50 protein-coding genes, 1 tRNA gene and 1 pseudogene are annotated in these 42998 nt (G+C 64.8%); 27 read left to right on the top strand and 25 right to left on the bottom strand.

Annotated features, from left to right (window positions below; translation table 11 throughout):
• Positions 1–88: 88 nt before the first annotated feature.
• Positions 89–412 carry a hypothetical protein gene (locus tag ABZ412_RS34835; protein WP_357289254.1) on the bottom strand — a complete coding sequence of 108 codons (324 nt, stop codon included), beginning with the start codon at positions 410–412 and terminating at the stop codon, positions 89–91.
• Here ABZ412_RS34835 and ABZ412_RS34830 point away from each other — a divergent pair.
• The 4 genes from ABZ412_RS34830 to ABZ412_RS34815 all read left to right on the top strand — a co-directional run bounded on the left by ABZ412_RS34830 (position 406) and on the right by ABZ412_RS34815 (position 2461).
• Complete coding sequence (locus ABZ412_RS34830) at positions 406–567, top strand: hypothetical protein (protein WP_357289257.1); 162 nt, start codon at positions 406–408, stop codon at positions 565–567. The genes ABZ412_RS34835 and ABZ412_RS34830 overlap by 7 nt on opposite strands.
• Positions 568–816: 249 nt before the next feature.
• Positions 817–1611: a hypothetical protein gene (locus ABZ412_RS34825; RefSeq protein ID WP_357289251.1), complete on the top strand. Its 795-nt coding sequence runs from the start codon at positions 817–819 to the stop codon at positions 1609–1611.
• 168 nt (positions 1612–1779) lie between these two features.
• A complete protein-coding gene (locus ABZ412_RS34820) occupies positions 1780–2076 on the top strand; it encodes a hypothetical protein (protein ID WP_357289248.1) in 297 nt (98 codons plus the stop codon).
• A complete protein-coding gene (locus ABZ412_RS34815) occupies positions 2066–2461 on the top strand; it encodes a hypothetical protein (protein ID WP_357289245.1) in 396 nt (131 codons plus the stop codon). The genes ABZ412_RS34820 and ABZ412_RS34815 overlap by 11 nt, the downstream gene beginning before the upstream one ends.
• A 181-nt stretch (positions 2462–2642) precedes the next feature.
• Here the strand turns inward: ABZ412_RS34815 and ABZ412_RS34810 are convergent, their stop codons facing one another.
• From ABZ412_RS34810 to ABZ412_RS34800, 3 genes are all read right to left on the bottom strand, one after another.
• Complete coding sequence (locus ABZ412_RS34810; RefSeq protein WP_357289242.1) at positions 2643–3002, bottom strand: hypothetical protein; 360 nt, start codon at positions 3000–3002, stop codon at positions 2643–2645.
• Between the two features lie 144 nt (positions 3003–3146).
• Entirely contained in the window at positions 3147–4148 is a 1002-nt protein-coding gene (locus ABZ412_RS34805; RefSeq protein WP_357289239.1) for a hypothetical protein, read from the bottom strand.
• Positions 4149–4318: 170 nt separating this feature from the next.
• A complete protein-coding gene (locus tag ABZ412_RS34800; RefSeq protein WP_357289237.1) occupies positions 4319–4573 on the bottom strand; it encodes a hypothetical protein in 255 nt (84 codons plus the stop codon).
• A 1046-nt stretch (positions 4574–5619) separates the two neighbouring features.
• On the opposite strand from ABZ412_RS34800, the gene ABZ412_RS34795 reads away from it, so the two are divergent.
• A complete protein-coding gene (locus ABZ412_RS34795) occupies positions 5620–6372 on the top strand; it encodes a Mut7-C RNAse domain-containing protein (RefSeq protein ID WP_357289234.1) in 753 nt (250 codons plus the stop codon).
• Between the two features lie 362 nt (positions 6373–6734).
• Here the strand turns inward: ABZ412_RS34795 and ABZ412_RS34790 are convergent, their stop codons facing one another.
• The 3 genes from ABZ412_RS34790 to ABZ412_RS34780 form a co-directional block, all read right to left on the bottom strand.
• Positions 6735–7898, bottom strand: a complete 1164-nt coding sequence (locus tag ABZ412_RS34790; RefSeq protein WP_357289232.1) for an IS110 family transposase — start codon at positions 7896–7898, stop codon at positions 6735–6737.
• 235 nt (positions 7899–8133) lie between these two features.
• Positions 8134–8856, bottom strand: coding sequence for an IS630 family transposase (locus ABZ412_RS34785; RefSeq protein ID WP_357289229.1), 723 nt, complete (start codon positions 8854–8856; stop codon positions 8134–8136).
• Positions 8857–8970: 114 nt separating this feature from the next.
• The gene (locus tag ABZ412_RS34780; RefSeq protein ID WP_357289226.1) at positions 8971–9126 is read right to left on the bottom strand and encodes a hypothetical protein; all 156 of its coding nucleotides are present in this window, start codon (positions 9124–9126) and stop codon (positions 8971–8973) included.
• Positions 9127–9477: 351 nt separating this feature from the next.
• On the opposite strand from ABZ412_RS34780, the gene ABZ412_RS34775 reads away from it, so the two are divergent.
• From ABZ412_RS34775 to ABZ412_RS34755, 5 genes are all read left to right on the top strand, one after another.
• The gene (locus ABZ412_RS34775; RefSeq protein ID WP_357289223.1) at positions 9478–10251 is read left to right on the top strand and encodes an ATP-grasp domain-containing protein; all 774 of its coding nucleotides are present in this window, start codon (positions 9478–9480) and stop codon (positions 10249–10251) included.
• Positions 10252–10608: 357 nt separating this feature from the next.
• A complete protein-coding gene (locus ABZ412_RS34770; RefSeq protein ID WP_357289221.1) occupies positions 10609–11874 on the top strand; it encodes an IS256 family transposase in 1266 nt (421 codons plus the stop codon).
• A 169-nt stretch (positions 11875–12043) separates the two neighbouring features.
• Entirely contained in the window at positions 12044–12574 is a 531-nt protein-coding gene (locus ABZ412_RS34765) for a nitroreductase/quinone reductase family protein (protein WP_357289218.1), read from the top strand.
• A 119-nt stretch (positions 12575–12693) separates the two neighbouring features.
• Positions 12694–13938 carry a wax ester/triacylglycerol synthase domain-containing protein gene (locus tag ABZ412_RS34760; protein ID WP_357289216.1) on the top strand — a complete coding sequence of 415 codons (1245 nt, stop codon included), beginning with the start codon at positions 12694–12696 and terminating at the stop codon, positions 13936–13938.
• Positions 13939–14229: 291 nt separating this feature from the next.
• The gene (locus ABZ412_RS34755; protein WP_357289213.1) at positions 14230–14691 is read left to right on the top strand and encodes a nuclear transport factor 2 family protein; all 462 of its coding nucleotides are present in this window, start codon (positions 14230–14232) and stop codon (positions 14689–14691) included.
• Positions 14692–14775: 84 nt separating this feature from the next.
• Here the strand turns inward: ABZ412_RS34755 and ABZ412_RS34750 are convergent, their stop codons facing one another.
• A complete protein-coding gene (locus ABZ412_RS34750; protein ID WP_357289210.1) occupies positions 14776–15183 on the bottom strand; it encodes a VOC family protein in 408 nt (135 codons plus the stop codon).
• A gap of 477 nt (positions 15184–15660) precedes the next feature.
• Here ABZ412_RS34750 and ABZ412_RS34745 point away from each other — a divergent pair, with 477 nt between their 5' ends.
• Positions 15661–16272, top strand: coding sequence for a GNAT family N-acetyltransferase (locus ABZ412_RS34745; RefSeq protein ID WP_357289208.1), 612 nt, complete (start codon positions 15661–15663; stop codon positions 16270–16272).
• Positions 16273–16482: 210 nt separating this feature from the next.
• On the opposite strand, the gene ABZ412_RS34740 is transcribed toward ABZ412_RS34745, so the two are convergent.
• The gene (locus tag ABZ412_RS34740; protein WP_357289206.1) at positions 16483–17334 is read right to left on the bottom strand and encodes an alpha/beta fold hydrolase; all 852 of its coding nucleotides are present in this window, start codon (positions 17332–17334) and stop codon (positions 16483–16485) included.
• A 478-nt stretch (positions 17335–17812) separates the two neighbouring features.
• Between ABZ412_RS34740 and ABZ412_RS34735 the strand changes: the two genes are divergently transcribed.
• The 7 genes from ABZ412_RS34735 (at position 17813) to ABZ412_RS34705 (ending at position 24991) form a co-directional block, all read left to right on the top strand.
• Positions 17813–18978, top strand: a protein-coding gene (locus tag ABZ412_RS34735) for an IS3 family transposase (protein ID WP_357289204.1) whose coding sequence is annotated in 2 segments (ribosomal slippage) — positions 17813–18097 and positions 18100–18978 — 1164 coding nt in all. Because the reading frame shifts where the segments join, the coding sequence is not laid out codon by codon here.
• Between the two features lie 143 nt (positions 18979–19121).
• Positions 19122–19733: a hypothetical protein gene (locus ABZ412_RS34730; protein ID WP_357289202.1), complete on the top strand. Its 612-nt coding sequence runs from the start codon at positions 19122–19124 to the stop codon at positions 19731–19733.
• 353 nt (positions 19734–20086) lie between these two features.
• Positions 20087–20548: a hypothetical protein gene (locus ABZ412_RS34725; RefSeq protein WP_357289200.1), complete on the top strand. Its 462-nt coding sequence runs from the start codon at positions 20087–20089 to the stop codon at positions 20546–20548.
• A gap of 2 nt (positions 20549–20550) precedes the next feature.
• On the top strand, positions 20551–22236 hold the full coding sequence (locus ABZ412_RS34720; RefSeq protein WP_357289198.1) for a hypothetical protein: 1686 nt from the start codon (positions 20551–20553) through the stop codon (positions 22234–22236).
• 496 nt (positions 22237–22732) lie between these two features.
• Positions 22733–23110, top strand: coding sequence for a hypothetical protein (locus ABZ412_RS34715; protein ID WP_357289196.1), 378 nt, complete (start codon positions 22733–22735; stop codon positions 23108–23110).
• Between the two features lie 320 nt (positions 23111–23430).
• On the top strand, positions 23431–24183 hold the full coding sequence (locus tag ABZ412_RS34710) for a thioesterase family protein (protein ID WP_357289194.1): 753 nt from the start codon (positions 23431–23433) through the stop codon (positions 24181–24183).
• A gap of 139 nt (positions 24184–24322) precedes the next feature.
• A complete protein-coding gene (locus ABZ412_RS34705; protein WP_357289192.1) occupies positions 24323–24991 on the top strand; it encodes a hypothetical protein in 669 nt (222 codons plus the stop codon).
• 129 nt (positions 24992–25120) lie between these two features.
• Here ABZ412_RS34705 and ABZ412_RS34700 read toward each other — a convergent pair whose 3' ends face one another.
• Complete coding sequence (locus ABZ412_RS34700) at positions 25121–25756, bottom strand: hypothetical protein (protein ID WP_357289190.1); 636 nt, start codon at positions 25754–25756, stop codon at positions 25121–25123.
• A 244-nt stretch (positions 25757–26000) separates the two neighbouring features.
• On the opposite strand from ABZ412_RS34700, the gene ABZ412_RS34695 reads away from it, so the two are divergent.
• Both ABZ412_RS34695 and ABZ412_RS34690 read left to right on the top strand, forming a co-directional pair.
• A complete protein-coding gene (locus ABZ412_RS34695; protein WP_357289188.1) occupies positions 26001–26483 on the top strand; it encodes a hypothetical protein in 483 nt (160 codons plus the stop codon).
• A 285-nt stretch (positions 26484–26768) separates the two neighbouring features.
• Positions 26769–28046, top strand: a complete 1278-nt coding sequence (locus tag ABZ412_RS34690) for an IS110 family transposase (RefSeq protein WP_357289186.1) — start codon at positions 26769–26771, stop codon at positions 28044–28046.
• A gap of 20 nt (positions 28047–28066) precedes the next feature.
• Here ABZ412_RS34690 and ABZ412_RS34685 read toward each other — a convergent pair.
• From ABZ412_RS34685 to ABZ412_RS34675, 3 genes are all read right to left on the bottom strand, one after another.
• Positions 28067–28866 (bottom strand): IS5 family transposase gene (locus ABZ412_RS34685; protein ID WP_357289184.1). Its coding sequence is split into 2 segments (ribosomal slippage): positions 28067–28536 and positions 28536–28866, totalling 801 coding nucleotides; the frame shifts between segments, so codons are not numbered across the junction.
• A 100-nt stretch (positions 28867–28966) separates the two neighbouring features.
• Positions 28967–29752 (bottom strand): DUF1963 domain-containing protein, encoded by a 786-nt coding sequence (locus ABZ412_RS34680; RefSeq protein WP_357289182.1) that lies wholly within the window; start codon positions 29750–29752, stop codon positions 28967–28969.
• A gap of 464 nt (positions 29753–30216) precedes the next feature.
• Positions 30217–30828, bottom strand: coding sequence for a transcriptional regulator (locus ABZ412_RS34675; protein WP_357289180.1), 612 nt, complete (start codon positions 30826–30828; stop codon positions 30217–30219).
• A gap of 373 nt (positions 30829–31201) precedes the next feature.
• Here ABZ412_RS34675 and ABZ412_RS34670 point away from each other — a divergent pair, with 373 nt between their 5' ends.
• Together ABZ412_RS34670 and ABZ412_RS34665 are read left to right on the top strand one after the other, a co-directional pair.
• Complete coding sequence (locus tag ABZ412_RS34670) at positions 31202–32044, top strand: SDR family NAD(P)-dependent oxidoreductase (RefSeq protein WP_357289177.1); 843 nt, start codon at positions 31202–31204, stop codon at positions 32042–32044.
• Between the two features lie 165 nt (positions 32045–32209).
• The gene (locus ABZ412_RS34665; protein ID WP_357289174.1) at positions 32210–32926 is read left to right on the top strand and encodes an LppP/LprE family lipoprotein; all 717 of its coding nucleotides are present in this window, start codon (positions 32210–32212) and stop codon (positions 32924–32926) included.
• Between the two features lie 138 nt (positions 32927–33064).
• Here the strand turns inward: ABZ412_RS34665 and ABZ412_RS34660 are convergent, their stop codons facing one another.
• Positions 33065–33907, bottom strand: a complete 843-nt coding sequence (locus ABZ412_RS34660) for a hypothetical protein (protein WP_357289171.1) — start codon at positions 33905–33907, stop codon at positions 33065–33067.
• On the opposite strand from ABZ412_RS34660, the gene ABZ412_RS34655 reads away from it, so the two are divergent.
• The 4 genes from ABZ412_RS34655 (at position 33902) to ABZ412_RS34640 (ending at position 36556) form a co-directional block, all read left to right on the top strand.
• Positions 33902–34867, top strand: coding sequence for an acyl-CoA thioesterase domain-containing protein (locus tag ABZ412_RS34655; protein ID WP_357289168.1), 966 nt, complete (start codon positions 33902–33904; stop codon positions 34865–34867). The two genes, ABZ412_RS34660 and ABZ412_RS34655, sit on opposite strands and share 6 nt — an antisense overlap.
• 79 nt (positions 34868–34946) lie before the next feature.
• Positions 34947–35198, top strand: a complete 252-nt coding sequence (locus tag ABZ412_RS34650) for a hypothetical protein (protein WP_357289166.1) — start codon at positions 34947–34949, stop codon at positions 35196–35198.
• A gap of 78 nt (positions 35199–35276) precedes the next feature.
• Positions 35277–35993: a PP2C family serine/threonine-protein phosphatase gene (locus ABZ412_RS34645; protein WP_357289163.1), complete on the top strand. Its 717-nt coding sequence runs from the start codon at positions 35277–35279 to the stop codon at positions 35991–35993.
• A 5-nt stretch (positions 35994–35998) separates the two neighbouring features.
• Positions 35999–36556, top strand: a complete 558-nt coding sequence (locus ABZ412_RS34640; protein WP_357289161.1) for a hypothetical protein — start codon at positions 35999–36001, stop codon at positions 36554–36556.
• 65 nt (positions 36557–36621) lie between these two features.
• On the opposite strand, the gene ABZ412_RS34635 is transcribed toward ABZ412_RS34640, so the two are convergent.
• The 7 genes from ABZ412_RS34635 to ABZ412_RS34605 form a co-directional block, all read right to left on the bottom strand.
• Positions 36622–37002 (bottom strand): hypothetical protein, encoded by a 381-nt coding sequence (locus tag ABZ412_RS34635; RefSeq protein WP_357289158.1) that lies wholly within the window; start codon positions 37000–37002, stop codon positions 36622–36624.
• Positions 37003–37049: 47 nt separating this feature from the next.
• Positions 37050–37454, bottom strand: coding sequence for a hypothetical protein (locus ABZ412_RS34630; protein WP_357289156.1), 405 nt, complete (start codon positions 37452–37454; stop codon positions 37050–37052).
• Positions 37455–37570: 116 nt separating this feature from the next.
• Positions 37571–38560 (bottom strand): TauD/TfdA family dioxygenase, encoded by a 990-nt coding sequence (locus ABZ412_RS34625; protein ID WP_357289153.1) that lies wholly within the window; start codon positions 38558–38560, stop codon positions 37571–37573.
• Complete coding sequence (locus ABZ412_RS34620; protein WP_357289151.1) at positions 38557–38979, bottom strand: arsenate reductase ArsC; 423 nt, start codon at positions 38977–38979, stop codon at positions 38557–38559. Before ABZ412_RS34620 ends, ABZ412_RS34625 begins: the two co-directional genes overlap by 4 nt.
• A gap of 16 nt (positions 38980–38995) precedes the next feature.
• Positions 38996–39712, bottom strand: coding sequence for an aquaporin (locus ABZ412_RS34615; protein ID WP_357289148.1), 717 nt, complete (start codon positions 39710–39712; stop codon positions 38996–38998).
• Positions 39709–40086, bottom strand: a complete 378-nt coding sequence (locus tag ABZ412_RS34610; protein ID WP_357289146.1) for a metalloregulator ArsR/SmtB family transcription factor — start codon at positions 40084–40086, stop codon at positions 39709–39711. Before ABZ412_RS34610 ends, ABZ412_RS34615 begins: the two co-directional genes overlap by 4 nt.
• Positions 40087–40149: 63 nt before the next feature.
• Complete coding sequence (locus ABZ412_RS34605; RefSeq protein WP_357289143.1) at positions 40150–40680, bottom strand: ArsI/CadI family heavy metal resistance metalloenzyme; 531 nt, start codon at positions 40678–40680, stop codon at positions 40150–40152.
• Positions 40681–40782: 102 nt separating this feature from the next.
• On the opposite strand from ABZ412_RS34605, the gene ABZ412_RS34600 reads away from it, so the two are divergent.
• Positions 40783–41142, top strand: coding sequence for an Rv2640c family ArsR-like transcriptional regulator (locus ABZ412_RS34600; RefSeq protein WP_357289140.1), 360 nt, complete (start codon positions 40783–40785; stop codon positions 41140–41142).
• A 47-nt stretch (positions 41143–41189) separates the two neighbouring features.
• Here ABZ412_RS34600 and ABZ412_RS34595 read toward each other — a convergent pair whose 3' ends face one another.
• From ABZ412_RS34595 to ABZ412_RS34580, 4 genes and pseudogenes are all read right to left on the bottom strand, one after another.
• Entirely contained in the window at positions 41190–41804 is a 615-nt protein-coding gene (locus ABZ412_RS34595; RefSeq protein WP_357289138.1) for a class I SAM-dependent methyltransferase, read from the bottom strand.
• 105 nt (positions 41805–41909) lie between these two features.
• The gene (locus ABZ412_RS34590; protein ID WP_357093981.1) at positions 41910–42353 is read right to left on the bottom strand and encodes a nuclear transport factor 2 family protein; all 444 of its coding nucleotides are present in this window, start codon (positions 42351–42353) and stop codon (positions 41910–41912) included.
• Between the two features lie 93 nt (positions 42354–42446).
• A tRNA-Gly gene (locus tag ABZ412_RS34585) sits at positions 42447–42519 on the bottom strand.
• Positions 42520–42666: 147 nt separating this feature from the next.
• Positions 42667–42998 (bottom strand): annotated as a pseudogene (locus ABZ412_RS34580) (IS701 family transposase); the annotation flags it as partial.

Raw genomic sequence — 42998 nt, 5'->3', positions numbered from 1 at the left:
TGCTGCCCGCACAAGGCCGGCTCCCTGACCAAGGCCATCCACGTCCTGCAAAACCACGAGATTCAATCCGCACGAGGATGAAAAAGGCTCAGTGAAGGTATTCGAAGACATCCTCACCCGGTCGCCAACACATCCACGCGCTATCGACAAACCCAGACAGAGTAGCGATCTCAGGGCCGACGAGTTCGTCGTCGCTGGGGCGCAGCACGATTGCGCCGTTCGGGAATTCCACGCGCAGCCCCGCCTCGAACGCTTCGGCCGTTGCCACGACGTGCCCAGGGATGAACGCCCGCAGCGCATCCCCGTAACCGATCTGCCCCTCTCGAAGCTGGCCGATTTCTGTATGGACCACGGGGAAGACATCGCAGGTGAGTATCGGGATGTCCGCGGCGGACTCCGGGAAGCCTGGCAACCAACCTGACCGTCGAGGTCTTTCGTGAGACCGGCACCCCGGAGAACCACCTTGTCGAACACCCCGCGGTGCGCGAGGCCATGGTGATCGCAGTCCCGGATCCGACATGGGATGCCGATGTCGCCATGGGTTCGAAGCTGGATCCCGGGGGTTGATGGTGGACATGTTCACCCGCGATCCAGGGTGCTGAACAGCCCGGAAAGTCCTGGTGATGGCCTGGTTCGAACCTTTCACGGCACGCTCGACCATCCAAGACGCCCCTGTGATCCGAATGCGAATCGACAAGGTCTCTGGACTGTGAAAGGTGATACATGGGCACAAGCAAGCACAGAAAGATCAGTCCGCGTCAACAGAAGGCGGGGTCGATGGTAGTGGCGGGAGCGGTTCCCGTTGTTCTCACTCTGGTGGGTAGCAGCGGTACCGCGAACGCCGAGCTCGGCCGCTACGTTCCGGTGAGCCCGACCGCGCACGGCAGCCACGTTGCCTTCGTGGCCGACGACCCGGATTCAGGCGAGGCGACCCCCGCAGTGCAGGCAGAGCAGCCGAAGCAGTCCCCGGACTGGCCCGCCGCGCAAGTGCCGAATGTGCGCCCGTACCGGGGAACGCGAATCCCGGACGACACGCGCAGTTCGCTGCAGTGGGCGCGGCCGGTACCGAAAAGCGAGTATCTGTCGCCGGTCGAGTTCCTGCACGGCCCGGTCCCGGTCGCGCCGGTGCCGCCGATCGCGCCGCCGCCGGGCATGTTGCGTTTCGGCGACGTGCAGGTCGAGGTGCCGGATTGGCTGCCACGGGAGCCCGCCATCCAACTCAACGACGCCGCGGCGGTCACCGAGGCCGATCTCGCAACGTTCTTCGACTCGGTCGGTATGGAACGCACTCGCTCCGATCGTGTTGCGAGTCAGACCGTCGGCTCCGCGGCGCTCGGTGCTGCCGCAGGCGCAGCGTTGGCGAGCCCGTTCGCACTGATCGGCGCAGGTGTCGGCGGTGCACTCGGTCTGGTGATCGGCGGGCCGTTCGCACCGATCGGTCTTGCCGCGGTGCCCATCGGCGCCGCGTACGGCGCGGCCCTCATGGCGGCACCGCTCGCCGCCATCGGCGCGGGAATCGGCGCGACTCTCGGCGCGACGCAGGCCCTCACCGCACCCCCGCGAGCCCTCGGCCCAGCTGAGGTCGCCACCGACGAACCCGCGACCGATTGACAGAGTTCCACTTAGTCGAACCGGTCGCGAAATGCACCGGCAGATATATCGGCTGCGGCACGCGGCCCCTTTGGCCTGTCGATTTGTGACAAGTCGAAGGGGTCGAGGTATCGGAGATACCGGACAGGAACAGGCTGTCGGTCGCCGGTACACGGTCGACTCGTGTCTGTGAATATCGATGTCTCCTTGACGATTCGGGCGTTGAGGGACGAACGCGAACGTGCGGGGGTGACAGCGTTGTTGGTTGACGCCCTCGAAAAGGAGCACCTAGGCGACACAGTGTTCGTCACGCTGGCTGAGGAGGGTGAGGACCTGCTCGTTCAGGCAGACTCCGACGACTCCGTCATCTTCAGCGGGTTCTACTTGTGGCGAGAGGAATTCGAACAGAAGCTCACCCGCCGAGTGGCCGCGCTCGTGCCTCACGCCGAGATCGACTTCGACTGGGGGTATCCCGATGAAGACTGACGAAGAACTCGGGGCTCCCTGGCCGGACACCCTACCTGCGGAAGCACCGGTCGTCTTCAAAGATCTGGACGTCGAGGTCGGTGCCCGACACCTGACCACACTGACCCGCGACCACCTGCACTACTGGTTGAGCAAGCTGCGCTACCTTCACCGCGGACCTTTCATCACACTCGCGAGAGCGAACCAGGCGTCCTCGATCCAGACCTACCGAAACAGTGAGAACGACTACTTACTCGAGGTCCACCCCAGGTCCAGCAAGGTTGAGTACCAATGCCTTTCCATGACGTTGAACGATGTGAACGAGGTCGAACAACTGCTCTGGGACTGGCTGCAGAACAACTGGCAGCGACTCGATGCGATCGCCTGGGAACACTGCACCCTGTAACGAACTGACATCAGCTCTCCCAACGAATATCCGCTGATGCCGCATACCGCGCTGACTGAACCGGTCAGCGCAGGGCGCGCCGGCGGCCGGATCCCGGTGCGGTGCAGAAAGTGGAGCGCGTCCTGGTGCCCATTCGGCGGCGTTCGGAATGCGATGGCCAGCGGCGTGTGGGATGGGTGGATCAGTTGGTCCCGGGGATGGTGATGTTCTCTGGTGCACGGTCGAATCGCAGTCCACGCCAGGATGGATGGCGCAGGCCGGTGGCGGTGCGTTCGCGGTAGGCGATATCACCGACCAGCCGCGACGTGACCCAGTGCGCGGTGACCGCGATCGACGACGGCACCGTGCCGGTGACCGGCGGCGTGGCCAGCGCCAGCAGCTCGACGTGCAGCGAGCGGCGTGCGGCGTCGGAGAATCCGGTCCCGACCGCGCCGAGGAGCACCAGCTGCCCGTACTGGTCGTGGGCAGCGATGAGCAGCGATCCGAACACCTCGCCGCCGGCGTGGCCGGGCAGCCATCCGACGACCACCGCTTCGGTCACACGCCGCAGGGGGAGTTTCCGCCAGGCCTGCGACCTTCCGGGATCGCGATGGGAATGGTCGAAGGCCTGTGGGAGGCCACGGGATTTCAGCGATCGGCTAGGACACGGTTGCCGAGGCCAGCCATGTGAGGTGCCGATACGGCACTAACAGCGTTCGTACAGACGAACGAAGGGCTCCGCCTCGGCCGAAGTTTTTCGGCCGGGATCCGGGCAACCGCCTACCAGGACCTCGAAGTCGAAGTCTTGGTGCCCGCGGAGGGTGTACTCGACCACGGCACCGGACTGAGCGAGGCGGGGAAGGTGCAGACCGGCCAACTGTGCAGCCTGCTCCGCACTGAACACCTTGCCCGCCAGTGGAAAGATCGCGACGTCCAGGGTGCGGCCTGCTTCGCCGGGCGGGTCGTATACCGACACCTCGACGGTGAACGGGGTGGGTTGATCGGTCAGGAACCACTCCCACAATTCGAGTTCACTGTTGGACGGGAAGCGGGTACGGCGGCTCGCGTTCAAGTCGGGTCCGAGACTCGAGCCCACGATCGAGAGATCGTGGTAACCCGAGGCCACCGTCCAGTCGCGGGCCGCCAGTTCGGGAAACTCGCGGGCGATCTTTCGCATCGCCGCGGTGGCGCTCGAGGGGTCGGTACCGGAGCTCGCGGCCACGATGACCCTCTCGGCCGGGCCTTCGACGTTGGCTGCGTATGTTCCGCCGTCAGACCAATGGATCTCCGCTCCAGGCCGGGTCGCTGACACTCGGGCCCAGGTGTTTGCTGCTTCGGCTTGCCTGGTGGTGTCGCGACCGAAACGCCAGGACGCGAAATACGAGTCCGTCATCCGGACCATCTCCAGCACCGTTGAGTCACCTTGGTACTGCGGCGGTAGCTGCTGGGTGGCCATCACGCGCACCACAGCCTCTGCCTGCGGGGCCGTTGCATCGTCCTTCAACCAAACATCGAGGCTGGAGGTGTAGTCACCGTACCGGTGGTACTGGAACTTGTGCGATGCATCGGCCACTCCCGCCAACTCCTGTATCGCGGATTCGATCACCCGCGACCAGCTATCACGCTCGGCTTGGTCAGGCCCCTGCATCGGCCCCAAGCACCCGGTCACCAAAACCGCTGCGATCAGCATGATGATCGCTGACAACACACAACGCACAACACCCACCCACCTATATCTAGCTCTAACGATTTACCCACAGATAATGAGTCGTTATGTGCGGCAATTCCTTAGCGCCGGATTTCGCGAATCTGGTCCCCACGGGCCGTCTCCAACTCGACGACACATAGCCAGAAACCCGCGCTATCTCACGGCCAGAATCACCAGATGCACGACGGCGGCGGCATCTGACCCGACATCGAAGACAGCTCGCAGGCGATCATGGTCGCCAGCAAGCCCGGAACCAATGCGAGCTGCCCGAGCACTTCGCTGGAGCCGGTCAGGGCCGACGACCCGGTGTTCGTCGCGGCAACCGGGGCGGCCGGCTCGAGGGTCAGAGGCGCGGCGGTGGCCGTACCGGCGGCGCCGAGGGCGAGGGCGGCGGCAACGGCGGTGATGGTGAGCGAACGCTTCATGCGCGCCAAGCTACGACACCGGCGAGAGCACGGGGAGCCCGTTGATCATGGGGCTTGTGTCTCGAATTCGTGCATGTCGAAAGGATTTTCGCGCAGCCGACGCAAGGTCGTGTACCAATAGTGGTTTGGGGTGAGGAGCGCCGCTTCGTCGAGCCTGAGCGGGCAAACGATATTGCCGTTGTAAAGGTTTCGACGCCGAACGCAACCGATCCAGCAATCTCGGACGGCATGGCATCACACCGTCGCGTCGAACAGCTCTGCCGAGGCTTGCGACAGGGTGGCCCCGGGTATTGGGGCCCCAGAATTGATTCGAAACACATTTGGTTCACTTAGTCTTCGCTGCATGATCTGGCATAGTCGCACCGCCCGAACCGGACTCGCTCTCTTCGCGCTCACGGCGGCCCTCGCCACAGCCTCGGGCCCCGCCTACGCCGGCACACCCGCATCGGCGCCCGGGGTCAACGTCATCGCGGATAGCACACCCACCGCCAACGCGGGGAGTTCGAGCGGTTCGTCATCACTCGCCTCCCTGCTCGGGCAGCTCTGGCCCCGCGCCGTGGACTCCTGCAATGCCAACGGAATCTGCCCAGGCGGACCTCACTGAGGGTATCCACGTGGAAACGGACGCGTTGCGGTCAGTGGCCGCCGTGTCCCGGCCGCGAGCCCGACGCCCACCAACGCTCATCTGGCGGGGGCGTATCGATGGTTCTCGTACGGTTCGGGCGCTGCGTGGAATCTGCAGCACAGTGTGACTCGCAGCGGCAGATGGCGGCGTTGCCGCACCCTCAGGTGGCGCCGACGAGGCTGATGTGGTCTGTGGCCTGACGCCGCGGCTCTTTCGAACGTCCGCTCATGGCTGAGCGGATGTCCGTTGCCTACCTCAACGTTCAGTGGCGCCGACTGCTCTGCGGTCCGCCAAGGGGGAGAGCGGACCGTTCTCGGTCAGCGCATCCGGGGAGATGCTGACCCGCACCGGGCATACGCGGGATTGCTCAAACCGGAGATTGCTCTGGGCACGCTGGGTGCTCCCGCCGGACAATGGTCCTATGACCGCCAGTGTCGAACTGCGTGTGTATGCCGAGCTGAACGACTTCTTGCCCCCGGGAGTGCGGTACGCCGCGCAGCTGCGGCCGGTCCGGCCGCACCAGACCGTGAAGGACGTCGTCGAGGCTGCGGGTATTCCGCACACCGAGGTCGACCTGATGCTGGTGAACGGTGAGTCCGTCGACTTCGGCCGCCGTCTGCAGCCGGGCGATCGGGTTGTGGTCTACCCGATGTTCGAGACGCTCGACATCGGGCCGCTGACCCGGGTGCGTCCTTGTCCGCTGCGCGATCCGCGCTTCATCGTCGATGTCAACCTCGGCGGGCTCGCACGGCTGATGCGGCTGATGGGACTCGACGTGCGCGAGGACTGGGAAGCCGACGACGCAGCACTGGCGAAAACAGCCGCGGCCGAGCATCGAATCCTGCTCACCCGCGACCACGGACTTCTCAAGCGCCGCACCGTGACTCACGGCGTATTCGTCCGGTCGGACCACCCGCTCGAGCAGATGGTGGACCTCGTCCGCCGACTCGACCTGGCGGATCGGCTGGTGCCGTTCAGTCGCTGCCTGCGCTGTGGCGGCGCTGTCACCGGTGTGGCCAAGCAGGACATCATCGAGAGACTCGAACCACTCACCCGCCGCTACTATGAAACCTTCCGGCAGTGCTCGGATTGCGGCCGAATCTATTGGGAGGGTTCACATCAGCAACGTCTGGACGCCCTGGTGGCCCGGATCCGCGCGGCCATCTCGTCGTGATACGGCGACGGCGCTCATCAGCACCGTGACGGCGGTCGGCCTTCTCGCAGAGGGCATTCACCGAAATCCATTCACCAGCTCCGCGCGCAGGGCATGAGCTGCATTCGTATGCACGAAAAGCCGACAATCGGCCACCGCGACCGGGCTGCCGACGGGCTTGCACTACGTCGCGATAATCCCGGCCCAGAAGTACCGCGTAGAGATGGTGTCGGCAACATCGGCCAACCGCTGTACAAGGGCCAGGTCATCCATCGGGGCCACAGCTACCAGAGCTTGGAAGCGGCTGGCCCCTCGGTCGCAAGATCAAACCGAACCATCTGGCGCACTTCAGACAACACGTACCGTAAAGGCTCCCCTCTATGTCAAGACGTCGGCGCGGGTGCGGGGCTAGCCTGGTTGTCGGGTCCGGGATGTGGCTTGTCCGAAGGATCGGTGTTCGGGTTGGAGCCGGTCGCGCTGGAGTCAGGAGTCGTTCCCGATTGCCCTCCCGGGCCTGTCCATTCGCGGTGCCGCTGATCGGTGAGCATCCGAACGTAGATGACGTTCGACAGTCGTCGTTTGAGAGCGCGGATTGCTTCCATCGAGGCCTTTCCGCCTGCTCTGCGGCTGTCGTAATAGACACGGCCGGGTGTGGTGCGGGTTCGTAGCTGAACAATGGCCATGATGTCCAATACCCGATTGATCTTGCGGTTCCCTGCTCGCCAGAGCCGGTGTCGCTGCTGCTCGCCGGACGAGGCATCCAACGGTGCGGTGCCGTTCCAGGACGCGAAACGATCCCGGTCACGGAATCGCCTGATATCACCGACATCAGCCAAAAGCCGTGCCGCGGACGACGGTCCGATTCCGTGTAGATCCATCAGGGTCGAGCCGCGTTCGGTCACCAATTGCCGAAGTTCTTTGCCCGCGGACCTGGTTTTGCGGTTGATGGTTTCGAGGTCTTCGATCAGCTCGACCACCAGCCGCAACCGGATCCGGACGGCGGCGTCCGACGGTGTGATCGGGGCGATCAACTCGCGCGCCTGGCGCGCGGACAGAAAGCCTTTGGTGCCACCGGGGATCAACTCCAGCAGTAGCCGGTGCAGCCGGCAGAGGGTTTCGGTTCGGGCGCGACCGAGTTCGTCGCGGCGGTCGGCGAGCATGCCCAGGGCGACGAGTTCCGGATCGGTGGTGACACGTCGCAGATCCGGTGCGTGCAAGGCAGCCAGCGCGACCGAGTGCGCGTCGACCGGGTCGGTCTTGCGGCCGTTGCCGGTGGCGAAGACCCGCACCTGCGCCGAGAGTTTCGCGGGCACGTCGATCACGGTTTCGCCGTCGTGAACGAGACGGTGCGCGAGGTGGCGGCCGATGCCGTTGCAGCCCTCGATCGCCCACACCCGGTCGTTGAATTGTTCTGCAGCAGTCAGCATTTTCGAATAGTCGGCGTTGTCGGTGCTGTATCGGCCAGTGACCAGAACCCGTCCTGTCGGGTCGATGGCTTCGATAGTGGCCGAGCGTTTGTGCGGGTCCATCCCGATGATGACGGTCATCGCTGTGCCTCCCGTGTCAGCCGAACGTGGTGTCCGTGCGGGAAGGCACCGCTAGTACGAGCGTGGGGCAGACCCCTCTTCAGCCACTCCCTGCACGGCACCCGGCGGGAGGCAAGCCATTAGAGAGCCACACCGATACCGATGGGAAGCCGCATAAAGGGAGCATCCCACCGGGCACCTGGATCAAATCCTGGCCGGGATCCGATCCTGACACCAGTCTCTTACTAGTGCCTTGTCAGGCAACGTTGGGTAGGTAATCCGGCCGCCGGATCCTGGATCCGACGGCGAAGTCGCGGACGGGTCCGGCGTGCTGGTTGCGCCAGCGGATGTAGGTGCCGATCGCGTCGTCTTGCTCGTCGTGGCTGCGATGGTCGGTGCCGTTGAGCGCGAAGTACCGCAGCGCGGCGAACTCGCACTCGATCCGGTTCAGCCACGACGAGTACGTCGGCAGGAAGACGAGTTCGATCGCGTTGCCCGCGCACCACGCGCGGACCTCGGCGCGTTTGTGGACCGAGTAGTTGTCGCAGATCAGATACAGTTTCTGGCCGGGCCATCGGGCCCGCAGGGATTTCAGGAAGGTCAGGAATTCGGTCCATCGTTTCCGGTCCCGGATCCGGTAGTACAACTGGCCCGAGCGCAGGTCCAGGGCGCCGAACATGTGCCGGACGCCCTGGGTGCGGTGGTAGGTCGCCCGCAGTCGGCGCGGCCTCCGGGCGGCGAACCAGCCTCGGCCGCTGCGGGGTTGGAGGTTCAGCGGGCCGAACTCGTCCACGCAGATCACCCGGCCCTCGGCGGGCGGGTTGTCGTAAAGATCGAGGACCCGGGCCATCTTGGCCCGAAAGTCAGGGTCGTTGCTGGCTTTCCAGGTTTTCGTGGCCTGCCACGACACTCCACCGGCCTTGAGGATCTGCCGGACCGTCTCTCGGCTGATGTCGGCAATATTGTTGATACGCAACACAGCACCGGGCGATCTGACAGATCCGATCACGCGTCGGTTGATCGGTCTTCGCCGGCCTGCCCCCGCTCCATTTTGAGTCCAGAGCGCCGAACCCCTTCTCGTTGAAATCGTGGATCAGATGAACCCGACCGGCTTACGCTGCGCCGAGGCCATCACCACCACCGCCCGCCGCATCCGGATCGGCTGCTTACTGCGTCGCGCGATCTGGGCCAGCCTGCGGCCCTCTTCCGGCGTCACTGCTCTGACGAACACCTCCGGCTTGCGAGCCACCGGCATCACCTCCACCGGCAGCATCACCCGCTCACCCGCCCAGGATCAAGCCGCCACCCCGGACAACGGTTTCAGCATCAACCTTCTCGGACACGGCACTAGCCGCATACAGGTCGGTCCGGAGCGGTCGGCACGGTCCAGCTGACAATCGAACGCCCCGAGATCATCTCGGCCCGCTCAACGCCCAGATCTGTCGGCTCGAGGATGTCGTTGCCACGACCGGAGCCGCGTTCAGCCTGCGGTTGACAGGCGGGGCAAACGTCTCGAATTACTGTCTGCTCCAGGCTGATTGCGATTCCACGAACGCAAGTAACCCGGAGATGCCTTGCTCGGAATGAATAGCATCGTGCCATGCGACCGCAATGGCTCATCGATCTCCACGAGGAATTCCCTGGCTCCGCTATCGTCGCAGCGGCGCTCGACGATGCCCTCATTGTCGAAGCGCATGATGCGATGATGGGACGCTGGCCCGTCGTCCAAGAGGGTCGCCCGATCGTTGGGTACGGGACGATGCCGACGATGAGGAGCCTTCGCCGGGTGCCGCAGCTCGGAGAAGCGGTCTTCGATGACTACACGATGCTGCGCTGCTCGTTCTACTACCGGCACGTGTACGACCTCCTGGGTCGCACCGCCGTCTTCGTTCCGTTCTCGGCGGTTCCCGGTCTACCGCTCCGGCGCATGTTCGACAGCGACCAGGTCTTCATTCGCAGCGATACGAACTACAAGCTGTTCCCCGCGGGCGTTCATGAAATCACGGAGCTGGGTCACTGGCTCCAGACTTACGACCAGCACCGCGACGAGCTCGTCGTCGTGTCCGAGGTCGTGCTCTTCGAACTCGAGTACCGCTGCTTCTGCCGCGACGGCCGCTTCGTCTGCGGAAGCTCCTATCCGATCGAGCCGTATCTGCCCGTCCCCGATCATGTACGTGACTTCGCGGAGACCACGGCGAAGCGACTACTCGCTCACGGCTGCACCATGGTCACCGTCGATGTCGGCGTCAGTCCTGATGGCGTACTTCGCCTCGTCGAGCTCGGCGGCGTGAACAGCTGGGGGATCTATGGCTCGAACGTCGCCGACTTCATCGCCGCCATGGAAGCCGAGGCATTCGCTCACGCGGATATGTGACGAGGACATATCCGCACATTCGTCGCCTTGAGGCGATGCTGTCGATGGCCCTGCTGCTGAACCACCGATCAGAAGCTCGCTTCTACACGAACCTCATGCCGACGGGGACCAGTAAGAGGCATCCGCTTCTGCCGCACACCGCGCTGACCTGACCGGCCGCCGCAACCTCTCGGAAGAGCAACGGGCCGAGATCATCTCGGGTCGACGGGCAGCCCTGAAACGTCTGCAACCGCCGATGTCCGTGCTCTCCGAGAGAACAGATGACCTGTCTGCCCAGGCGGGACTGTAGGGATAACGGCGGATCCTGATCTCGGTCCGATCGGCTGAACCTGATGGTTCGGCAGGAAGGACCGACTGATGTCGGAGACACTGGCCGCCGTGGCGAAAGACGCGGTGGACACCAAGAAACTGGCCGAGCAACTGCTCGCGCAGGCCAAGGAGCAGGGCATCGATCTGGTCGGGCCGGGCGGACTGCTCAACCAGCTGACCAAGACGGTGCTCGAAACCGCCCTGGAAGCGGAGATGACCGAGCATGTCGGCTATGAGAAGCACGACCCGGCCGGGCGTGGAACGGGGAACTCCCGCAACGGAACCCGATCGAAAACGGTGATCACCGAGATCGGTCCGGTCGGCATCGAGGTGCCGCGGGATACGAATTCCTCGTTCGATCCCAAGATCGTGAAGAAGCGGCAGCGGCGCCTGTCGGGAGTGGACGAGATCGTGTTGTCGCTGACCGCGAAAGGGCTGACGACCGGGGAGGTCTCGGCGCATTTCGCCGAGATCTACGGGGCTTCGGTGTCGAAGGACATGGTCTCGACGATCACCGAGAAGGTGGTCGCGGAAATGGTTGATTGGTGCAACCGGCCCCTGGATCGGGTCTATCCGGTCCTGTTCATCGATGCCATTCACGTGAAGATCCGGGATGGTCAGGTGGCCAATCGGCCGATCTATGTGGTCATCGGCGTCACCACCGCCGGTGAACGCGACATCCTCGGATTGTGGGCCGGCGACGGCGGTGAAGGTGCCAAGTTCTGGCTGCAGGTGCTGACCGAGCTGAAGAACCGCGGCGTCGCCGATGTCTGCATCGCGGTCTGCGACGGGCTCAAGGGCCTGCCCGAGGCGATCAACACCGTCTGGGACAAGACCATCGTCCAGACCTGCGTTATCCATTTGCTGCGCAACAGTTTCCGTTACGCGGGTCGGCAGCACTGGGCCGAGATGAGCCGCGATCTCAAACCCGTCTACACCGCGGCGACCGAGGCTGCGGCCAAGGAGCGGTTCGGTGAGTTCACCGCGAAATGGGGCGGCCGATATCCGGCGATCGTCAGGCTCTGGAACAACGCCTGGGCCGAGTTCGTGCCGTTCCTCGACTACGACGTGGAGATCAGGCGAATCATCTGCTCCACCAACGCTATCGAGTCCTTGAATGCCCGCTACCGGCGCGCCATCCGCGCCCGCGGGCACTTCCCCTCCGAGCAATCCGCGCTCAAATGCTTGTATCTGGTGACCCGCTCCCTGGACCCCACCGGGCAAGGTCGGGCACGATGGGCGATGAGGTGGAAACCGGCCCTCAACGCCTTCGCCATCACCTTTGAAGGCCGGATCCACCCGACCGGGAACTAACCCACACCGAGGTCGGATCCACCGTTAATCCGAAAGTCCCGCCCAGGCGGGGCGTCCCTGTTGGTCGGGGGCATTGGTCCCTGGTGAAGTGACTGGCGGAGCGGGCACAGTGGGCAGGACTCTTCCCTTGCTATGAGGGAGAGCACCCTGATCTGGATGGGAGTTACCGATGGGGGCAGCAAAAGTCTTGGGACGCGCGGTTGGCCAGCGACTGTACGCGATCAAGCGTGGGATGTATCCGGACAGTCGACCGGGGGCGGTGGCGCGGGTACTGAACTGGGTCTCGCGCCTGCAGTACTCGGCGGGTCTTCTGTCGCCACACTATGCCGTGACCTTGGAGGTCGCCGGTCGACGTACTGGTCGTCCCGTGCTGCTGCCGATCGTGGTAACCGAGTATGAGGGCAACCGGTATCTGGTATCGATGCTCGGCTCGGATGCCAACTGGGTCCGCAACCTCCGGGCCGCCGGGGGCCGAGCCGTGCTGCACCGTCGTGGTGGTAAAGCCGTGCAACTGGAAGAGGTACCCCGAGATGCCCGTGCCCCGATCCTGCGCCGATACCTCGCGGTAGCACCCGGGGCGCGCCCCCACTTCCCGATTGATCGCAATGCGCCACTGGACGAATTCGAGAAGATCGCCGACCGATATCCGGTCTTCCGCGTAGCCGAAGTCGGCGCAATCATCGAACTGCCAGCGGAATGAGACCGAGTGCATCCGTTCTTACCGCGTGCCTTACTCGTGGCGCGCGGCATCGTGGATCGGAAACGATCGTCTGCCGGACATCTCGGGTGTCGTTTTGGAGTGCGAAGGAGGTCGAATAGATGACCGGCCCGAACGCAGAGATTCCCATCTCGGCGGTGGACACCGCGATCCTCGGCATCAACGCCACAGGCCAGCCCTATGTGGTGACCCTCGCCGGGTTGCTGGGCCCGGGCGGTTTCGTCAACGCCGCCGGCCACCCCGACATCGAACACCTGATCGCGTTCCTGACACCGCGCGTGGAACGGGAACCCGATCTACAGCACTGTCCGCAACGCCGCGACGGTCGCTGGTGGTGGGTGCGCATGCCCGTCGACATATCGGCACACATCACTGTCGAATCCGCAGCAGGCCCTGGCGGCTTCGAGGCTCTGTGCGGGCGCACGGTCATGAAGCCACTTCCACCCGATCGTCCGCTGTGGCACATCACCCTTGCCCCCGCCGCCCACCCCGGGCAGTGCGGCATCGTCGTGCGACTGCATCACGCGGTGGTCGACGGCACCCGGGCCGCCGCCCTGCTCGAGCGGCTGCTCGGCCCAGAACAGGAGCCGAGCGCGACAACAGTAGCCCCAATCGGCACGGCCCGCCCGGACTCGAGAGGCCCGACGCTTCCCTCACGGGTGCGTCACGGCCTGCACATGTTCCTCCGGCGACCCGTCCGCTCACCGGTGCTGCTCGGCACGGTCGGCGACACACGGGACGTCGCCGCGGCAAGTGTGGACCTGGCCGAACTCGAGACGGCCGCGCGAGCGTCCGGCGCCACGGTCAACGACGCCTATCTCGTCGCCGTTGGACAGGGACTACGTGCGGTGCTGATGGATGCGGGCGAACCGATCCCGGAAACGCTGACGGTCTCGGTGCCAGTACAAGTCGACTCCCGCGGCGCGGCGCACAACGCGGTCGGAGTCATGCTCGTAGCGGTGCCTCTCACCGAATCGGTGGCGGCGCTGCGGACGGTCGCGCGCCGGACGTGGGAGGCGAAACCGCTCGCCCGGGCCTCAGGGACCACGATCGGCTCGCCTCGGCTGGTGCGACTGTTCAACGTATTCACTCGCCACCAGCGCGTCATCGCAACGGTCGCGTCCAACGTCCATGGACCACGACAGCCCCTCACCGTTGACGGCGCCCCAATGACGGAAATGTGGGCACTCGGCCCACTCGCCGGGAACGTCCGGGTCGGCTTCACCGCCGTGTCGTACGCCGGTCGACTGTCGGTCGGCATCGAGTCCGACGCCGACCACCTGCCTCCCGCCTCTCGCATCGCCGACTCTGTCGGCCGAGCACTGCAGTCGATCATCGATACCTGACTCGTCCGACGACACGAAGACGCGATAGTCGAACATGCCCGTGTTGCGGGTCCCTACCGCAAATGTTGAGTAGCCGCATATCGCGCTGACCGAACCGGCCAGCGCGAGGCACCAGAAGATCAACGGGCAGAGCGCCATACGACCGCCGGTAGTGCGTGCTATTGGCGATGAGCGGATAGTTCGGTGGGTTTCGGGATCGGCGTGATCCAGGCGGGGCGGGCGGTCGGGGTGTGGATGATCTCGTCCATTTCCCGCCAGAGTGGTGGGTGTGGATGTTTGTACTGTCGAGCCATGACCACCGATAACAAGGCCATTGTTCAGGCGGCGTGGCGGGCGTTCGCCAGTCACGATGCCGACCGGATCGCCGCGTTCTTCACCGCCGATGCCGAATGGCTTGCGCCAGCGGGTAACGCGACTGCGGTCGCGCTCGACGCTTCGAGTCACATGATCGGCAGGCAGGCCATCACACACTTTCTGGCACAAGAGTTCTCGCGGTTGTTCGTCAGTGATGTCGCCGTGGATTTCCACGGCTTCTATGCCGACGGGGATCGGGTGATCGTGGAGGAGACGATGAGCGCCACGCTGGCGAACGGGAACATGTACCGCAACGACTACTGCTTCGTCTTCGAGTTGCGGGGTGGCCTCATCCACAGGGTTCGTGAATATATGGACACCGCGCGTGGACATCGTGACGTCTTCGATGGGGACGCCGCCGACAGCGTCATCGAGACCGGCGATCGGGTGAGCGGCTGAGTGCGGCAGCAACTTCGAAACGCACCATGTTGCCGCATGCCGCGCTGACCGAACCGGCAGTGTGAGAAGCCGGGTGCGCGGAAGCTACAGTTCGGCTGATTCGGGTGGGCCGAGAAGGTCCCATCGATTTCCCGAGATGTCGTTGAAGACGGCCACCTGGCCGTAGGTCTCGGTGCGGGGCTCGGTCACGAACGCCACCCCGGCTTCGGTCATCCGCCGGTAGGTCCCGGCGAAGTCGGTGACTCGCAGAAAGAACCCGACCCGGCCGGCGACCTGCTCGCCGACGGCGAGGCGCTGCCTTTCCCCGTCTGCTTGCGCGAGCAGGATTCCCGTCGTCGCACCGGGCGGGCGAACGACGACCCACCGCTTGGGGCGTCCGTCGTTGGTCAGTGAGGGCGAGTCTTCGATGAGATCGAAACCGAGTGTCTCAACGAAGAATTCGATGGCCGAGTCGTACTCGTCAACGATGATCGCAATGAGCTCCAGATGCACTGAGCGAGCCTACGGTCTTGCTGCCCCAAGTATCCGCACATGCCGCAAGTGTGTGAAATGGGTGTAGCTCCTTGGTGTTCGAAGAAGGCGGCACCTACGGGCACGCACTACTTTGCCGCTGACCGCTGACCTGACCGGCCACTGCGGGATGCCGGCGCCGAACCCGGCGCGCTGCAGACCGTCCGCCTTTGCCGATTATGTGTTGATCTCGCCACCGACATAGGTCACCGACCTACGGCTTTGTTGTTTGTGTGCCGGGCCGCCCTTCGGCTCGACAGCATCGAATATGGTTCGCGCATGTTTCCAATGTGGCGAATCACGTATGTCAGAGCGGCCATTCAGCAAACGCCCTGGCGTGCCATCGCTCGGGGGCTGGCGAGTTGGATAGTGATGGTCGGGGCTCCGGCGGTGGTTGTCGGGGTTGTATTGACGGTCGTATCGGGCTCCGCTGCACAGGGACTCGTTATCGCCTTCTGGGTGGTGCTCGTGGTGGGCGTCGTGCTTGTCTCGGGCGGGCTCTGGGCGTGGAGGGTCAGTGGGCTGGTCGATAAGGAAATCAGGGCGCGATATGGCGTGCTGTGGAAGGTCGAGTCTGCACGGCTGCTGCTGCGCCCGCCGGTACGGCAGGACGCGGTCGCGCTCGCCGCGACGATCGATGCGGAGATGCTTGCCGGGAACGGGTGGACGGAACGCGATGCTCAGGTAATGGTGAAGGCCGTCGGGTCGGGGCTCCCGACTCCCGGGCTTCTCGTGTTCGAGGCGCGGTCGGACGGGTCCCTGGTGGGTGGCGCGAGCGTGCACCCGAGCGGTAGCGACGCATCGTCGCGAACTCTCGGCTGGTGGATCGGACCACGGCACCGGCGCGCCGGCTACGCGAGCGAAGCGGTGGCCGCGCTGGTCGAGGCGATCCACGACGCCGGTTTCACTACCGTCGAGATCGGGACGAACGAGTCGAATCTCGCGGTGCAGCGCATCTGCGACAGGATCGGAGCGACGGAAAAAGAGCGTCGAGCACAGCAGTTGCCGAACGGATCGGTCGTCCCGGGAATCTGGTACGAGCACCGGCAGGTGACTGCGGAAATGCCTTGACCCTGCCGAGTTCTCGGCGGGTGGTCGTCGAAGGCGGCATAGCCGTTGTGGCTGTTGTCGAATCCGATCAGGTCCGGGTTGTCTACGCCTGGCTTTGTGAATCGAAGACAGCCAATAGGGACCTCAGCGGGTTCTGTGGGTCGTTAGCGAATCGCAGTGCGTGTCCTGAGCGACACGCACGCTCATACCGAGTTTCGGGCGTTGACGATCTCAGTTGGAGTTCGGCAGCTGGAGGCGGTCGAGGATGGATGCGATCTCGGCCGGATGTAGATGGACACCCATGTGACTGGTGTCGACGGTGTGAGTGTCGAACAAGTTGTCAGGGGTAAGCGCGTCGGCTTCTGCGATCATTTGGTCCTGTAGATCGATGGGGATCGCGCGATCGCTGGCGAAGCGGATGTAGGAACGTGGGATCTGCCCCCAGGTGGATGCCCGCACCCGGCAATCCGCAGTGAGAACCTGAGCGGAATCGGCAGGTTCCAGGGTGTTCAGACAAGCCCGGAACTGTTCGTCGGTGCCATCGGCCAGCAGCCCTTCCTTGAGCGCCGCAAGGGTTTGCGAGTCGGCAGTACGCCAATTGACCATGGACGCAGCGACGCCATGATGGCCCAGGGTTTCCAAGTACGCTGCGACGCTGGGCAACTCGACGCAGCACCATGCCGAGATGTAGACGATCCGCGCCACCAGATCGGGCACGAGGTTGCCGACACCGCAGATAGTCGCGCCGCCGCCACTCGTCCCGGCGAGAACAACCGGCCCGTATTGGGCGACCCTGCGCACTGCCGCCTCGACATGAGCCACGTTGTCTTCCAAAGTCACGTGAGCCAACGGCGACGGCTGCCCGGAGAACGCCGCCAGGTCCTGTGGCGACTGATATGCCATCGGGAAGGATGCATCGATTCCATGACCGGGCAGATCGACCGCGAGCGCGCGATGGCCCAGGAACGCGAGTTCACGCAGCACTCCGGACCAGGCAGCCGCATTGGCGTGCGCGCCGTGCACGAACACGAATGTCGGTTGTCCATCCCAGCCTGCGCGATCACTCCGACCCTGCGAACCCATCATGACCTCCCCACTACTGACGAATAGCAATCCAGCCACCCTGCCATGCCGACCCACCACACAGGCGAGAGGCACGCCAATGTTCGAGCGAGAGTGTTTGATACTCAGCCGATTTAGATGTCCTCTGGTTGCGATGCGTGAACCGCCGCGACTGGCAATGGACGTCCTGCCATGCCGCTTACGGGGCGGCTCGGACCGGCCGAGCCGCGGTCGGCCGAAATCGCCCTCATTCCGATGACCGAGTACCCCCGATGCTCGGTTGGGCTGACGGGCCTGGGATCACAGGGAGGTGCAACTCCGATAGCCTCGCTAAGTGTCTATAGCTGGGGTGGCCGCAGCCTGGGTTCCGAAGCGATTGCTGTCGGTACTTGTGCGGAACGCGGAGCTGTTGAAGTTCCTGACAGTCGGAGGGGGCTGCTGTAGGGATAGGTGACAACCGAGATGGCTTGCCGAGAGGCGGGCCTGAGAGGATGTCGCAGTGCCCAAGCCGTATCCGAAAGAGTTCCGCGACGACGTCGTCAGGGTCGCCCGCAACCGTGAGGAGGGGGTCACGCTGGAGCAGGTCGCGGCCGATTTCGGGGTTCATCCGATGAAGTTGTCGAAATGGATGCGCCAGGCCGATGTCGACGACGAGAACAAGCCCGGAACCACGCGCAGCGAGTCGGCCGAGCTGCGCGATGCCCGCCGTCGGATCCGTTTGCTCGAGCAGGAAAACGAGGTCCTGCGGCGCGCCGCGGCGTATCTGTCGCAGGCGCAGATACCGGGAAAAGGCTCTACCCGCTCGTGAAAGAGCTTGCTGCCGAGGGGATTCCCGTGGCGGTGACGTGCCGGGTGCTGCAGCTCGCTCGCCAGCCCTACTATCGGTGGCTGGCCGATCCGGTCACAGCCGGCGAACTCGCCGAGGCGTATCGGGCCAACGCGTTGTTCGATGCCCACCGCGACGACCCCGAATTCGGCTACCGGTTTCTCGCCGACGAGGCCCGCGAAGCCGGCGAGTTCATGGCCGAGCGGACCGCGTGGCGAATCTGTTCGACCAATCGATGGTGGAGCGTGTTCGGCAATCCCCGGCGCGGTAAGAACGGCAAACCCGGGCCGCCGGTTCATGACGATCTGGTGCAGCGGAACTTCAGCAGCGATGCACCAAATCGTTTGTGGCTCAGCGATATCACCGAACATCACACCGGTGAAGGCAAGCTGTATTTGTGTGCGGTCAAGGACGTGTTCTCCAACCGGATCATCGGCTACTCGATCGACTCGCGGATGAAGTCCCGGCTCGCGGTCACCGCGGTGAACAATGCTGTCGCCCGACGCGGTGAGGTGGCCGGTTGTGTTCTGCACACCGACCGCGGATCTCAGTTTCGCTCAAGACGATTCGTCCACGCGCTCAACCGTCATCGCATGGTCGGATCCATGGGCCGCGTCGGCGCGGCCGGCGACAATGCCGCCATGGAGAGCTTCTTCAGCCTGCTCCAGCGCAACGTCCTGGACCGGCAGCGATGGGATACCCGCGAGCAATTGCGGATCGCGATTGTCACCTGGATCGAACGCACCTACCATCGCCGACGCCGACAGGCCCGGCTCGGCCGGTTGACCCCGATCGAATTCGAAACCATCATGTCCCCAGCAGCCCGACAGGCTGCTTAACCACTGTCACCCGATCCTGCAGCAGCCCCTGTCGTTTGAACGGATACGTTGGAGCATCGCCGTGCCGGACCTCGCATGGTGGCGGACCTGCAATCGGTGGGGGTTCCCTCGATGCCGACCGGATCAAGAGAAGGTGACTGCTCATGGGAGTCGATATCTATGCGGCCATCGTGCAGTGGGATCACTTCACCAGCATCGTGAACGGGACAGGTACGGACGCTCTGTGGGACATTTTCGAAATCGGGCCCTCGCCGACGTTCGAAGTGCATGATGCTGCTCGGTTCTATCCCCCACTGGACACGGACAGTTGGTACGCGACGTGTGTTTTCCGTGGGGCGGGAGCTTTGGGTTCATACAGCCCACACGGTTGGTTGGCGGTGGTATGGAACTCCGTTGGTGACCGTGCCGACATGTCTGCCGATCTTGTCGCGCTGTGCGACAGATTCTTCGGTCGTTTGTTGGGGCCCGGCGTTGACTTCGCCGACCTAGTCAGTCCTTCCGGTCTCCGTGTTGACACGGTCGACAGCGCACTGCACATGGCGTGCTCGCCAGCAGAGGTAGCAGGGCTGGCAAGACTGTGGCGCGCGATCGCGGGTCGGCTCGAGGAGCTACGACCTGTGATGACAGCAGAGATCGCTGACATCAGTGGCTGGACAACCGATTTCGATGGATACGCGACGCTGATTCGAGATTGGGGAGAAATCGTCGAAGGGGCCGAAAAGCGGGCATGGGGGCTGTTCTTCCTTCTTCAGTAGTCCCCGGCCATCTGGGGCACGACGAATCGCTATCAGGTCGAATCCACAGGCATAGGAGTATGTCCTCTCAGTAGCCGCATACCGCGCTGACCGCACCGGCCACCGCGGGGCCACTGGTGGGGAGGTCGACCGCGGCCCAGGAACGTCCGCTACTGCCGATGAGCGACCACTTGCCAAACTGGTGGGCTGCTTGACTTGGCCGGGTGTGCAATTGCCGACTACCGTGAGGCCGTGATCATTTCTCGTGGGAAAGGCGCCGTGCGCCTCAGCCGGTGACCCCCGGAAGGGCCCCGGTCCCCGACCTGCCTCGTCGTGCGGGCGCGGTCAGATCCTTGGCCCGGGATCGAAAGCGCTTGCAGCACCGGCATGTACCTGCTGTCAGCCACATCGGATTCGACTACAACCCCGGACCTGATGGTGCTTTACGGGTCATTCCCTACATCGACACCATCGCCCTGACCGATCTCATCGACACCTTCGAGATCAGCGCGGGTATGCAGCCAGCGGGCGGTTGGAATATCGGTCTGGCTCTTCGCTCCCTCCGATCCGAGTCAGGTATGGCCCGCTTCCACGGATCTTCTGCCCTCACCGCAGACCACAGAACGCCCGTACTCGTGTGCAGGTGCGGGGAATTGGGCTGCGGCGGGCTGCTGACGCGCATCACACCGACCGGCAACCTCGTCGTGTGGAACTGTTTCGGCCCGCCCTACAACACCGACCGCGACTACCGCACATTCGGCCCCTTCCTGTTCAACCGCGACCAGTACGACAAAGCCATTCGCGCCCTCAACGCAGAAGTCGCCGCCGGCGAATGATCATGTCGGGCACCACCTATCCCTCGAGCACCAGGAGCTTTCGCTATATGCACGGTCCGCTGATCATTCGCCGCATACTCGGTAACCGCCCCTTCTCCGAGATCGGCGAGCCTTCGACCGTAGCTGTCAACGACGAGCGTGGCCTTGTCGCAGTCGGTGGCGATCTGGGGTATCTGGGGTGGTCCGGCTACGGGGCTGACCAGTACCGTTGGCGGCAGTACCGGGTGGGAATCTATGGCGTGCAGGATCTTCGGTGCCGGTGGGTCGTGGAATCCCAGTGGCCGGTGCATTCGGTGGCCTTTCACCCGACGCTGCCGATCGTGGCGGTGGGGACCGGGTCGTACGACGGGGGATACTCCTACGAGGGCGAGTTGCTGATCGTCGATCTTCTGTCAGGGCTCTCGACCTCGGTGCAGCGTGGGGCGCGGGAGGTGTTGCACCTCGAATGGGCCAGCGAGCAGGCTTTGCGGGTCGTGGTGGCTCCGGTGGACAGTTTCCCTGGCGGACGCTACGACGCAACGGCGCACACCTACGCCTACACCGCGGTCCTCGAACGGCCCGACTGGAGCAATGTCGCCGGCGGCTCAGTACAGCAACAAGAGTTCAGCGGGCAACGACTCGAATTCCAGCGCCCTGCAACAGAAGCGGTGGTTAGTCGGGCCATCGCGGCGCTCGCCGCGTTGACCGGGGAGCCGTGGGAGCCTCGGCGGCACGTGTGGGATGTGCAGCAGCTGCGAGATGGGCGGGTGCTGGCCTGCGCGGAAGGTGTTCTGGCCGAATCATGGCGGCCCGATGGGCAACTGGAGTGGCGCGACCGGGACGAGGGAGGCGGCCGACAACTCGTGATCCGGGCCGGCCAGTTCGATGCCTGGGTCAACGTGGAGCGGGTGCTGTGGCGCTGGGTGGGCACAGAACGGGTGACCGAGTCTCCGCTGGTCGTCCGCGTGTCGCTTGAGAACGGAAAGGTACTCGACTCCCTGCCTCTGGACTCTTCTGTCACGCTCACCGCACGTGAGGATGGCTGGCTCGCACTGCGTTCCACGAATTCTTACACCCAAGGCTGGCTCGCGCTGATCCGCCCCACGGGGCAGGCTCCCGAGACGCGTGTGCCGCTAGGGGGGTTCGACGCCCGCAACCACGCATTTCCGATCCGCCATAGCAGCCAGTTGTTCTTCCTTCAGGGCAAGGACCATGAGGAGCCATCGCAGGACAAATACGTTGTCTCCGTCGACCCAGCCTGTCGCGACGGTGAGTCCCTGGTGCAAGAGCTGTTCCCCCTCGAGTGGGACCCCGAGCGTGCGGGACACCTTTTCGGTGGGCCCGGTATCGAGGTGGGCTGCGTGGGCAACCGGGACCTGGTGCACGCCGGGGCCGTTCACGACGGCGCTGGTCTGCTGCCCGGCAACGTCTTCGTTGTCCGGCGCAGCGGCCTATATGGAGCAGTGCGGTGGGTGGTCACCGCAGACTTCCCGGTCACCGCTCTGGACGGGGACGAGGACACGGTGTACGTGGCCTTCAATTCCGGTGAGCTCGTGGCCATCCACACCTCGGACGGAACCGTACGGTGGCGACAGCACCTGGAAGTCGACGGTCAACCCGCGGTGCCCCTGTCACTCACGGTCACCGGACCGGGACACCTGCTGATCGGAACCGTGGACGGACGGATCCTCGACTGCTCGGTCGACTAGAGGTCAAGTGCGTCAGCGGAAGCACTCGAAGGCAACTACGCCGCGAGCCCGATGAAGTTCTGGTCGTGTACTCCGGATGGCCTTCGGCGGAACAGAATACATTTCCATGACTTACTCGCCTGCCGAGGTCGCCGAACTTCCGTACCGCTGGCGTCGCTGTGACGCCCGGCTCGACGAGTTGCCACCCGCTCATATCGCACCTACTCCTGGATCTGGACTACTTCTATTCAATGTGACTTCGCGGATTGGGCCACCCGATGCTGGCGTCACCCCGGAAGATCAAGGGAGCGGACACCATACGGCGGTCGGCAATGCGCGCTCAGGCCGCATATCGCGCTGACCGAACCGGCCAGCACGGGTGCGTGGAAGATCAACGGGCAGGGGGCATCTGAGCCAGCCGACAGGATATCGTCAGTGCACGGTAATGCCGATTCCAGGCCAGCGGATGGTGACCTTCTCAGCCGGCTGCGATGAGTCTCGGACGTAAGATGTCGGTGTGGCTCAGATGGATGTCGCAAACAGATCGCAGAGTTGGCTGGTGTTGTGGTTGGAGCCATGGGGCGAAGACCGATGGTTGAAGCCTGGTGAGAGCTTCCGAATCACAACCGACTACCACGGCGAAGGCCTCGATTTCACGGTCGGTTTCTCGGTCAGCGACGACGACCGTTGTATCCGAACCGAGAACCTCACAGTATGGGTCGAGCACGGCACCCGGGTTGAGGTGACTGACAGCGGGACGGGCGGTCAGATCGAATGCGGTCACCAGAGGCCAGTCGAGGTCGAGCAGGCGTGGTGGCAAAGGATCGCCTCCCCCCCCAACGGCAGGACCGACCGCCTGAAACAGCCGAAGGCAATTGACTTTTCGACATCGTAGAGACTCGCACTCGACCAGAAAATGCGAAACACTCTCGCCGAACTTCATCCGGCAGGCCAACCCCCGGACGAACGCACTGATCTGCCGCTTCCCGCGCTGACCGGACCGGCCAGCGCGGGGGCCCAAGATCAACGGACCGAGCCGATGTGACACCGGCGAAACGTCCGCACATGCCGAGTTGAGCGCCTCGTGGATGATCTTTTCGGACGATGTGAAACGTGTTCTAATCAATGCGCTTTGATCAACAGGAAGCAGGGGGCATCTTGGCAATGTCATTCTTTGTGGCGCGGGGCGGGCAGTATCACGCGCATGGACACGGTGTGAGCCAGTGGTCATCGAAGCAGGTAAACGGACCGGCGGTGTGTGGCCTCCTGGCGCGCCAGCTTGAAACGCATTGCCCCGAGGGCTTCGTTCCCGCACGGTTGACGGTCGACATGATGCGCCCCGTACTCAATGAGCCAATCACGGTGCACAGCAACGTTGTTCGGGAAGGCTCGCGCGTGATCGTCGCCGACGCCACCATCGTGCAGCAGGGTGAGCTGCGTGCACGAGCCAGCGCGGTATTCCTCGTTTCAGCCGCCTCTCCGCCTGGTGAAGTATGGCAGCCGCAGTCGCCGCTGCCGGTGCCGCAGGCTCGACTGACATCACCGGACGGTGACCCGCCCCTGCTCAGGTCCGGCGAATCGGAGTGGACCCACGACCTGGCCGCAGGTCGGAACTCTGATCGCAAGGTGATGTGGCAGAACCTCATTCCCTTGATCGAGGGCGAAGCGATCTCCCCTTTTCAGCGAGCGGCCGCCATGGGGGATGCTACGAATTTTGTCTGCCACTGGGGTTCTGCGGGCATCGGGTTCATCAATACGGATCTGACTCTGACATTGTCACGGTTGCCCGAGGGTCCTGAGCTGGGGCTTCAGGCTCAGGATCAGAGCACCAGCGGCGGTGTCGCTGTCGGCACGGCAACGCTTTATGACCGCGGCGGCCGACTGGGAACCTGCGTGGTGACTGCCGTCGCGGACGCCCGTCGGCCGGTATCGGTCGCACGCTCCGCGTCGGGCGCGCAGGCCGAGTAGAACGTCCTAAACTGCCGCATACCGCGCTGACCGAACCGGCCAGCGCGGGGCGCCGGCGGCCGGATCCCGGTGCGGTGCAGAACGTCCGCTACTGCCGATGAGAGGGTGCCGAACCGATCTGTAGCGCTAGTCTGGGCAGGTGGATGCAGCGCTCGCGAACACCCTGACGCGGGTCGGTCAAGCTTTCTTACCGTATCCGCGTCGAGCAGTGCTCGACGGTTGTCCTCATTGCCGGCCTACGACGTTGGTCGACGAGCACGATCTGTTCTCGCTGACCATGAGGCTGGGCACCACGGTTGGTAGCCGCACGGACGTGAAAAGCCTGCTGCCTCTGCTGCTTGAGCGCCTGGTGACCTCCCGTGAGCTCGACCCGTACATCGTTCTGTCCAAGCTGGCGCAAGAGCAGTGGCGCACATGGCCCTCCGTCGAGCAGCAGGCGATTGAGGAGTATCTCGCCACGGTGTGGCGGGCCTTGCTGGCACAGTTCCCCTCACAGACAGGGGCGTTCGTCGATGCGGCCGATTTTCTCGCTGCTGTCGACGCGACCGGCGACGGCGTCGACCCGTTCCTCGCGACCTGGGATACAGTCCTCGGCCCGGCTGCCGATCGGCATCTTGCGCTATTGGTCAACAGCTACATTTACGCTGATCGCCGTCACAAGGTGACGGCTACTTGGCTGTACCGCAAAGCAATACGCAACCGCTTGCTCACAGCATTCGAGCGCGACCACGATGCGGCGTGGGCAGATGACCTTGCCATGGCCTACGACATTTTGTGCCTGCACCTTGCGACGGAACAGCCGGACTGAAATCTCTTCGACGTCCGCTCATGCCGCGTGGCGGGCGGTTCGAAGCCGTCGACTCGATGCAGCCGAAGATCAATGGGCCGAGATCATCTCGGCCCGCGGAACGCCCTGACATGCCGATGAGCGTGCGGCCTAGAGATCAACTGTGCGATCTCGAGCCCCAGCGGCCAGCCGGTGCGATGAGATCACGTCCCAGGTGAATGTCCCCGCACTCGGATCTTGGTGTACAGCAACGAAACACAATTCCTTGACGGCGAGCTCGGCGGACACTTCGATGGGCTTCAGTGCACCCAGGAGGTGTTCCGAATCGGCATCGGCGACGCCGTAGCCGAGCGACACATGGGGCCTCGTCGGCGGGGCAGGGAGCGGCCGGCTGGTTCCGAAGATCTGCTCGGCTGCGGCACGTGTGCCGTCGAGTAGTCGCCGCCACAGCGCGCTCGAAGATGCCTCCATGGCGACACCGGTCTCATCAGGAAACGGACCGGTCATCTGCATGGAAAAGGCGGCGGTTCCTGCCGCAATCACGTCGAGAGCATGACCGAACTCCGTGAGTGTTCGATCGTCGACTTCAGTACGCCACCAAGGAATCCGGGTGACCGTGGCATGCATCCACTGTGGAGCGACTGGTACACAGAAGTCGAACCCTGCGACCGCGTCGACCGCAGGCTGCACAATGTTGACGAACTCCGAACCGGGCAGGACGTAGACGTGCAGTGAATCGCGCAACTGGGGCCATCTGAGCACGCTGGGGTCGAACAGGTTTCGCACAGCCGAATCGTAGAAGACGACGTTCTGTGGTGGCATCGGCGAACATCCTCTTCTGCCGCGTGGCGCGCTGACCGAACCGGCCAGCGGGTGCGTGGAAGATCAACGGGCAGGGGGCATCTGAGCCGGGCCGACCGGATGTCGTCAGTGCGCGGTAATGCCGAGTTTCGTACGCGAGTCGCTGGGGCAGGAGCCGCATACGTTGCATGAAGTGGCAGGTGCGGTGCCGCCGTGATGGAGTGCGTAGATGACGAAATGGCAAGTCCTTCAAGAGACGTCGTTCTGGCTCGATCCCACTCAGGGGCTGAGGTCGAAGGTTGGTCAAGAGCTCATTCTTTGGCCGCAGAACCCCAGCAGGGTTCATCCTGGTGAGGAGTTGGTATATGCCGGACTGGTGATCCTCAACAACGGCAGCGAACCAGTTGGGCGGGAGACCGTCAGGATCTCTGTGCCAGACACCGTTTCGCTGCATACTCCCGTAGCGAGCAGGTGGCTCTGGGACAATCTGGCCGGGGGCGGATGCAAGGGAGTGCTGTCGGATGATCGGCACACCTGGATCGGCGAGGTCAATCTCAATGTCTCGCCCGGCGGGTACAAGCTGTTCTCCACAGGAATCAGCGTCGCCGGGGACGCAGCGCCGGGACTCGTCGAGATCACCGTGGAGGTAGGAGCATCCGCCTTTGCTGATGGTCTCGCATTTGTCGAGATTGCTGCTGGGGCAGGCAGCTAGTGACAGTCACGTCCTTATCTGCCGCATACCGCGCTGATCGAACCGGCCAGCGTTGTCTGGGCAGAAGGGGACCGGCCGTCGACCTTAGAGCTCCTAATCAGTTCGGGGAGTGAGCCATCGGGCAAACTCCTTGTGGTGGCCGACCGGCGGGTGAGCACTCCGAGCTCCTGGACTTCGAGTCCTGACGATAGACCGTGCCCTTGCCGGTAGGTTGGGAGAGTTGATCGCTGCTGGGATGTCGTGCCCGCCCGAAACGGTCGTGAGCACTGCTTGATTAGGTCGCTGATGGTTCTCCTGCTGGCTGCTCGATCGCGTTCGCCGTGGAGATTGGGAGGATCGTTGCGACTGTTCGTCGGTGATGACTGGGCCGAGGACCACCACGATGTGGAGGTGATGGACGCTTCCGGTGGCCGCCTGGCCAGGGCACGACTACCCGAGGGCGTCGCCGGGATGGCGAGGTTGCACGCGGTCATCGGGGATCTGGTCGGCGAGGACGCCGACGAGGTCGAGGTGATCGTCGGTATCGAGACCGACCGGGGCCCTTGGGTCGGGGCGCTGATCGCGGCCGGATATACGGTGATGGCGGTAAACCCGTTGCAGGCGTCCAGGTTTCGTGACCGACTGGGGGTCTCGGGCGCCAAGAGCGATGCCGGCGATGCTCACGTCCTGGCGGACATGGTCCGCACCCATGCTCACGAATTGCGGACGGTCGCAGGAGATTCCGCACGGGCCGAGGCGGTCAAGGTCGTCGCCCGCATGCACAAGACGATGATCTGGGAACGGACCCGCCAGACGCAGCGGTTGCGCCACGCGCTGCGCGACTACTTCCCGGCCGCGCTGGTCGCTTTCGAGGATCTCGACGCCCCCGACACCCTGGAACTGCTGGCCAAAGCACCCACCCCGGCCCAGGCGGCGCGGATGACCATCGCGCAGATCAGTGCGGCGCTCAAACGCGCGCGCCGAAAGGACGTCGCGGACAAGGCCGCCCGTGTCCGGGCCGCGTTGCGCTGCGAGCACCTCGGACAACCCGACGTCGTGACCGAGGCCTACGCCGCGTCGGTGCAGGCGTTGCTGGCGGTGCTGACCGTTCTCAACGCTCAGATCAAGGCCCTGAACGGGCAGGTCGATACCCATTTTGGGCAGCACCCGGCCGCTGAGATCATCCTGTCCCAGCCGGGGCTGGGATCGGTCCTGGGTGCCCGGGTGCTTGCCGAGTTCGGTGACGACCCCCACCGCTACGCCAGCGCCAAGGCCCGCAAGAACTACGCAGGCACCTCCCCGATCACCCGCGCGTCGGGCAAAAAGAAGGTCGCCCTGGCACGGTTCGTGCACAACGACCGCCTCATCGACGCACTCACCACCCAAGCACAATCCGCACTGTTGTGGTCCCAGGGCGCTCGCGCCTACTACGACCGCCACCGTGCCCGCGGTGCCGGCCACAACGCCGCCCTACGCCAGCTCGCCAACCGACTCGTCGGCATCCTGCACGGCTGCCTCAAAACCCGAACCCACTACGACGAAGCCACGGCATGGCCAGGTCCCACTCAACCATCTACTGCTTGACATTCAAGCTCCTGGGATGTCTATCGGGTTCGGTTGCTGAGTCGTCGCCAGCAGATCAGGGCTGCGGCGAGGTCGAGGAATCCGTGGTGGATATCGGTGCGTCGTTCCCATCGGATGGCCAGTCGCCGGTACTGGTGGAGCAGGGCAAAGGATTGTTCGACGATCCAGCGGCCGGCGGTGACCTTGTCGCGGGTGCCGCGGCGCGCGATGTAGCCGGTGGTACGTCGTTGCCGCAGTTGCGAATACACACTGGGGTAGTCGTATCCCTTGTCGGCGATCAGGTTGGCGATCCGGCGGCGGGGTTGGCCCGCACGCCCGCGCAGGGGGCGAACCCGGTCGAGCAGCGTGGGCAACATCAGGTGATCGTTGACGTTGGCCGCCGACAACACGACGGCGAGCGGGAATCCGTTCGCGCAGGTCAGGATGTGGTGCTTGGAACAGGTCTTGGCGCGGTCGACCGGGCTCGGACCTGTTGCGGCACCCCTTTTTTCGCCCGCACGTGCGAGCCGTCGACCATGACCCGGTCGAAGTCGATCAGTCGGGCGGCATGGGCGCGGGCGAGCACGGCCTGATAGATCTGCTCGAACGTCCCGGCGGCTTGCCAGTCCCGCAACCTGCGCCAACAGGTCATTCCGGACCCGAACCCCAGTTCCTGGGGCAGGTCTTCCCATCCGATACCGGTGATCAGCACGAACAAGATCCCCTGCAACACCCGGCGGCTGTCCATCTGCGGCGGTCCCGGTGTCCCGGCCGGTTTCACCGGCAGTAGCGGTTCGATTACCGACCACAACTCGTCATCCACGATCCAAGACGCTGCCACAACGAAACATACTGCACTGCAACAGAACCCGACGCCAACCTACCGAACCTGCTAGGAGCTCTTAGCGCCGAGGTCGAGCGTTAGTGACAGACTCGGCTGCTCAGTAGCTTTCCCAGTGGACATTGACCTTGGTGAAGTCGTGAGCGGCCAGATCCTGTGGGGTGATGAAGCAGTAAAGAGTGCCGAAGTCTCCCCACGCCATGTTGATGTCGGGATCGGTGTCGAACTGGACGAGTAGCAGCGGACCCGACGGCTCGAAGTCAGAGTAGAAGTGTTGTTCGGCGGCCGTGCCTGGCAGCAGGCCGCGGTCGCGTTGTCCTTGGATCTCGTTGGCCCAGCCACCGAGCTGGTGCCAGGCCCAGGAATGGGTGAAGAATGCCTCGGCGAACGCTTCGAATCCCGCGTACGCCTCGTCGTCGTGGTCGTTGCCGTCGAGGAGGTTCTCCTCGAACCACTGTGCATCGGGGATGGTTTCGACCACCGCGTAGGTCATGTCGACACGACTGATGAGGCCGTTGCGTTCGGCGAGGTCCGGCGGCAAGGGCGCCTCATTGAGGGCTACGTCGTCGGGGAAGAACAGGCAGGCCCCGGCCCAGCCATTCGTATCTCCGAAGACCGAGATCTTTCCGGAGGCAGGCAGATTCAGATCCAGTTTCGGTAGGGCGGCGAGATCGATGGTGGCGACGTGCTCGTAGTGTCCGTGATCGGCTCCGGGCCAGGCGAATCCGTCCGGCAACTGTGGCAGGCCGCCAAAATAGCCGATGATAGTGTCATCCTCGCGAGCATGGCGCAGTCGTAACCCTTCACGGACAGTCAGCTCGATCTCGGGGTGGAATTCTTCGGGAACGTGGTCTCGCATCAAGGCGCGGAAGTCGGGCTCGGTCACGGCAACGATCGTGCCAGCACTACCCGACAACACCCAACGAGAATCGATTCGCCGAACGTCCGGGCCTACGACAACCGCCCCGTCTACGGCGTGTGCATCGATGAAGTCCGAAACTCTGAGGCAGGCTGTATCGCGCCGAGACTGCTTCAGACGCACTCGCGACATCGTGACCTGCCGCTTATGGGGTCGTTCGAACCCGCCAGTGTTCCATCTGAGGATCAGTGGCCCTGCACTCATCTCGCAGCTTGCTCGCCGCTCAACGCCCTTCTTAGAGCGTCCAACCGGTCGATGGCCAGCGCGGCGCCGACCGGGCTTGCGTCGTTCGGGTTCTTGGTTGTGTTCATCCTTAGCCGCCGTGTCGATGAGCAGACCACGGACAGCGATCAGCGCGTCTTCCAGTGATGGGGGCTGGGTGTGACCAATGAACCTCTCCTCGGCCGGGAAGTCGCGGACGACCTACCGGTTCATCCGCGGCCGACCGGCACATCCCAGAACGCGAGTTCGTGGCGCATGCCGGTCAGGAACAGCTCCTCCGCGTTGTCGCCGCCGACTTCGTCGAGCATCTGGGCGCAGCGGGCGGTGAGGGCCGCGAAGCCGGGGTCGGCGTAGGTGTCGATCCAGCGCTGGTAGCGCGGGTCGGCGGGAGGGTTCTGTGCGAGGATCGCGCCGAGTGTCGAATAGCCCCACATGCAGGGGTAGAGGGCGGCCAGGCCGTCGGCGTAGTTCGCGGCCGAATCCAGCAGGAACGCAGTGTATTTCGTGCACGGCTCGCCTTTGGTGGCGCCGTCGAGGTCGGCGCCGAACTCCGCCGCCAGACTGCGGTGCAGCGAGATTTCGTCGTGGAAAGTGGCGTGCGCGAGGTCGACCAAATCGCCGAGGTGGGCGGCGGGCGCTTGCCAGGCGAGGCGGGAGAAGACGCGGACGTAGTCGAGCAGGAACAGGTAGTCCTGTTCCAGCCAGGAGCGGAACACCGGCTCGGCGATGTCGCCTTTCGCGATCCCCGCCAGGGTCGGATGCGCAAGTTGCTCCTCGACCAGCGGGCGGCCGAGCTGCTCCAGACGTGCTGCAAGACTCATACGAGAAGTCTCTCTTACTCACCTGATCGCGTTGGCGGCGACGTTGCGCCGGGTCTGCCGTGCTGACCGAACCTCCAGGGTGGCGGACCGGCATCGAGTACATCGTGCTCACCGCTGAACGGCGTCAATAGCCCAGCTACGGGTCCAGGCGCGCAGGCGCGAGACGATCTCGGCAGCGGCGTGGTTCAGGTCGATGACGAAGTCCACGGGCAAAATCTTCTCTTGATCACCTCCTGCAGGGCATGTCGACATCCACGTCGGCGAACACTTCGAACGAAATATCGCCAGCCAGCTCGCTTTCCTCGCTCAGAACGTCCCCTCCACCGCTTGAATCGACCGCGCACCTTCGATCGCAACCGAGGAGTCATCCACCGTGTCTCGCTACCACCTCGCCGGGCGCACCGTCCTGATCACCGGCTCCACCGGCGGACTCGGATCCGCGCTCGCACGAGCCGTGGCAGCCTGCGGCGCCAACCTGGCGCTGCTCGACCTCGATGCCGACGCCGTCGCGCGGCAAGCCGAAGCGCTGGGCCCCGACGCCGCTGCTCGCGGGTGGGCTGCCGATGTCCGAGACTTCGACAGCCTTCAGCGGGCAATCGATGCTGCGGCCGCGCATTTCGGTCGTATCGACGTGGTGATCGCCAACGCCGGGGTCGGGGCAATGGCTCCGCTGGCCACTGTCGACCCCGCCGTCTTCGACCGCGTGACCGACATCAACCTGAACGGTGTCTGGCGCACGTTCCGCGCCGGGCTCCCGCACGTCACCCAGCAGAAGGGCTACCTGTTGGCGATCTCCTCGATGGCAGCGTTCGTGCACTCTCCCTTGCAAGGCGCTTACACCGCGAGCAAGGCCGGGGTGTGGGCGCTGGCCGACTCGACCCGCCTCGAGGTGCGCCACCTCGGGGTCGGTGTCGGTAGCGCGCACCCCACCTTCTTCAAGACGCCGATGATGGATCAGGTCCACTCCGATCCCGCCGGCAACACCCTGTGGAAGGGAAACGCCAGTGGCCTGTGGAAGATGATCCCCCTCGACGACGTGGTCGCCGGCATCGTCTCAGGCATCGAACGCCGCGCCGACCTGATCGTCGTGCCGAAACGACTCGGTCTATTCGCACGGATCCCGGGCCTCATTCGACCCATCGTCGACCGGATCGGATTCCCGGGCAGCACCATCCCCGACGCAATCGCGCAAGCATCACCCACCGGGTGGAACTGACGCGGCGGCATACCGGTGGTGTGGGCGAATTATGTTCGCGCCCCTGATTTTTGGGGCACACTGCCGCAAGCGCTCCGATAACGACTGCCTGATTGAACCCGATGACCAGTATGTCCTTCCATTTGGGATGGAAGTCGGGGATGAGGTGTCGATGCGAGGAGAAATATGAAGGCCAGACCAGTGCTGTTCGCCGTGTTCGCCACCGCCCTTGTGGCGGCCGCGAGCGGATGCTCCGGCAGCTCGTCGACCCAGGCGGGAACGGTGAGCACGACAGTCGCCGCATCCCCGGGAACAACCGCACCGGCGCAGGGCGACCAGTCGGCTCCGCCGTCCGTCCAGACCCCCGGCCGAGAGGGCGGCGATCCCTCTGCGGGCGAAGCAAATTCGCCGCAGGCCGCGCCCGCCACCGGTGCCGCGACCGACGCCCCGAAACCCACGATCGTGCCGGTGACCACGAATCCGGCACCCAACGGCAGCGGCCACGGAATGTGCTTCGACCTCAATTCCGGGCTCGCCAATTCGGCGATCAAGAGCCTCGCCCCGTCCTCGACCGGCGCGTGGGGCAATCCGTTCGCCAGCGAAGACCCGATCTCGGCGGGCTGCGAGGGCGTACTGTCGTGGATGACGGTGGAATCGGGCAATATTCACCCGTACACCCATGTCCTGTTCTTCACCAACGGCACCTACCTGGGTACCGCGACGTCCAGCCCCTACGGCTACACCAAGGTCGTCGGAAAGACCGCGAATACCGTTTCGGTGCAGTACAAGTGGGCGAAATCCAGTGACGCCCTGTGCTGCCCGAGCGGCGGCCCCAGCGTGGTGACCTTCACGCTCTCGGGCGGCAAGGTGGTGGCGAAGGGGGAGTTCCCGCCGAGCAACTGAGTGTCAGGCCGATGCTCGAGCGGGCCGACCCTGTCCCGATGTGTCGGCTGGCGTCATGAGCGGAATCGTCTAGTGGCGGAGGCGCATTCCGCTCAAACTCATGGCCGCCCAGCAACAGTGCGAGCGCGAACGCGGGTGTCAGAACGTGGCGCGATCGAACGGGATCGGGAGCTCTTCCATTGCCCCGGCGGCACGTAATCGGATGTTCGCTTCGAGGATCGTCTCGATGGCCGGGGACTGCGTGCCGTCAACGGTGAGGTCGATGACCAGTCCATCGTGTGCGGTGTGGATATAGGTTGCAGGCAGCCCTTCGGGCGCGAGGGCTGCCCGGCGAGCGGAGAGGAAGGCCGCACGCCCACAACGGGGGGCGCTGTTGGCCAGGGCGAACCGTTCGGCCACCGCGCGGTACTGATGCTTGTCGTAGACCTGTCCGGCGTCGATCTCCCAGTGCTCCGCGAGCAGCCGCAGGATCTGCGGAGCGCGCCGGATCACCTGCGCGTTCTCGTCGATCTCGCGTGACCGGAAGGCGAGTACGACGGAGTTCACCGCGTAACGCGAGGTACTGCCCGCGTGAATCGCCATGGACACGTGCGCTGTACTGGGGTTCTGCGCCCACAGCGACGTCGTGTATCCGATGACGTCGAGATCGGGACCAGTATTCGTGCGCCCGATGTAGTCCGCCAGTGCGGGGACCGAGGGCTCCACCACGGGATCGGACGGGAGGTCCGCGCCAACCTCGTGCCATCGCTCGAACGTCGAGCCATCGATGCCCGCGAGCGCGTGCAGCGTGGCGTACCACCGTTCAGCGATGCCTGGCACGGATTCCCCACGGAGGCCCCAGAATCCGTTGACTACGACGTACAGCACGACACGTTCTCCCTTATGCGTTGGCCGGCTGCCTGCGCGGCGTGGCCGCCACAATAAGACGCGGGGCTGACAGCCCGACCATGCAACGACGATCAGCCGGCCGATGAATTGCACAAGGCGTGGCTCGAACGTGAGGAAGACCTCCGCGGCCAACAGGCCACGCACGCCATCGAGGAGGGCAAGCTTGATCGAGGCATTTCAACCTTCTCATACGCGACTGATAGGCGGTTCACCATGACGACGCCGTTGCAGATTCCAACCCCGTTCGGGGACGTGCGCCTCGAAGCGGAAGACTCCGGGTTCCGGTCGATCGTACCGCCCGAATTGTGCTATCAGGGAATAGGTTTCGGGGGCTACTCCGCGGCGGTCGCCGCGCTGGCGGGATTCGCGCACATGCCGGGCCGCACATTGCGCAGCATCCACACCGTGTTCACCGCGCCCACCAAGCCAGGCGCGCTGCGGGTGGCGTCTCGGGCACTGTCGGCCGGCCGCAGCTGCGGATTGTGTGAGGTCACCATCGAACAGGACGGCGCCCTGGTGTTGACCGCCTTGGCGTGGTTCGTAGATCCGCAGATGATGAACGGCCTCGAAGGCCAAGGCACCCAGCCGATCTCGTTCGACGACTGCGACCGTGTGCCCTGGGTGACCGAATGGGCACCGTTCTTGAAAGGACTGAACCTGCGGGCAGTGGATTACCCGCTGACCTACGACGACTTCTATGACGGACAAGCGCGCGTCGCGCTGTGGGCGGTGCCGGACACCGCAGACTCGGAGCACCGAACCGCCGAGATCTGCGGACGCTTGACCGACATCATGTTCTTCGACGCATTCCTCTTGGATGCCGGGATGCGGACCGAATCCCCACTGACTCGAATGGTCAGCCTGGATCTGTCGGTCATCTGGTCGGCAGGACACGCGGCACCCGCGCCCACGCTGCTGGAAGCCGACGGGCGAGTCGACCATCAACTGGCCAGTATGCAAGGGACTCTCCGCGATACGACCGGGGCGGCGCGGGCGTCGGCCACCACCCAGGCCCGAGTCTTCCGGGCGGCACACGAAAGCCAAGGTCTATAAGTGCACTAGATCTCCCGCGCTGGTTCTCCTGCGGCCGCTGCGATCATGGGTGGGAATCACTCTGGAGTCGGGAGTCGGCATGGCCAAGCTCGATCGTGTGCAGCTCATCGAACTGGTAGCGCGCGTCGCGAGCGGCGAAGGGAGCGACGAGCAGTTGGATGAATGGCTCACTCAGCTGCAGGATTCGGTGACGGACCCGCGCATCTCGGACTACATCTTCTGGGACTTCTCCGACCCGCCGCTGACTGCTGAACAGATCGTGGACAAGGCGCTGGCCTACCGGCCGATCGTGCTGGGCGGACCGGAACAGCCGACGGTTCCAACGGAGTGATCGGCCGCAGTGGCGCGGTTCCACGAACCTTTTCGCCCAAGTGGGTGTCGGCATTTCGCCGTGGATAGCCTTGACGCTGTGGATGGTCTCGACATCAAAACCGCCGTGGGCAGCGATACGGGCAATCGCTATTCGGCGAACTTCGACGTCACTTATCTCGCTGAGAAGCCCTTGCTCGCGGTGCTGGCCGACGGTATGGGAGATGGGCCGGGCAGTGCGGCCGCGGGGCGGATCGCTGTCGATACCTTCGTCGACTACGCCACGCGTGTGGCAGAACTGGGGCCGGACACGCTGCGCGATGCGGTGGCAGCAGCTCATGCCGACGTGAGCCGCGTCGGCCGTGAATTGCGGGACCTCGCCGGATGCACTCTTACCGCCATGATTGCCGCGCCACAGGGTTACTGGCTCGTTCAGATCGGTGACTCGCGTGTATATCGGTGGCGTGCCGGGCTGCTCGAACTGTTGACCACCGACCACACGATGGCATGGCTGGGGGCGGTGCACGGTTGGTATCCGTTCGACTCGGCACAGGCCGCGGCGGCCCGATATCAACTGACACGCTATGTCGGCCATGGGTCCGCGCCGGAACCCGATGTGCTCAGCGTGACGATGAGACCCGGTGACCGATACCTGCTGTGCACCGACGGCGTATCCGAACAGGTCGGCTACGACGAGCTACGGACATTTCTCGGTCGCGATACACCGCCGGACTCTGTCGTCACCGCCCTTTTGGCCGCCTGCGAGACAGCGGGCGGAAACGACAACGCCTCCGCCATCGTGATCCGAGTCGAGTGAACGACATGTCGCAGGTTGTGAACTTGACGGCGGTTGATTCCGCGGGTGTGCAGTGGCTGGTCGTACTTCGTCTGGGTGAGCCCTCTGTGGCGCGGGTGGAGTTGGTGGGTCATGGCGTGTTCGGGTCGGCTGATGACGACTACCTGAGTTGCCTGCTCGCTGTCCGCGAGTATCTGGAGGCCAGGGGCCGACTGTTGTGCTGTCAGGGCGCTCGGCCAGATGTGTGGCCGTCGGGCATGTTGCGGCAGTTCGACAATGGCCGGCGGGCACACGTTCTCGACCATGATCGGCGAGGTGCGGAGCTCGAGGTGGTGGACATCTTCGCGCCGGCGCCGGCGGAGGTGGTCGTGAGCGTGCTGGATCAGGGCAAAGCCGTGTTCAGCGTTCCATGGCTTGCCCTGGCGAGGAGAGTAGCTGCCACCTCACCGCCGGAAGGTCGGCGCAGACAGGGGAACGAGAGAACGTCCTGTCTTGCCGCACCGCGCCGACCGAACCGGCCGGCACGCGGCGAATGCGAGTCGAGACCGACTGCGGCGCAACAATATCCGCTGCTGCCGATCTGAGCGCGTCGCCGACTCGTCCTGGGGATTCGCGCGGAGTCCCCTCCCTGACGTGGATCGGGACAGGACTACGCCTCCTCGATTTGCTTCGTGTCCTGCTTCTGAACCCCGTTGGGGCGGATCTGTTCGAGGGCCTGCCGTACGACGTCCTCGGGGACTTCGCCCTTGACCGAGATTTCCGAGTCGCCGATTCTCAAGGTGAATTTCGTTGTGCGGCTGGCGATCCAGGCTGTCACGCATGCGGTGACCGCACCCATCAAGGGCGCGGATTCGACCACCAGTTTGATGAGTTCCGATGCGCCGAGCGCGTCCGGGACGGGTTCGCCGCTGATCAGTCGTTTGTGGACGGCGCGTAGGTCGTCGTCCACCACGATCGCCTCGAACAGCGAGGCCAGTTCGGCGATGTCGTCGTCGGCGTCGGTGATCGAGATGGTGATCGTTGCGGCCACGTGGATCCTCCCCGGTTGGTCTGTGGCCGCAATTCTAGGACGGACGGTCAGTGCGCGCGCGAGTGGCACTGGGGGATGGGAGGATTCGCGCGTCGGGTGCAGTACCGTCCCTCCGGGAATTCACCCGGGGGACGGTCCGCACCGTCCGCGCGCCGCTGCCGGCGGTCGCGTTCGATGATGCGCGCCGCCAACCGGACGACGGCCTCCTCGAGCCGCATCCCCAGCGATTCGGCTCGCAGCGCCGCCAACTCCAGGACGAATTCCTCCTCGGCGGAGGCCAGGTCACTCAGGATCTCGTCGAGCGCCATCCCGTCGATGGCCTGCTCCCGGGTCAGATCCCGCCCCGGCAGCCAGCTGAGCACCCACCGGCTCCCGGCAGGACCGGGAACCAGATGCGCGGTCTCAGGCGTCATGTCACTGGTGATCGCCTGTCCGGAAATACGTAGCGCCATAGCCTTTCACCCCCTCGGAGCTGGACTCCCCAAAAACTACGGTCCGGCGCTTAACGCTCGCTATCGATTTCCTTACCGGGACCGGTCCGGTCGCCGTCTCGCAGGGCGCCGGGTGATCAGCCCTGGCGCGGTGGGATCCCCTCGCGAAGCATGTCCTCGACGGTGGCGAAGGAATGAGCGGTGAGCCACAGGCGCAGCAGGTGGCGGCGACGGGCGGGGTCCTCGTGGTCCGTGTAGGCCTCGCGGCTGTGCAGGATCTTCGCGTTGTTGAGGATCTGGATGTCGCCGGGAGCGAATTCCATGGGGAGGTAGAAGGCGGGGTCGTTGGCGGTGTCCTCGAGCATGCGCATGGCCTCGAGTTGCAGATCGGTCAGGGGCGGGACGCCGGGGTGGCGTTGGGCGTCCCGGATGTACCAGCCGATGTAGAAGATCCGGGGTGTGCCGTTGATGTCATGGATGGCAGGCAGGGTGAAATACGGCGCCTCGCCGGGGGATTGCTCGTCGTTGCGGTCCCAGTGGAAGGGGCTGCGCAGCACCTCGAGGAGATCGGGCCGTTCGGCCAGGATGTGGTTGTAGACGGCCAGGGAGCTCGCGATGCGGCTCTCCCCACCGGTTTTCGCGGGGTTCAAGCACAGCAGCCCGACCAGGTCGGAGCCGTCGGTGTGGAAGTCCTGACGCTCATTGGTGGTGTAGAGCCGCACCGCCGGGCCGGTGCGCGGGAGGCGCTCGTCGCGGACGTGGCCCAGCAGGTCGCCCGCCGCGTTCTGGCTGACCGGAGTGCCCAGGTGCAGGCCGAGACCGACGTAGGCGAGCTCGGTCTCCTCCTCGGTCAGCAGCTCGACGGGGAACCGGCGGATGAGAACGAAGGCGCGGCCCTGCGCCAACGTGACCGTCCACTCGCGCAGCGGTTCGGCCAGGCCCGGCAGCGGGAAGTCCTCGCGGCGCAGGTCCGTGGCATCACGCCCGGCGGCCAGGGCCGCGCGCGTGGCGTCCACGATCTCCGCGCGCTGCGCGTCGGTCAGGACGGTCGCCCATTCGGTGGAGTCGCCGAGGTCCGCGCCGCGCCAGACTGCCGGTGACTGCGCGGGTCGGGAGACGGCACTCATCGCGGATCCACTCCTGATGTCTGCAACTCTTCGATGAGTTGTTCCACCCGGGTGCGGATTTCGTCGCGAATCGGCCGCACGGCCTCGACGCCTTTGCCCGCCGGGTCGTCCAGGGTCCAGTCGCGGTAGTCGACGCCGGGGAAGTAGGGGCAGGTGTCGCCACAACCCATGGTGATCACCACGGTGGAGGTCTGCACGGTGTCGGGGGTGAGGACCTTCGGTGCCTGGGCGGTGATGTCGATGCCCAGCTCGGCCATGGCCTCGACCGCGGCCGGGTTGATGGTGTCGGCGGGCGCGGTTCCGGCCGAGCGGACTTCGATGGCGTCCCCGGCCAGGTGGGCGAGGAAGCCCTGCGCCATCTGGGAGCGGCCCGCGTTGTGGACGCAGACGAACAAGACGCTCGGCTTGACGGAGGTCATTGGTGGGCGGAGCCTTTCAGGCGGTCGGGACGTCGGCCGCGGCGCGCTCGGCCGGGGCGGGAGCGGGGAACAGTGCGCCGACCAGGACGAATCCCAGTGCGGCGCCGAGGAATTGCGCGGCAATGAACGCGGGCGCCGAGGAGGGTGCGATCCCGGCGAAGGTGTCGGAGAAGATTCGGCCGACCGTGACGGCGGGATTGGCGAAACTGGTGGAACTGGTGAACCAGTACGCCGCACCGATATAGGCGGCCACGGCGACGGCCGCCAGCGCGGCGCGGCCGGTGCGCACCAGCGCGAAGATGACGGCGATGAGCCCGGCGGTGGCCACCACCTCACCGACGAGATGGCCGGTGGTGACCCGGTGATGGGTCGCGATCTGGACGGCCCGCTGATCGAACATGATGTTGGCCAGCACTGCCCCGGCGATGCCGCCGGGCACCTGGACGCCGACATAGGCGAGCAACTCGGCGGTGGTGAGGCCGGTGTCGAGGCGGCGACCCGCCCACCAATCAGCTGCCGAGACAACCGGATTGAAGTGCGCGCCGGAGACCGGTCCGAGGATCAGAATCAGCACTCCCAGCCCGAACACGGTCGCGGTCGAGTTCTCCAGCAGCTGGAGCCCGACGTCATGGGCGGACAGCTGCTGCGCCGCGATGCCGGACCCGACGACCACGCACACCAGCAGTCCGGTGCCGACGAACTCGGCCAGCAAACGCCGGGACAGGACGGTCATCGTGCGGCCGCCTCGGGCAAGGCGATATCCAGCAGATCCGACAGCTGCCGCAGCGCTCCGGGCTCGACACGGTAGTACACCCACGAGCCACGGCGCTCGCTCGACAGCAGCCCGGCTTCCCGCAGCACCTTCAGATGGTGGGAGATGGTGGGCTGGGAGACGTCGAAGCCGTCGGAGATATCGCACACGCAGGCTTCCTGGCCCACATGGCTGGCGATCACCGACAACAGCCGCAGCCGCACCGGATCCGACAACGCCTTGAACACCGCCGCCAACTCGGTGGCGGCCGGTGCGGTCAAGGGTTGCCGGGCCAGGGGAGTGACCTCACATCCGGGTGCGGTCACCGCGGTGAGCGGCAGTTCTCGTTTCGACACACGTCGATATTGACGGGTGTCGAAGTCGCGCGCAAGCGAACAACCGGCGAATTCGCCGCGACGTCAGCCGCAGCAGGACTGGCCCGCAGCGACCGCCTCGGCCTTCGCGGTGCTGCCGCAGCAGGCTCCCTCCGCGGCGGCTTCCTCGGCGGTGCCGCAGCAGACCGCCGTGGCCTGCGCATCCGTCGCCGCCTGCCCGGAGGCGAGAACCGGTGCCGTGCCGAAGGTCTCGCTGTCCGCCAGGACGGTGTAGACCTCCCACCGTTCGGCGTCGGGGGCGGTCACCCACACCTTGTCCTGGGTGGCGAAGCAACAGGTGGTGGCGATCTGCTCCTCGGTGAACATCCCCGCCTCGGACAGGCGGGCGATCTCGCCGTGGACCTGCTCGCTGGATTCCACCTCGACTCCGAGGTGGTTGAGGCTGCCGCCGTGACCGGGGTTCTCGATCAGGACCAGCTTGAGCGGGGGTTCGGCGACGGCGAAGTTGGCGTAACCCGGCTTGCGCTTGGCGGGCTCGGTCTTGAACAGGGTCGAATAGAACGCGACCGCCTGATCGAGGTCGTCGACGTTGAGTGCGAGCTGGATGCGGGACATGAGACTGTACCTCCACTTGTGAGACATATGTCGAAGAACTGCTGTGACCGAGTCTGCGCCACATCTTCGACATATGTCAAGAAGGTCGGTAAGGTTGATCACATGCCCAAGGCGCTACCAGTGATCGACATGTCCGCCCCGGTCTGCTGTGCCCCGGTCGCCGCAGGCCCGGTCGACGATGCCGCCGCCCTCGAAATCGCGCTGCGGCTCAAGGCAATTGCCGACCCGGCCCGGGTGAAACTGCTCTCGTTGCTGCTCACCAGCCCGGCGGGCGAGGTGAACACCGGTGACCTCGCGGAGACCGTCGGCCTGGCCGAATCGACCGTCAGCCACCACCTCGGCCAGCTGAAGAAGGCGGGCCTGATCGAATCGGAACGCCGCGGCATGAACACTTTTCACCGCGCCTACCGCGACGCGCTCTCAGCCCTGTGCCTGGTGCTGGACCCGAACTGCTGCCGCTGAATCCAGCCCGAGGGCGGCGACGTGCAGCCGGTCGGTAACTTCCCCGGTCAGCTCGCGCGGGAGAACACGGCCACCAGGAAGTCCGCGTCGGCGGAGAACGGCCGGAGGTCCCACGTCGACAACAGCAGATCCGGTGTGAGCCCGGAGGTTTGGGCGTCGGAGAGGAACTGGGTGAAGTCGTAGCCGCGATCGGCGCCGAACCCGATGACCGCGCGGCCGGTGGGGGCGAGGTGCCGGGCGAAGGCGGACAGGACGGTCCGGCGGGTGGACGGCGCCAGGAACGCCATCACATTGCCCGCGCAGACGATGGCGTCGAAGTCGGCGGGCACGCCCCGGCCGGGCAGGTCCAGTTCGGCCAGGTCCCCGACAAGCCAGGTGGGGCCGGGGTGGTCGTGCTCGGCCGCGGCGATCAGCACCGGGTCGACGTCGACACCCACCACGGTGTGACCCACCTGGTGCAGGTGGCCGCCGATCCGGCCCGGCCCGCACCCCGCGTCCAGGACGCGGCTGCCGCGCCCCAACATGGCGTCGATGAGTCGCGCCTCGCCGACGATGTCGGTGCCCTCGGCGGCCAGATCGCGGAAACGCTCCACGTAGCGGGTCGAGTGGGTGGGATCGGCGGCGATGATCTCCTCCCACTGACTGGGGGTGCGTCCGCTCATGGTCTGAACCTCCTCGCTCGGGGCGCGTCCGCTTCACTCTGCCAGCCCACGAATCGGTGTCCGGGCGGGGGCTGGCGAGTAGCGGACGCGCCCCGGCTGCCGCGCCTACGCCAGGCGAGTCGGCAGCGGGGCGAGGGTGTAGTTCTGCCAGACGTAGTTGTCCATCTGGTGCTGGTCGCCGGAGAGGTTCACGACGCGGTCGACCTTGCCGTCGGCGTTGAAATGCCAGACGAGCGCCCACATGGTGTCGACCTTGCCCTCGCCGGCGGTGGAGTAGCCGCGGTGGATGTCGACGACGTATTCGTCATTGGCTTCGAGGAAGAACGTCTCGGCCTTCATTCCCGCGGTCGAGAGCTGGTTGAAGAATTCCACGACCTCGTCGATACCGTGCTTGGTGCCCGACAGCGGGTGGCGGCCGGGAATGGTCCAGCTGATGTCCTCGGTGAGGACGGCCCGCATCCCGTCGAGGTCGTAGCGGGCGTAGGCCTCGAAGAAGGCGGCGATGGCGGCGATCTTCGGATCCTGTTCGGTCACAACGTTTGTCGTCATGCCAACAGGTTATTGCCGAGCTGCGGCGGGGAGAAGAATCGATCCGGAATGGATCTGGAACGGATCGTTATCAATCGATCCGGACTTCGGTTGAGCGGATGACGAGATTCGAACTCGCGACCCTCACCTTGGCAAGGTGATGCGCTACCAGCTGCGCTACATCCGCGTGCTCACCCGGCCTTGTGGGCCGATCGGCTTGCGGGACAGAACATTAGCCTATGGGTGGGTGGGTTGTGCAAATCGGCTGGAACCGGCGGTGCGGCCCCACCTCTTCGGGCCCTGGCGGCATTGCTTTCCGACTAGTACTCCAGCATCACTTCGTGATGTTTGCCTGTCTTCGCTGGTAGTGGGCTTGTTTGGCGCGGTGTTGATGTCTTCGTCGCCAGGTCGACCAGCGATATGCCATGGTCAGGTTGTGTGTCGGGATGATCAGGTGTGCCAGGAGACGCTTGATTTCGCCGAGTGTGAGTGGAATGAGCCAGCTGCCAATGCTTTTGGGGAGACAGCGGCCGTGACAGCGAGGTAGGTGTGGGCGAGCATGGCCAGGGTGATGTGTCGGTACCAGGCGTCATAGCGACGGACTTGATAGTGGTCGAGCCCGACTTCGGTTTTCGCGGTCTGGAAACAGTCCTCGACCGACCAGCG

Origin of the sequence: Nocardia sp. NPDC005746, assembly GCF_040630785.1 — a bacterium.
Lineage (GTDB): Bacteria > Actinomycetota > Actinomycetes > Mycobacteriales > Mycobacteriaceae > Nocardia.
The sequence above is the reverse complement of the archived record's forward strand: the minus strand, read 5'-3'. Positions and strand labels throughout refer to the sequence as shown.

Coding starts and splice junctions, on each gene's coding strand:
- ABZ412_RS34775 (WP_357289223.1), top strand. CDS start 9,478: ATGCGACCGCAATGGCTCATCGATCTCCACGAGGAATTCCCTGGCTCC.
- ABZ412_RS34790 (WP_357289232.1), bottom strand. CDS start 7,898: ATGACCGTCATCATCGGGATGGACCCGCACAAACGCTCGGCCACTATC.
- ABZ412_RS34600 (WP_357289140.1), top strand. CDS start 40,783: ATGCCCAAGGCGCTACCAGTGATCGACATGTCCGCCCCGGTCTGCTGT.
- ABZ412_RS34800 (WP_357289237.1), bottom strand. CDS start 4,573: ATGAAGCGTTCGCTCACCATCACCGCCGTTGCCGCCGCCCTCGCCCTC.
- ABZ412_RS34760 (WP_357289216.1), top strand. CDS start 12,694: ATGACCGGCCCGAACGCAGAGATTCCCATCTCGGCGGTGGACACCGCG.
- ABZ412_RS34665 (WP_357289174.1), top strand. CDS start 32,210: ATGAAGGCCAGACCAGTGCTGTTCGCCGTGTTCGCCACCGCCCTTGTG.
- ABZ412_RS34740 (WP_357289206.1), bottom strand. CDS start 17,334: ATGGGTTCGCAGGGTCGGAGTGATCGCGCAGGCTGGGATGGACAACCG.
- ABZ412_RS34595 (WP_357289138.1), bottom strand. CDS start 41,804: ATGAGCGGACGCACCCCCAGTCAGTGGGAGGAGATCATCGCCGCCGAT.
- ABZ412_RS34640 (WP_357289161.1), top strand. CDS start 35,999: ATGTCGCAGGTTGTGAACTTGACGGCGGTTGATTCCGCGGGTGTGCAG.
- ABZ412_RS34605 (WP_357289143.1), bottom strand. CDS start 40,680: ATGTCCCGCATCCAGCTCGCACTCAACGTCGACGACCTCGATCAGGCG.
- ABZ412_RS34815 (WP_357289245.1), top strand. CDS start 2,066: ATGAAGACTGACGAAGAACTCGGGGCTCCCTGGCCGGACACCCTACCT.
- ABZ412_RS34675 (WP_357289180.1), bottom strand. CDS start 30,828: ATGAGTCTTGCAGCACGTCTGGAGCAGCTCGGCCGCCCGCTGGTCGAG.
- ABZ412_RS34730 (WP_357289202.1), top strand. CDS start 19,122: ATGGGAGTCGATATCTATGCGGCCATCGTGCAGTGGGATCACTTCACC.
- ABZ412_RS34625 (WP_357289153.1), bottom strand. CDS start 38,560: ATGAGTGCCGTCTCCCGACCCGCGCAGTCACCGGCAGTCTGGCGCGGC.
- ABZ412_RS34755 (WP_357289213.1), top strand. CDS start 14,230: ATGACCACCGATAACAAGGCCATTGTTCAGGCGGCGTGGCGGGCGTTC.
- ABZ412_RS34615 (WP_357289148.1), bottom strand. CDS start 39,712: ATGACCGTCCTGTCCCGGCGTTTGCTGGCCGAGTTCGTCGGCACCGGA.
- ABZ412_RS34695 (WP_357289188.1), top strand. CDS start 26,001: ATGACGAAATGGCAAGTCCTTCAAGAGACGTCGTTCTGGCTCGATCCC.
- ABZ412_RS34770 (WP_357289221.1), top strand. CDS start 10,609: ATGTCGGAGACACTGGCCGCCGTGGCGAAAGACGCGGTGGACACCAAG.
- ABZ412_RS34795 (WP_357289234.1), top strand. CDS start 5,620: ATGACCGCCAGTGTCGAACTGCGTGTGTATGCCGAGCTGAACGACTTC.
- ABZ412_RS34650 (WP_357289166.1), top strand. CDS start 34,947: ATGGCCAAGCTCGATCGTGTGCAGCTCATCGAACTGGTAGCGCGCGTC.
- ABZ412_RS34630 (WP_357289156.1), bottom strand. CDS start 37,454: ATGGCGCTACGTATTTCCGGACAGGCGATCACCAGTGACATGACGCCT.
- ABZ412_RS34690 (WP_357289186.1), top strand. CDS start 26,769: ATGGTTCTCCTGCTGGCTGCTCGATCGCGTTCGCCGTGGAGATTGGGA.
- ABZ412_RS34720 (WP_357289198.1), top strand. CDS start 20,551: ATGTCGGGCACCACCTATCCCTCGAGCACCAGGAGCTTTCGCTATATG.
- ABZ412_RS34765 (WP_357289218.1), top strand. CDS start 12,044: ATGGGGGCAGCAAAAGTCTTGGGACGCGCGGTTGGCCAGCGACTGTAC.
- ABZ412_RS34620 (WP_357289151.1), bottom strand. CDS start 38,979: ATGACCTCCGTCAAGCCGAGCGTCTTGTTCGTCTGCGTCCACAACGCG.
- ABZ412_RS34590 (WP_357093981.1), bottom strand. CDS start 42,353: ATGACGACAAACGTTGTGACCGAACAGGATCCGAAGATCGCCGCCATC.